The organism is Desulfonatronum parangueonense (assembly GCF_054656975.1).
The window spans coordinates 4,290,927-4,348,597 of sequence record NZ_BAAHXH010000003.1 but is presented as its reverse complement, the minus strand read 5'-3'; the positions used below and the strand labels follow the sequence as shown (position 1 = coordinate 4,348,597).

Here is a 57,671-nt window from a genome sequence, read left to right as displayed (position 1 = left end):
CCCAGGTCCGGAATTCAATTGCCCCCGGGATGCGACCGCAGGAGGCGGTTAGCGAACATAGTTCGGCAAATTCAAAAAAAGGTCGGTGGTGAATGTCACCATTTTGTCCATTATCCAGGGGAAGGAAAACAAAAGCGCCAGGAAGATCGAAATGATCTTGGGAACAAAGGTCAGGGTCATTTCCTGGATCTGCGTCGCGGCCTGGATGATGCTCACCACCACACCGACAACCAGTCCAATGCCCAGCATGGGCAGGGCGATCAGCAGGGTCAGTTCGATGGCTTGCCGCGCAAAACCGATCACGAATTCAGGTGTCATGTCTTCTCCGGGAATCTCAATGGCAAGTGGTTAATTCTGAACTTCTTATCGTAATCAAACTGGTCTGGCTTGAGGCTGAAATCGTGAACCGCGTCAGGCAAAGCCGTTCACCAGGGAAAAAATCAGCAGGTTCCAGCCGTCCACCATGACGAACAGCAGGAGTTTGAATGGAAGCGAGATCATTACCGGAGGCAGCATCATCATGCCCATGGAAAGCAGGATGCTGGCCACGACCATGTCCAGGATCAAAAAAGGAATGTAAATCAGAAAGCCCATCTGGAAGGCGGTTTTCAGCTCGCTGATCACGAAGGCGGGAACCAGGATGATGGTCGGCACGTCGTCTCGGTTCGACGGGCGCTCCATGTTGGTGATGGAGTAGAACAGCGAGAGATCCTTTTCCCGAGTGTGCTTGAACAGAAATGCCCGCATGGGTTGCTCGGCCTCAAACAACGCATCCTGAAAACTGATCTCCTCGGCCAGATAGGGCTGCAACGCATTGGCGTTGATCTCCTTGCCCACGGGCATCATGATCACGAATGTCAAAAAAATGGCCAAGCTGGCCAAAACCTGATTGGGCGGCATTTGTTGTGTGCCCATGGCCTGGCGGATGAAGGAAAATACGATGACGATGCGGGTAAAGCAGGTTGCCGTGAGCAGGATGGATGGCGCTACGGACAGGATGGTCATCAGGAACAGGATTTCCAGGGCGATGGAAACGTTTTCCGGCTCACTGGCGCCGCCGCTTAATGTCATGTTCAGCGTGGGCGGCGAAGGCTGAGCGCTGACCGGGTCGGGCAGAAGGAACAGGAGTATCAGGGCGGCCAAGAACAGGCTAGCCGCCGCTTGGCCTCCCGGATTGTTCAAGATGCGTGGAAAATGATGTCTTTTCAAGGTCATGGTGTGTCTCCGTCAGCAACGTAATGGAGTTGTCCGTCACTCCCAGCACCATGTCCTTATTCAAATAGCGGACCACCACCACCGCCTTTCTCGGGCCCAGGGCAAGTTGTCCCACAAGTCGCAGATCGGATGAAAGCTGGCGGGTCAAGCCGGCCTTGTGTCCGTACCGCTTCAACAGGTAGAGGATCAGAAACATCACCCCCAGGACAAGAAACAATCCGCCGACCATCTTCAGGGCTGCAAACCCGAAATCCCAGGTCGGCGCGGTGTCGACTGCATTAGGCAAGTTGTTTAACCCTCTCGATGGGACTGATGATGTCGGTCAGGCGAACACCGAATTTCTCATTGATCACGACGGCTTCCCCTCGCGCGACCAGCTTGCCGTTCACGAAAATCTCCAGGGGTTCACCAGCCAGCTTGTTCAACTCCACCACGGACCCCTGCCCCAGCTGCAGCAATTCGTTGATCAACAGCTTGGTCCGCCCCAGTTCAGCGGACACGTCCAGGGGAATGTCCAGGATGAAATCCAGGTCTCGCTTGGTTTTCTCCTTGGGAGCCTTGGCCTGGGACGTCAAATCTTTGAAATTGGGCTCCTTGGTTTTGGCGGCAAAGGACTTCTGCTGTTTCTCCTTCTTGAGCTGATTCTCCTCTTCAACGGCCAGGGCCTTGGCCCATTCATCCGCCAGGTCTTCCTGATCCTGGCTTTGGCCGCCGCTTTCCTTGCTCGCCGCCCGGCTGGCGGCCTCGAAAGGATCTTCAGGTTCGTCGCCTTGATCCATTTCTTCCAGAGCCTTGGCCCATTCCTCTGCCAATTTGTCTTGGTCTGTGCTCATTCAGGAATCCGTCCCGTGTCGACACGTCGATTTTCGTGCCTGTAAAAATATTAAGGTTTGAGAGTGCCGAGCTTTCCCGGCATGGGAGTCGTCGAGAATCAGGAAGCGTAACTATTGAGTTTTCCGGTTTGTCATGAAAAGTGCTGAGTAGTTACCAGGAAGCTCGTTAATAATGAACCTCAGCTTCCTTCACGACCTGAAACGCCCTGTTGGCTTTGACAATGCCGGGGCTGCAGTGAAATTTGTCAACACCATGAATTTTAACTTCCAATGGCTGTTCGGTATCCGTATCCAGCAGCAGGATATCGCCAACATCCAGATTGAGAAGCTGGCGGCCCGTGATGGACGTGCGGCCCAGGGGCACCACCAGTTCCACGGGAATTTCCATCAGGCGCTCCTTGAATCTGGAAAGCCAGGCATGGTCCACCTCCAGACGTTCGGACTGAAAGGATGCATAAAGCTTTCCCCGGATGGGTTCAATGGTCGAATAAGGCAGACAGAAGACCAGGGAGCCGATGGCATTCTCCAGTTCCACTTCCATGGAAACCACGATCACGACATCGCTGGGCGGCACGATGCCTGCGAACTGCGGATTGATTTCCGTACGCAGAAGTTCAATGCTCACATCATGTACCGGAGTCCAGGACTGCTCCATGGAGGACAGGAAGATCTTGACCACCCGCTCGATCACGGATTGTTCGATGGGTGTGAAGTCACGTCCTTCGATCTTGGGCTGCGTGCCTTGCCCCCCGAAAAAATTTTCCACCAGGGCGAATACGAGGCGGGTGTCAACGACCAGAATCGCGTTTCCCCGCAACGGGTCGATCTTGAAAATGTTGATGCTTGTCGGCACGGGCAGCGAGCGCATGAAATCACCGAACTTGGACATGTCGATGGAAACCGGGTTGACGTCAACCTTCTTGCGCATTGAGTTGGCCAGGGAATTGGAGGCCAGGCGGGCAAAACGATCGTTGATGATTTCCAGAACCGGCATTCGCCCGCGAATGATCCGATCCTGGTTGGCCAGATCAAAGGAAATGATGCCCGAGTCATCTCCGGCAACGGCGGTTTCGGTCTCGACCTCGCCCCCGGTGAGCCCACGCAACAGGGAATCGACTTCATCCTGGGAGAGAATTTTATTCATGGGTTTTCCATATTTGCCATGCTGCGAGTTTCACTCAACCATGACATATATTAAAAATTTGGAGTAACTATTCAGCAGGGGGTTGTGTGCTCTTCCGTGGAAATTGATATCGGGGTCGTTATCGAAATCGAAAAACGTTGAAGAGCCCCAACTTGACTTCGTTTCTGATATCGACTCCGGAATTCCAATTTCGATTTCGATTTCGATTCGACTCCAAAGGCGGCAACAGTATTTGATGCTGATATAGTTACATTTTGGAGTAACCATTCAGCACAGGTTCTTTCTCCGGTAATCGGAATCGGGGTCAGGGTCGGAATCGGTTTCGAAAACAATGGAATTCCCTTCCACATGGCTTCGCTTCGATACCGATCCCGATCCCGACCCCAATTCCGAGCCAAACCCGACATAAGTGTCCTACTGAATCACGAACTCGGTCAGATAAACATTGGTCACCCGACCGCTGCCCAGAATCTGATTCAGTCGGTCCATGATCTCGTTCTTCAAGATGATCTTGCCTTCCATGCTGGCAAGATCACTGAAAGTCTTTCCGGACAGCAACAAAATGATCGCATCGCGAACCCGTGAATCCGCCCGCTGCAGATCACTCACCACGGAATTGTTCAGCACCTCCACGGACAGAGACATGCGCAGAAAACGCCTGCCGAGAGGATCGGCCAGATTGACGATAAACGGCTGCAAGGAAACAATTTCCGGGACAAACTCAGTGCGTGGCGTCGATCTGGCATCCCGGGCCTGGGCTTGTTCCGATTCCTCCCGGGGTTCGGCACCTGGCCCCATGAAGAACCAGTAGGCGGCTGCGCCCCCTCCTGCCAGCAGAAGCAAGATAAACATGAGAATGACCCATTTCAGCTTGCCCCCCTTCTTTTCCTCCCCAGCGGACTCAACTTCCTTTTTGGCCATCGCAACCCCTCACTTTTTTCATGATCTGCTCTAAAAGGTCGGGCGCGGCATGAAAGCTCCCGTACTCCTGGATCCCGCCTGTGTCGGGATGACTTGAAATAGCGTAACTACTCAGCACATTATGATGAATGACCATTCTCCAGCACTGGATTCCGGCTTTCGCCGGAATGACGAATCGGAGCAAGCCGTACCCACGCTGAACATACCGGCGAAGGCCGACGCTATCGCTATCCAGATCTTTTTGCCGGCTCTGCTGAGTAGTTACAATCATTTAACGGCAACTGCTCAGTAAGGTTGCCATGAAACGGAACATGGTCTTTCGGTCTCGACATCGAGATCACCACAGTTCAAGACAATCTCTTCAGGACAGTCGCGATGTCGTACCTGGGCATGCATCTCTATGACGTCTTGAACAGAATTTCCACCCGCCTGTTCAAGGCGCGCCCCTCCGGCGTGCGGTTGTCGGCGACAGGCATCCGGTCGGCGTAGGCGGAGACGGACAGCTTGGCATCCGGAACTCCGGAAGTCAGCAAAACCTCCAGGACAGCCATGGCCCGCAAGGCCGACAGGGTGTCGTTGTCCATTGTTCTTCCGATCAGATTGTCCGTATGGCCGGAAACATTAATGACGTTGGGCACGTACAGCAGCAACGGAGCCAGTATTTCCAGCAAGGTTCGAGCGGGTTGAGTCAATTCATGTCCGCCCAGCGGAAAAAGCAACTCGTCCGTGAGCAGGATGGCCAATCCTTCAGGCCGTTGCAAAAGCCGCAGATTTTCCTCAAGGGTGGCCTTGCTGATCTCCCGCGGCAGGACATCATCCGGAAAAAGCAGGTCCCGGATCCGCTGTTCGTTGTCCCGAAACTCCCATGGCCGCTGCATCAGCTCGACCACGATTTCCATCTTTGTGGGAATCCGCCCCGCTGTTTTCTGCGAGACAACTCCAAGGTTGGCCCCGAAAAGGCTCATGGCTTCGGTGACGACCTGGCGATCCATGGACGACATGCTGAGCAACAGGACAAAGAAGGTCAACAAAAGCGTGATGAGATCCGAAAAGGTGATCAGCCAGCCCATGGGATCGACTTTGGCCCCGCCTCCTTTTTTTTTACGTACGGCCATGAATCACCGCCTGGGAACAGAATGACGAATGTGCTTGCGCGAAGTTTTCGAAAACCTCCATCAAGGCGGAAGCGACCTTCAGAGACAAAGCGTTGTTGTAAATATCCAGCACATACTCCGTGGTCACTGGTCAGGCTGGATTCCGGCTTTCGCCGGAATGACGCACCGTACCATGCTCTTCCGAGTTCAGTCATACCGGCGAAGGCCGGCGCTACCGCTATCCAGTCCGAGTAGTTACGCGTTGTTTATCATTCACAACATGGACTTTTGATTGCAATCCAAGCGTCCGGGCCCTCCATGACTGCTCAGGGCCGGATCGGCTCGGGATCGTGCGCATCGGGGAAACGAAAAATAAAGTCCCGATAGATGAACTGTTCCGGAGTTCCAATGACCGCCGGCTGCTCCAGCAACGGAGCCCAGGGCTCACCCCGCCGGTCCAGGACGAATTCAACCCGCCTGTTGCTGCGACGACCTTCCGGAGTCCGCGGGTCCTCCCGAGGATGAAACCGTCCCAAACCCTCCATGCGCAATATTTCTGATGGAACCCCCTGCTCCAACAGGAACTGGTAAACGGTTGACGCGCGAAAAAGAGACACTTGCCAGGAGAGATCAGGTATTGCATCTCCGAGAGCAGGGGTAAAGTGGGCATCAAACTCGTCCCGGAGCGTGGAACCGTGCCCGGCAATCAGGACCGGAACGGTCACGTTACGCAGCGTCGGCGCCACTTGGCGCAGGAAATCACGACCCTGTTCGGTAAGATCCGTCTCGCCCGGCTGGAACAGCACGGCGGTGTTCACGCTGAAGATCTGGACGAAACGATTGCTGACAAACTGCAAATCCTCTTCAATGTCATCCCACAGCAATTCCTTCAGCGCGGCCAAGTCCCGGTCCGGGGGCATCGGGCCCGGCTGATACGTCTCGAGGCTTTCCCTGACGCCGAGGACATCCGGCTTGCCGGGCGCCATTCCAAAGCTCCCCAGCAGGGAACCGATGGCCAGCCGTATCCTGCGCTCGTCCAGCAACGAGGCGTTCGTCACCAGGTAGACAAAAAAAGCCATGATCAGGATCATCAATCCCGTGAACGTCAAAAGCCAACCGGGTGTTCCGGCCTCCTTCTTTTTCTTTTCCCGTTTCCCCGCCATGCCGAAAATCCCTCAGGCTAACATGTCATTCCATTTTGGTCCGCATTTTCGGCGGCAGAAAACCATTCAACTTTTCCTCGATGATCCTGGGGTTTTCGCCGCGGGAAATGGACAAGATACCCTCAAGGGTCAGCTCCCGCAGCAGGACTTCCTCCTTGCTGCGGGTTTTCAATTTTCCGGACAGGGGATTGAAAACGAGATTGGCCAGCACCGCGCCGTAGAATGTCGTGATCAGGGCCACGGCCATGGCCGGTCCGATGGCCGAAGGGTCATCCATGCTTTGCAGCATCTGCACCAGCCCGATGACCGTTCCGATCATGCCCAAGGCAGGCGCATACATTCCCATGGCCGCGAAAATGTCCGCGCCGGTCTCATGACGCTCCTGCAGATACGCCACTTCCGTCTGCATGATCTCCTGAATGACCTGCGGCTCCACGCCGTCCACGGTGAGTTGCATGGCCTTGCGCAGGTAATCATCGTCGATATCCTTCAGCAACGGCTCCAAAGACAGGATGCCTTCCTTGCGGGCACGACCTGCATATTCCAGAAACTGGGCAATGGTATCCGAAGGTTTGACAAGCCTGGTGAAGAATGCATTTTTCACCACTCCGAGCACTCCGAGGATATTGCTCAAGGGATAGTGAATCAGCGTTGCGCCCAGGGTGCCCCCAATCACGATCAGGGCGGAAGGAATGGAAACAAATACGAAGAGGCTGCTGCCCATCATGATCGCGGATACGACCAACCCGAAGGAGAGCACGACGCCGATGATAGTCGCCAGATCCATAACCGAACCTCAACCTTTCTCGCTCATATCAATATTCATCTCAATCTGCTTCGCGGGACCTGCTTGTCATTTTTATGACTCACCTGGGCCGTTCACCAAAAATGCGCGTTCCGATGCGCACCATGGTCGCCCCTTCGGCAATGGCCTGCGGAAAATCGTCCGTGGTCCCCATGGACAATTCGGGAAGGGCAAGTCCGATCTGGGATTGCAGCTTGTCCCGCAAGTCGCGCAGTTCGGAGAAAAGCCGCTGTTTTTCCGGCAACTCCAGGGAAAAAGGCGGCAACGCCATCAGCCCCCGCAAAGCCAATCCGTCCATTCGGCGGATCTTCTCCGCCAATTCCGGTAGCTGATCCGGCAAAACACCGCCCTTTTGGATCTCTTGACCAAGGTTCACCTGCACGAGAACTTCCAACACGCTGCCACGTGTTTTTGAGCGTTTTTGCAAGCTGGATGCCAGCAATTCATCGTCCAAGGCATGGAACATGGTAAAGCTTCCCGGGACGAATTTCGCCTTGTTGCGCTGCAGCCTGCCCAAGTAGTGCCAATGCAATTCGGGCAGCGCCAGCTCTCCCTGCTTTCGCAGCGCCTCCTGAATATAATTCTCGCCGAAATCCAGATGCCCATGCCCGGCCAGAATTTTCAAGGCCGCCGTGGGTTGATACTTGGATACCGCAATAATGCGAACATCTCCAGGTTCTCGACCATGTCGCGCTGCAATTTCAGCAACAGTATTCCGCGTTTCCTCATATCGCCAGATCAACTCCCGGCTGTCAATCCGCGCCGAGCCTTCGGCATCACGATCTTCAAGATTGTCGTGCTTCATGCTTCTCTCCGTGTAACTCTTCAGCACAAGAAGTGTATGTCACCCTTCAGCACTGGATTCCGGCAACAACCGGAATGACGTATCGCACTGTGTCGTCTCCAATCAGTCGTACCGGCGAAAGCCGGTCTCCAGTCCCAATCTTCTCAGTAGGCTGGGCAGTAACCGCCCTTTTCAGATTCAAACATCCGCCAAAAAAGGTCTGCCCGTTCACCTATCACCTTGCACACAATCCCCCGTTGCGTCCAGAGCGTCTCTCCCTCTTCAATCAGGATCTGAAAAATAAATTGATACGTTGTTGAAGCTCAGCATCCCGTATCTCACATCCGACCACATCCGGCCAGTTCAGGTCTTGTGCTGAACCATCCTTTGGAGTTACAAAAAGCCCTCGGTTGTTCAACTTCAATGACCATTTCCAGGAGAACCCCCCGTGCGCATTGCCAAGAAAATCCGTTCGATCCCCGCCTCGGCCACCTTGGCCGTAAATGCGAAGGCCCAGGAACTGGCGTCCCAGGGAAAGAAAATCATCAGCCTTGCCGTCGGCGAGCCCGATTTTTCGACACCGGAGCATATTCGCCAGGCTGCCAAGGACGCTTTGGATCAAGGTTTCACCAGGTACACGCCGGTTCCCGGCATACCGGCCCTGCGGCAAACGGTTGCCGACTATTTTTCCGGGCGTGCCGGTCTCGCCAACGAGAAACTGCCCCCTGAAGCGGTCATGATCTGCAACGGTGGCAAGCACGCCCTGTACAACCTGTTCCAGGCGCTGCTCGATCCGGGAGACAGCGTATTGATCCCGGCACCCTATTGGGTCAGCTATCCGCCCATGGTTCTGCTGGCCGAAGGCAAACCTGCTATCATCCCCTCCACGCCGGAACAACGGTTCCTGATCAGCACGGAAGATCTTGAACGCCACTGCCCGCCGGATGCCCGGATTCTGCTGCTCAACTCACCGTCCAATCCAACAGGGTGTCACTATTCCCAGGACGAGCTGGACAGCCTGATCGGCTGGGCCATGGAACGCGACATCTTCGTGATCTCCGACGAAATATACGATCAACTGGTCTATGCTCCGGCCCGTCCCAGCACGGCGATTTCCTGGTGGGTCAAATTCCCGGACAAGGTCGCCGTGGTCAACGGACTTTCCAAAACCATGTCCATGACGGGATGGCGCGTCGGGTACGTCCTGGCCCATCCGGACCTGATCAAGGCCATGGTCCGCATCCAGGGACAAAGCACCTCCAATGTCTGCTCCATTGCCCAGAAAGCGGCCTTGGCCGCATTGACCGGCCCCATGGACAGCATCCACGAAATGCAAGCCGCTTTTATCCGTCGGCGGGATCTGGCCCTGGAGAAAATCACTTCCTGGCCCGGCGTGGTCTGCCCCAGGCCCGATGGAGCCTTCTACCTGTTTCCCCGGTTGGATTCCCTGTTCACGAGCGAGAGAAGCGATTCCGCATCCCTGTGCACCCACATTCTGGAAAAGGCCGGAGTCGCCCTGGTTCCGGGCGTCGCCTTCGGTGACGACCGATGCATACGCTTCTCCTACGCCCTGGATGATCAGACCCTGCTCACGGCCCTGGACCTTGTCCAAAACGCCCTGCTCGACCAGTAACATTGGCCACGAAAATTCCCTTCGGCCCCAGGCCGTTTCAACCGGTCAAATTCTTGTCCTGGAGTTCACTGGTCCTGATCCTGGTCGTGAATTTGCTGTTTTCGGTATTTATTGCCAATTATGCCCGCCAGACCATGCTTGAAAAGAACCAGGAATTCGCTTTGCTCCTGGCGGAAAACCTGAATCATCAGATCTTCCAGCGCTTCACCCTGCCCACGGTGATCGGCTTCGGACGAATCGAACTCAAGAATCCGGCCCAGTACGAGCGGCTTGATCAGATCGTGCTCTCCACCATCCACAGCTTTCACGTTCTGGAAGTGCGCATCTACGATTTTGACCATGAAATCGCCTACTCCACCACTCCCGGGCTGGTCGGCCTTTCCGACGCGGCGGGCAAGGCCGTTCGCCAGGCCCTGGATCCAGGCATCCACAGCTTTGAGCTGCTCAGCCGCATTCCAGCCTGGTGGGCCATGTTCAAGCTTGAACTTCCCGCGGAAAGTTTTGTTTTGCGCACCTCCTACCCCCTGCGCGCCGAGCGGGGCTTCGATCCGGTGACCGGGCCCGGACCGATCATGGGCGCGCTTGAGTTCACCCAGGACATCACCGAAGACTACGAGGCAGTGCTTTACTTTCAGATCCTGATCCTGGCAGCCTCCTTTGCATCCTCCCTGGTCCTGTTTTCCGTGCTCTATCTGATCATCCGCCGGGCAGCGAACACCATTGCCAAGCGGGCGGACGAGAAGGAACGCCTGGAACGGGAACTGCACCAGAACGAAAAACTGGCCAGCATGGGCCGGACCGTGGCCAGCATCGCCCATGAAATCCGCAACCCCTTGGGCATTATTCGAAGCACCGCGGAACTGCTCATGAAGCGCTCCCTGGCCAAGGGGGACCAGGCGGACAAGGCGGAACAACAGCAGACCCGCCTGCTCAAGGCGATCTTTGACGAATCCAAGCGCCTTTCGCAGACCGTGAACGATTTCCTGGATTACGCCCGCCCCAAGGCGCCGAACAAGGAAAAGGTGGACATGTCCCAGATCCTGGATCAGGTCCTGGCCTTCTGGGATAATGAAATGGCCGAAAAAAACGTCTTCATCCAGCGCGACACATCCAGCCAGATCATCATGGGGGACAAGGATCTGCTCTATCGCGCGGTCTACAACGTCCTGGCCAACGCGCTCCAGGCCATTGACGGGCCGGGAACCATCGCCATCACCCTGCAACGCGAGTCCGACGCCGTTGTTCTGACCATTCGGGACACCGGGCCGGGCATCCCTCTCCAGGCCAAGGAGAAACTATTGGATCCGTTCTTCACCACCAAGGAAAAAGGAACCGGCCTTGGCCTGTCCATTGTGAACAGCATTCTGCTCAGCCATCACGCCCGGCTTGAACTTGCCAATCACCCCCGAGGCGGAGCCGAAGTGCGGATGATTTTTCCGGTTTCCGTACATTGAAATTGTCTTTGAAGATATTATTGTTACTTCATGAACACTGACCAGCAACATCAGACGAACATCCAGATGGCCAGCCATGTTCTCGTTATCGACGACGAACAGAACTACCTTCTGCTTCTTGAGACCCTTTTGAGCGACGAAGGATATGCCGTCACCGCTCTCCAGGATCCGGAACTGGCCTTGGCCTACCTGGAAGAATCCGAGGTCGACGTGGTCATCACGGACATGAAGATGCCCAAGATAACCGGCCAGGACGTTTTGACTCACGTTCAAAAGAATTATCCCCATATTCCCGTGCTGATCATGACCGCCTACGGCTCCATCGATGCCGCGGTGGTGGCCATGCGTCACGGCGCCTTCGACTACATCACCAAGCCCTTTGCCAACGATGAATTGATCCTCTCCGTCCGCAAGGCCGTCCAGTTGTCCCAGGCCCAACGCAAGTACAGGCTTCTTTCGGAGAACCTGGAGCAACGCTACGGACTGCATCAGATCATCGGACGCAGCAAGGCCATGCTCCGTGTTCTGGACATGGTGGACCGAGCCGCGCCCAGTAAAAGCACGGCCATGATCACCGGCGAATCCGGCACGGGCAAGGAACTCATCGCCAAGGCCATCCATTTTGCTTCGCCGCGCAAATCAGGCCCCTTCATCACAGTGAACTGCATGGCCCTCAATCCGGGCGTTCTTGAAAGCGAACTTTTCGGCCATGAGAAGGGATCCTTCACCGGCGCGGTCGCCCGCAAGCGCGGTCGATTCGAACTGGCCCACGGCGGCACCTTGTTCTTGGATGAAGTCGGCGAGTTGTCCCAGGACCTGCAGGTCAAACTGCTCAGGGTGCTTCAGGAACGCAATTTCGAACGGGTCGGAGGCTCAGAGCCCATCAGCGTAGATATTCGCATTGTCGTGGCCACGAACAAGGATTTGCCGGCTTCCGTCCAGTCCGGGGAGTTTCGCGAGGACCTTTTCTACCGCCTCAACGTCGTCCAGATTCCCCTGCCTCCGCTCCGGGAGCGCCGGGAGGACATCCCGCTGCTGGCTGCGCATTTCCTGAAGAAATACACCGAGGAGAACGCCAGCGCGGTCAAGGGATTTACCGCGGACGTCATCGACTACCTCACGGCTTACGAATGGCCGGGCAATGTCCGGCAGTTGGAAAACGTGGTGGAACGCTGCGTGGTCATGGCCGGGGACGACATGATCCGGGTGGATGATCTGCCCCCGGAAATCAAGGACGAAGAAGCCCAGTTCAAAAGCGCCGTTGACCTGCTCCCATCCCGCCTGAATCTGGCCGACACCCTTGAAAAAATCGAGGCCGCCCTGATCCGCCGGTCCTTGGTCCAGACCAAGTTCGTGCAGGTCAAAACCGCGGACATGCTCGGCATTTCCAAAAGCCTGTTGCAGTACAAGCTGAAGAAGTACAAGTTGACGGGGAATTGAGACCCGCAAGGCAACGACCTACTTAAACCAAATGGTAACTACTCAACACTTTTTATGACAAACTTGGATTGTTCCGGCTTGTCTCGATTTTTTTGGCATCGCCTGTCTTACTGAGCCAGGATTCGTTCATCGAACCATTGCCAATCGCCTGAAGCGCCAATGGATGTTTATTCGAGCAATGGTTCGATGTTACGAAGCCGGCAAAGGAGTCGCGAGGCAAAAAATCAAGACAAGCCGGGACAAAGCTGAAGAGTTACACCAAATGAACCGGTTCGCCGTATGCAGACAGTGTTTTGTCCGATGTAAGCAGTCGCAGGCCCTCATACTTGGCTTGAGCGATCAATAATCGGTCAAAAGGGTCGTTGTGGTATCCGGGCAATTTTGCCGTTGCCGCGGCGTGTTCAGCAAGGATTGGCAACACTCTCATCCTTGCAGAGCGAGACAGGTTCAACAATTCGTCTGGAGAGACGGAGAGTTTCCCAAGCCTGTATTTGATTGCCGTTTCCCAGACAGAAGCGGCACTGACAATCGTCTCTGACACGGCGATCAGCTTTTGAGTCGGCATGCCAAGTCGGGGATGTCCTGAAAGCCACCACAGCAGGATATGCGTGTCCAGAAGAAAATGTTTCACGGCTTCAAGTCCCGACCGAAGAACAATTCGGCAACTTCCCTCTCCGCTTTGTCGCTGAAGGCCCCGTCGATTTCCTCATGTGAAATGGTCAAGGTTTTATACCCTGTGGTTTGGTGCAGCGGGTCAACCAATGGCGTCAACCGGACAAGAGGTTTACCGGAGCGTGCCAACAAAACATCTTCCCCGGCCAATGCCGCCTGCATCAAGCGAAAAATTTCAGTATCATGCTCTTCGACATTCACCTGCAACATTATCCTCTCCCCTTTTTAATAAAAGGTTATCTTGAAACAAATTGATGTCAACACAAACATCATCAACATTGCCCCTTCCCTTTTCCTGAAAAAAATCCATGAAATCCCATCCCCAGTCGACAAACTCATCCCCCCCCTGCTCACCCCAGCTCAGCATCAACGCCGAGGTTCAAGGTGTAACCTTTTTCAATCCGGCCAACGGCTACGCCGTGATCCGGGTCAAGATCCGTGACGAGCCTGGAATTGTCACGGCCGTAGGCAACATCGTGGCGGTCAGGCCTGGAGAGTTGCTGAACCTGTCCGGGCAATGGAAGGAGCACCCCAAGTACGGGCGGCAGTTCCTGATCACCAAGTGCGAGCCGCTCTTGCCGGCCGGAATCAACGCCATCCGTCGGTATCTGGCCTCCGGTCAACTCAAGGGCGTTGGCCCGGCCCTTGCCGAGCGCATGATCAAGCGGTTCAAGGACAAGACCCTGGAAATCATCGACACGGACCCGGATCAACTGCTCCAGGTCGAGGGCATCGGTGTTTCCAAACTTCAAAAAATTGTTCAGTCCTGGGAGGAACAGCACCATGTTCGCGCTCTGATCCTTTTCCTCCAGGAACATGATGTCTCTCCGGCCTTGGCCGCGCGCATCCATCGCCATTACGGCGCCCAGGCCCTGCAGAAAGTCCGGGAAAATCCCTATGATCTGGCCTACGAGATGCACGGCATCGGCTTCAAAACCGCGGACGCCATCGCCCTCAAGCTCGGCTTTGCGCCATATTGCCGCGAACGACTGGAAGCGGCCCTGGTTTACATGCTCTTCCAGTGCAGCGAATCCGGCCATCTCTTTGTTCCCCTGGAAGAATTACTGGAAAAAACGACAACTCTTCTCGGCGGCGCGCCCCTCGAGGAACTGCAGGGCGCATTGGACGTGCTGGCGGAACGCAAACGGATTATCATGGAGGAGTTGCCGACCCAGGGCGTGGGGACGGCGGTCTACCTCAGCCACTTCCATCGCTGGGAAAACGAGATCGCCCAGCGCCTGCGGGCATTGATCGAGCACCCTGCCGCCCTGAACAAGGGCAAGCTGCGCAACGTGCTGGCCCAGTTGGAAGCCCGGCACAGGATCACCTTGTCCCCGCAGCAACGCCAGGCCGTGGAGGACGCCTGCCTGAACAAGGTGTTCATCCTCACCGGTGGACCAGGCACGGGCAAGACCACCATCACCCGGTTCATCGTGGAAGCCGTCACCGCTTTGGGCATTGCCGTGAAACTGGCCGCTCCCACGGGCCGGGCGGCGAAAAGGCTTTCCGAGGCCACCCGCACCCATGCCTCCACCCTGCACCGCCTGTTGCAGTATGCGCCGGACGGGGGATTCGGCATGAACGAAGCCAAGATGCTCAAGGCCGGAATGCTGGTGGTGGACGAAGTCTCCATGCTGGACTGCCACCTCTGTCTGGCTGTGCTTCGTGCCCTGCCCCTCACCTCGCGCCTGGTCCTCGTGGGCGACGTGAACCAACTGCCTTCCGTGGGCCCGGGCAATATCCTCGGCGATCTGCTCAAAAGCGCTGCCCTGCCCCATGCGGAACTCAGCCACATCTATCGTCAGGCCCAGGAAAGCATGATCGTGGTCAACGCGCACCGCATCAACCAGGGCCAGTTTCCCTATCAGTCGCCCAAAGCCGCTCCGGAGGCGGATTTTTTCTGGATCGAGCAGGACGACCCATCAAGGGTCCAGGCAATGATCCTGCAAATGGTCTGCGAGCGCATCCCGGCCGGATACGGGATGAATCCGCGCCAGGAAGTCCAGGTGCTTACCCCTATGCATAAGGGGGAAGTGGGAACGCAACAGCTCAACAACCTGCTCCAGGAGCGCCTTAACCCGAAAGGTCGGGAGTTTCTCGTAGGATATCGCAAGATGCGCGTGGGCGACCGGGTACTGCAAATGCGCAATAATTACGACAAGGAAGTCTTCAACGGCGACCTGGGATGGATCAGTTCCGTTAATGTCGAAGACGGCCAGGCCATCGTGGAGTTCGACGGGCGGGACGTCACGTATGAACTGGCTGAAATGGACGAGCTCAGCCTGGCCTATGCCGTGAGCGTACACAAATCCCAGGGCAGCGAGTACCCGGCCGTGGTCATGCCCCTGCTCACCCAGCATTTCATGCTTCTGCAACGCAACCTGATCTACACCGGCCTGACCCGCGCCCGGCGGCTGGCCGTTATTCTGGGCAGCAAGAAAGCCCTGGCCATCGGCCTCAAGAACGCGAAGGCGAAGAATCGATATACGGATCTGGCGCGCAGGATTGTGGAAATGATGGAGGGTTGAGGCGAGGGCTAGGGGCTAGAGGCTATGGGCATTAGGTTTATGGGACAACGTGGCTGGCCTATGTTGTTGAAGCCCATCGCCCAGCGCCCCTTGCCCCTCGCTTATCCCCCCTTCCCCCACACCCAGGTCAGCTCGTGTTTGTTGTGCGCCAGGTGCAACAGGCGGGAGCCGGGGATGGAACGGAATTGGTCGATGGTCTCAAAGTCCGTCTCTCCCTGGAACTTGATGGTGCAGACGAAATTCCTGGCCGCTCCGGATTCCAGCCACTGGCTGACCAGACCGAACAGCCGGCTCGGATAGCAGATCACATCCGAAAACAGCCAGTCCACCAGCCCGATTTTTTCGGGGCGCTGGGCAAATGCACTTTCGGCCCGGAAGTCGACTCCTTCCAGCTTCGCAAGTCCCGAAGCCAGGGGCGCCTTGTCCACGCTGATCACTCGGGCGCCGAGATTTTGCAGCACCCAGGTCCAGCCCCCGGGACTGGAGCCCAGGTCCAGACAGAGCTGTCCCGGTTCCGGGTGTCGCCCCAGGAGGGTGAAGACCTCCCAGAGCTTCAGATAGGCCCTGCTGGGAGGACCGGTCTTGTCTTCTTCGAACTGGATGTTGCCATGGGCAAAGGGGCTGGAACACTGCGCCGAAGCCAGCAGGGTCCGCTGGTCCAGAAGCGTCCAGGAACCCAGGGGCGCCCTCGGCGCCGGCGTCCCGAATCGAAACGGCTTGGAGGATGGTCCAGGCAGACGCTCCTGGATCAACTTGGCTCGTCCCCTGTTGCGAAGATGCTCATCGTACAATGCCCAGCGTGCACCCATCCCCTTGAGCGCATTCGCGGCCTGAGCTATGGATTCAAAGGCGATCACCCGCGGCGAGTGCCAGACATTCTGTGCCCAGGCGGCATCCACTGCCGGCCCGGGACAAAGCACAAGCCGGCCAAGCCGGAGCACACAGTCCCCCACCTCCCGTGTCAACTCCGGCAGAAAGCCTTCCGGAGCAAGATAGCCGGTGAGTTCCTCTGGCAAAGGGGTTATTGCAGGGTCAATAATTTTCAAGCGTATCTCATTGTTCAAACAGAAATTGGCTATGGTTACAAAATTCAGTTGGATTGACTGTCTTGAGCTGATTTCGTTTTCATGAACAACTCGAGGATCTGTTGTGGTAACCCTTGCTTTTTGATGATTGCACGCCCACCAGGGAGTATCCGGTCGGTGTCTCCGTTTGAACTGTTGCTGTCCTTTTCGTCCTCGTACCTGATACTGGCAAAGAGTTCCTCCAGGCTGTCTTTTCCGTTGAGAAGCACTTCCATGTATGCGGGATTGTCCAGGTTTTTGACAAGCGGAGTATCGGCGATCATCGCCTGTAGTGTTCTTCGCATGGAATTGTTGCCGGTTTTGCGGCGATGGCCTCTTCTCAGGCCGCGGAATAAGCGTTCGAGAATGTTATTGGTCCGCTGAGGGTAGATTGTGACAAAGCCTTGCGGACTGGCTACCATAATGGGGTCGGCAAAGAGCTTTTTACCGTATTTATCAATTTGTTGCTCCATTTTGAGGCAAAGCTGGTCATCAGCCAAACGGCTTTCCTTTTGGAGCCTATGTCGGAACTTTTCAACACCCTGGCGGATGGTTGACATGGCTTCAGACGAACCGTCATCGTTGAGGCCGTTATTTTCGTCCGGCGTGGCAATGCGCATGGCGTTGCGCAGATCGTCAAACACTTCGACGCGCCATCGCAGTTCTGTCGTTGCCTGGACCAATTCGGGATCATTGGCGATGTTGGATATCTTTTTTGCCAAGACGCGCAGAGGTTTGTGGTTATCTTCAAGGCCGCAGGGGTGTTCAAGGAGCCTGGGCAAATACCGGTCTAATTCAAGCATTCGCTCAGTAAACTCCAGCAACGGACGATCAAAGGGAAAGCCATATCCGTTGCCGTTGTTTTTGCCCTGCAAGGCCCATAGCGCCAGAGAATACGCGGACAAAGACGGCAGCATTTCGACATTATGGGGCGGAGTTTTTGTATTCACTGCATCAACCAGCAAGGGTAAATCAGGGCTTTGCCCCAGCGATTGCCGTATTTGCCGAATGAGTGCTCGCAGGTTGGTAGTCGCTGCAAATGATTTCAGGCGGTTTCTCAATCGCGAGTATGCCGGTTCCAGGAAGTCTTTGCCGGCATCACGCAGAAAGTGGAAATGGCAGATGAAGTCGGCAATGCCGGGGAAGGTTTCGTTGACCGCCTTGCAAATGCCGGTGCCCATGTCATGGACGCAGGCAACCGGCGTACCATACGTGTCTTGAATGTTCTTCAGGAACGGTTTGATGTGGACGGCGTTTTCGCTGGGTGCTTTGATGTTGCCCAGAACAAATTGACTCAGACTGTCCAGGCCGCTGAACAAGGTTGGCGCATCTCCTTCATGGGCGGCGTCCAGGTGGAGGACATATCCGCCGGCCATCCGCATTTTCTGGCGGATGCAGGGCGCGGCTTGGGCATGAGCAAGGGCCAGATACTTGATGAACTTGCGGCCCAGGTAGTCGATCTCTGAGAGGCTGATGTGCGTGTTGCGCATTTTCAGTTCAGTTTGCACTTCGTCGAGTGTGCGGAAGTTTCTGAACAGAGCCTGGCCGACAAAGACCAAGACGTCATAGGCCACGTTGCATCGAGTCGGCACCATTCGGAGCAGCGTTTCGGAGCCCATGGCTCGTGAGCATTGAGGGCAGTTAAGTACGGTTTCATGTGCGATGAATGGTCCGGCCATGCTGTAAACAACTTTTCTGCGCGTTTTCTGGACAAGTCGCGGATGGGTGCATGTGCAGTTTTCCTGCTCCGGAACAAAAGACACCACTGGCGGTTTTGGGAATAATGCCGCCGGGGATATTTCCCGTTGCAGAAGCGCCTGACATCGTTTCAACGCCTCGATTGCTTGCGGGCCGTAGTTTCTGGAGTTTTTTTTAACCCGTGCTGCGCAAACAGCTTTTCGATCTGGGCTGCTTTGATGCTCACATGCCTTGTGCGCTTTATATGCATTGCCAGTTCCTCGAAGCTGAGATTGGGGGACCGGATGAATTCCGCCAAGACGAAAACCGCGATCTCGGCAGGAAGCAATTCCGATGGCATGGCCCGATTTGCCGCGGATTGGCGTTGCTTGTCGGCAGTGGTCATATCCTGGGAAAAATAGACGAAAGAACGTCCAATTTTGTCCCGCTGCAACCGCCCCTGCCTGCACAACTGGACAAGCACCGAATGACATCGACAACGCAGTATTTCTCCCAAGGCCTCGGCAGTAATTCCCTTGGGGCTGCGATTGACCAGCCTGACAAGGGTTTTGTTGAGATTGCCTACCCTGGAAAAGCCGATGTCGTCCGAAAACCATAACCCGTCGTGGCCGAACTTGGGAATGCTTTTCAGAGTGTACCATTTGCCATTGTGGGAAAAGCTTCTGTGGTATCCAACCACGCTCAAAAAACGCCGTGTAGAGGGAACTGAGTAGTTGAGTCGAGTTGCAAGGGGTTCGATTTGCCAGCATGGTTGTTCCGAGAAGGGAGGGGCAAGCTTTTGATCTGGCGATAGACAAGAAGACATGTTGGCCTCCTGGTAAAGTATTGCATATCGTAGCGAGAGGGATAGCATCATGCAATACTTTGTCAAATTTCAAGCCAACAAGCTGGATCACGATCGAATTGCCCCCACCTCAAAAACCAATTAAATCATCATTGATTTTAAATAATTGTTTGCAAATTATTAAAAAGGTCGCCGCTCGCGCTTTGGTGAATCACTAAACAATAAGATGAGAAAGTATAGCACAGCTTGCCGCCTAACATACTGAAATTTAACGATCCAACCGTATATTGTAATCATAGGAAATTGGCAATGCTTTCCTGACAAAAGGAAAAGGAGAATACCTACGGATGATGAAAGAAGCCCATGACATGCCCGCCATACACCCGCCGTGCATCCTGACCATCGCCGGATCTGATTCCAGCGGCGGGGCCGGTATTCAGGCCGACTTGAAAACCTTCACGGTTTTGCGCTGCTACGGAGCGTCGGTCCTAACCGCCATCACGGCCCAGAACACCCAAGGCGTGCAGGACATCGCTCCGTTGTCTGAGGGATTTGTCGCCCGACAGTTGCAATCCGTTTTGGAGGATCTGCCCGTGGCCGCGGCCAAGACCGGAATGCTGTTTTCCGCGCCCCTGATCCGCATCCTGGCCGAGCAACTCGCGGCAAAGACGTTTCCCCTGGTCGTGGACCCGGTTTGCGTCAGCAAGAGCGGGCACAGCCTGCTCCTGCCCGAGGCCGTGGAGACCCTGAAGACCATCCTGCTGCCCCTGGCCGACCTGGTAACGCCCAACCGTCCCGAAGCGGAATTGCTCACCGGACTGAACATTGCCGGAGAAGAGGATGTTCCCCGGGCTTTGGAACTGCTGTTGAACCTGGGCTGCAAGGCCGTCCTGCTCAAGGGGGGGCATTTTGAAGGAGAAAAGCTTGTTGATTGGCTGGCCGTCAGGGGCAGGCCGATCCGCAAATTCGAACACGCCAGACTGAGGTCCAAACATACTCACGGCACCGGCTGCACCCTGTCCGCCGCCATTGCCGCGGGCCTGGGCCAAGGGCTGGAGATGGCGCAAGCCGTCGAACAGGCCGTGGATTACCTGCACGCGGCCATCCGCACCGCCTACCCCATGGGCCGCGGCGTGGGTCCGGTCAATCACCTGCACCCATGGCTCCCTTCCGCCGCGCAATGACGAGGACCCGGAGCCAGGGTCAGCAGACGGAGGGGAAGCGCGCCAACGGCGACTTCCCCTGCCCTTACAGCAGGCTCATTCGAGACTGTGCGCCGCGTAAACTTCTTCCAGTATCTCCCGTCCGCCTCTGTCCAGCACGGCCTGGGCCACCTGGCGGCCCAGTTCCTCTGCGTCTCTGGGCTTGGCCGTTGCCTCTTCGATAATCAGGTTCTTGCCGTCCACGTCCGCGACCAGACCGCGCAGGGTGATCATGTTGGAATCGCTGTAGCGGGCGAAGCCGGCAATGGGCACCTGGCATCCGCCTTCCAGAGTAGCCAAAAAGGCCCGCTCTGCCAGCACGCAGTTATGCGTTTCACGGTGATTCAAGAATTCCAGTAGCTCGGCCACTTCTCTGCGGTCCCGCGCGTACTCCAGCCCCAACGCACCCTGGCCCACCGCGGGCAGGAAGTCCGGCGGTCCGAGTTCACTGATTTGCGGCACGCTGAGACCAAGGCGGTTCATGCCGGCCCGGGCCACGACAATGGCATCGTAATCCCCGTTGAGCAGCTTGCCCACACGGGTGTCCAGATTGCCGCGCAGGTTGAGAATCTGCAGATCCGGCCGCAACGCCAGCAACTGACAACGCCGCCGCAGGCTGCTCGTCCCGATGCGCGCCCCTTCCGGAAGATCTTTCAAGTCGGTGTACTTCACCGAGAGCAGCGCATCAGTCATGTTTTCCCGCTCCGGAATCACGCCCAGGATCAACCCTTCCGGCAGTTCCGCGGGCACGTCCTTCATGCTGTGCACGGCCAGATCGGCGCGACCGTCCAGAATGGCCTCCTCGATCTCCTTCACGAAAAGCCCCTTGCCGCCGACCTTGGCCAGAGGCACGTCCTGGATCTTGTCACCCATGGTCTTGACGATAAGCAGTTCCACGTTCAAACCGCGGTAGCGCTCCAGAAGCCGGGCCTTGATGTGTTCCGCCTGCCACAGGGCCAGTTTGCTGCCCCGTGTTGCAATGGTGATGGCATTTATCATGGCAAGGACACCGCTCAATGACACCCGGCGCAACTCGACGCCGAACAACCGGAACACGATGAGCCGGAACCGGCTCCCGCAGAGGACGCAGCTCCCACCGGATCCGCCCCTCCACCCCGCTTATGGCGGCAGCGGGACATCAGTTTTCCTGTCTTGCTCGATCCACAATGCGGACAAGCCACCTTGGGATCACCAAAAACCAGCTCCTCAAACTCCTTGTCGCATTCATCGCAGAGATATTCATATATCGGCATATTCACTCCTTTATATTCAATAAATTATCATCACGAAACAAATCTAATCGCAATCGAAATCGAAATCGAAAAAAATCACTCGCAACCAACATCACGCTCCAGCCTAAACCTGAATTCACTCTTGTCGTCAGCAAAAAAAACGTAATTGCTCAAAAAGGTCGGGCACAGCCTGATAGCTGCCTCGCACCTGGATTCCCGCCTTCGCGGGAATGACTTCAATAAGGATGCTATTCCAAGCCCTTCATGCCCGCGAAGGCGGGCATCCAGGCCATGCTCGCCACAAGTTTTTGAGCAGTTACAAAAAAACGATGTAACAATTCAGCATAAGCTGCCGTTGTCCAGTTCGGCTCGCTGTCGGTATCGCGATGGAATCGAGACCGGAAGCGAACCCGTACGGAGGGAGCCTCAACGCTCTCGAAACCGATTCCGATACCGACCCCGACCCCGATTGCCGGAGGAGATCACAATAACGTGTGCTGAGTAGTTACGAAACGATTTCGATTTCGATTTCGATTGCGATAAAAAGATATTTACTCCTTCAACCCTCCGAACAGGATCTCGTCCGTCAGCAGGCACAGCAGGTGACCGATGGTGATGTGCACTTCCTGGATCAGCGGTGTTTGACGCGAGGGCACGGCCAGAAGGTGGTCGCACAACTCGCGCATCTCGCCACCGCCTTCGCCGGTCAGGCCGATGGTGATCATTGCGGCCTCCTTTCCGGCCCGCAGGGCGGCCAGCACGTTCGGGCTGTTACCGGAGGTCGACAGGCCCAGAAGCACGTCGCCGGGGCTTCCCAAAGCCTGAACCTGCTTGGCGAAGACCAGCTCGAAGCCAAAATCATTGCCCACCGCGGTCAGGATCGACGTGTCCGTGGACAGGGCAATTGCCGGAAGGGGTCGCCGGTCGAGCAAAAACCGGTTCACGAATTCCGCGGCCAGATGTTGGGCATCCGCCGCGCTTCCGCCATTGCCGCACAGCAGAATCTTCTTGCCGTCGGCCAGTGCCGAGGCCAAAACACGAGCCGCCAGAACGACATCGGTCCCATACTCGGCAAAGTACCTCTCGCGCAACGCACTCCCCTCGGCAACATAACCGTTCATCCGTTGCAATGCTTCACCAGAACCGACAAGTTCGCCGGTCAATCGAATCGAGTTCTTCACGCAGGCTCACCTTGTTTGGCTGATAAAATGTAACTACTCAGCATACCTTCTTCCTCCGATATTCGGTATCGGGGTCGGTATCGGAATCGGTTTCGAAAACAATGGATTGCCCATCCACATGGCTTCGCTTCGATTCCGACCCCGATACCGATTCCAAACACGGCAACAGCTTGGTTTGCTGAAGAGTTACGGTAACTACTCAATAACTCCGGGCAGTGAACCATAGAAAAAACACCTGGACCCCGGCCTGCGCCGGGGTGACGACCGAGAGAACTCGCTTTCGAGGTACTCCACTCCGTCATACCGGCGCAGGCCGGTATCCAGGCAGCACGGATCCGCGGTGGTTGGTTGCCCTGCCTTATTGAGCAGTTACGAGTTACGATAAAATAAGTTGAACCGCCCCGCATTCACTTTGCTGAACAGCATACGCCAAGTGACGACTCGCATGAAGAAAGTGAATACAGATCGGTTCTTACGTTCCGGTCTTGCCCGCTTGCCTGCAAAGCAGCTGACCTTCTTCCTCGGCCAGGACGGCTTCCCGCTCCCATCCTCCGAGCATCAGGCTCTGGGATGCCAGTTGGTACAGCAATTCCGGGCGGTCGCCGTACATGGCCTTGACCAGGGGGCCGTATTCCTCCGCGAACACCATGCGCACCAGGTTGTTGCGGTCGTACAGGAGCCGGGCCAACAACGCGTTGTCCCGGTGATCCGGCAGGTAGCGGACGAACAGCTTCCGGCTGGAAGCAATGATGAAGCGGATCCGGGCAACTTCCCGGCGCATGCTCTCCCTGGTCTGATCAATGACCTTGGACAGCTCCTCCAGCATGTGCCGTTCCTCAAAACTGAGCCCGATCTCCTTGAGCTGCATAAATCTGCCCCCATAGCTCTCGCGCTGATAGGCATCTTCTTTGAGTTTCATGGCTTCGTGAAAAATATAGCCCAGGCACCAGCCCAGCAGCTGTCCGTAAACGTCGCCGTCCTGATCCGTGCGAAACAGGTGGTGAGCGGTGTCCTTGAGCCTCCAGAGCAGGCCCTTGTTCATTTCGACGCCGAGAATATCACGCAGCACCTCGAATTCCAGGTGCTCCTCGGCATCAAAGAGCCGGAACTGGTTTTCCAGCACCTGCTGGCTCAAACAAAAATCTCTGAGAATATCGCGGACGAATTCGGGGCGTTTTGAACGGATCCAGGCTCGAAACATGGTGATGTGTATTAATATGGTTCTAAGTTAAATATTGGGTAACCACTCAGCTTGAGCAGGAAAAGGTGGTTGTTCAAAAACTTGCGACAAGCATGGCCTGGATTCCCGCCTTTGTGGGAATGACTTTTTCCAATGCCGTCTCTACAAGTCACTCATACCGGCCAAGGCCGGTATCCAGACAGTTTTTCTCGAACGAACTGAATGGTTCCAATATCGGCAATATTCTTTAAAAAATGAGGAAATTGATCAACGCAACCGCATCCTTGGGAAAGAAATCAAATAATGACCATCGGCCCAGCAACATTGACCAAGGCCTTTGGACTGGGTTAATCGTAAGCATTCTGAACAACGCTATAGTATAACCCCAAGCCGGTTAAAAATCAAAACACCATGCAGCACAAAACCAAATTCGCCCATCTCGGAATGCACCTTGTGCTCAGCGCACTCGCTTTGTTTCTTTCGGTTGCCCCGGCCCAGGCGCAGCAGCAGACTGAGGAAGAGATCACCTTCACTCTGGAGGAGGCTGTGCAGCGCGGACTGCAGGCCAACCCGCAGATGGCCGGCATCCGGGCTGCCCTGCTGGGCGCGGAATTCGGCGAAAGAGCCGCCCAGGCCGCGTTCTATCCGGCACTGACCGCGAACTTCGGGTATTCCTACGTTGACGAAGCCGTGGCCCAGGGCGACCGAAGCACTTGGACCGCGAATCTCAATCTCAGCCAGCCGCTGTTCACGGGCTGGCGCCTCCTGAGCACCCGCCAGCGAGCCGAACTGGCCCGGGAGCAGGTTCAACTGGAGTTGATCAACAGGGAGCTGGCCCTGACCCTGACCATTCAGGAACAGTTCCTGGAATTGCTGCGGGCCCGGGAAAACGTGCGCAGCGCCCAGGATTCGTTTGTTCGACTTGAGTCCCAGTTGCGTAACGCCCAGGCGTTTTTCGATGTCGGTCTGCGTCCCAAATTCGACGTGCTTCAGGCCGAAGTGGACCTGGCCCAGGCCGAACAGCTGCTGCTCATCTCCGAGAATGCCGTGGCCACCCAGCACGCCCGCCTGAACACCCTGCTCAACCTTGGCCTGGAAACCCCGGTGACATATGTCGGCGAATTGACCTACTCGCCCTTTTCACCCAGCTTGCAGGACTCTCTGGACATGGCCTTCAATCAGCGCCCGGATATCGCCGTGGCCCTGAAGGCCGAGGAAATCGCCGACCGGGACGTGGACATCACGGCCAGCGACCTGTACCCGCAAGTCAGCGCCGACTTTGACTACTACCGGCGCAGCTCAGAGGAAGAAGTCCGTGGAATCACAACCCGTCCGGATTCCTGGTGGACCACCGGAGTCAATGTCCGGTGGCGGGCCTTTGACTTCAATCGAACCCGCCATGCCGCGGACCAGGCACGGCAGAACGTGCTCCGCCTGCGTGAGGAGACAACCAACCTGCGCCTGGAAGTCTCCTTTGCCGTCCAGTCCCTGCACCTCAAGCTCAACGAAGCCGCGGCGCGCATCTCCGTGGCCAACAAGGCCCTGGAGGAAGCCCGGGAAGGCTTCCGCATCGCCCAGGCCCGCTTCCAGGCCCAGGTCGGCACCAACACCGAAGTCCTGGACGCCCAGGCCCGCCTGACCCGCGGCGAAGCCGACCTCACCGACGCCCTCGCCGACTACCAGCTCGCCATCGCCCGCCTCTTCGCCTCCACCGGCGAAATGAATCCGGGGCTGACAGTGCCGTAGGGGAGGCAAGGGTCAGTGTCTTCGACCGATAACCACCGCCTTGAAAGCGCCCGAATTGTTCTTCAAGAATGTTTCTGGGGCGACTACAAGCTTTCAGCCGAAGAATTGCTGCACCGACTGGAGGCCGGCGATCGCGGGTTTGAGCGCTTCATTTTCTCGAAAATCATTGAAAAAAACAGCAGCCATCCCTCCCGCCACCTTCGCACCCTGTTTGCCCCTCACACCGTGAACGAGCTGTTGCAGCTTCATCTGGCTCAATTTGGCGACAAGCAAGGAATCCGTCGTTGCCGCGAACCTCACCGGCAACCATGACCTCGTTCCGAAGATGCAGTGGAACCGAAAGTTATTCGGCTATATACAGCTGCAAGACCGGGTTCTTGATATTCTTTCCGGCAACATCACCAGCTTCTATCCGACAGGTGGGCCTGCCTCCATCGATTCCATGTAGAGCAACACGTTTCCAACGAACTGGATCTGTTCGCTAGCGACAACAATCAGCGACGATGTGCGTGCCAATTTGTTTCAAATGCCCACCGCCCATAGCCTATTCCCCATGCCTCTCATCTCCATCATCACTCCAAACAAGAACGGTGAACACTTTCTGGAGCGGACCATTCGCAGCGTGTTGGCCCAGCGAGTCGACGGAGTGAATCTGGAATACATTGTCCTGGATGGTGCCAGCACGGATGGCTCCCTGGCAATTATGGACCGATACCGGAGCGAAATTGATGTTTTTATCTCTGAACCGGACCGGGGGCCTGCTGCGGCCATCAATAGGGGTTTAAGCATGGCTCGAGGGGAGATCATCGCCTGGCTTAACGCCGACGATCTTTATCATCAGGGCGCCTTGCGCCGCGTGCTGAACGCGATGAACCAGGCGCCCCATGCTGCGCTCTGTTATGGAGGATGTCGGATCATCGACGAAGAGGAACGGGAAATCCGCCGTTCCATCACCCGGTTCAAGGAATTCTTCTTTCCTCTTTCCAGCCGTTTCACCATCCAGTGCATCAACTACATCTCCCAGCCGGCCATGTTCTTTCGCCGCTCGGCACTGGAACAGGCTGGTCTTTTGCGCGAGGATCTCAAGGCAGCTTTCGACTATGATTTCACCTTGCGCCTCTGGCCCCACGGCGGCGCGGTACGCGTACCCGGCCCGCCTCTTGCCGATTTCCGCTGGCATCAAGGTTCCATCAGCGGATCGCACTTCCGTGCCCAGTTCCAAGAAGAGCTCCAGGCGGCATCCAGGGATGCCGGCCCTTTCGCACCTCAAACCCTGATCCACCACGGAGTGCGCTGGGGCATCGTGTCCATCTATGGGCTTATGGCCCTGAGAAGAAAGCGAAGCAGGGCCTGATCCAACCATGCGCATCGGCGTGAACACCCTCTTTCTGATTCCTGGAGAAGTGGGCGGATCGGAAACATATTTGGTCCAGACTCTCCTGACCATGGCCCGCAACCATGCTGATACTCCGCTGACCCTTTTCACCAACCGGGAAAACGATTCCTTTTTCCGGCGTATACTTGGCGAATTCCCTCAGGTCGCCTATCACCTCCTGCCCTTCTTTGCCCGCAATCGCCCCCACCGCATTTTGCGTGAACAACTGCACCTCCCCTGGGCCGTGCGCCGTTCTGGAGTAGACGTACTCTGGTCTCCGGGGTACACAGCTCCGATTCGCTGTGATGTGCCTCAGGCTGTTTCGATCCTGGACATGCAGTACAAAAGTCACCCAGAGGACATGAGCCCGCCGGCGAGGCTCGCCACTGACGTGCTGGTCCGGACAGCCGTCCGGCGGTGCCAAAAAATTCTGACCATCTCTGCCTTCTCCAAATCGGAGATTCTCAAATACACTGCCGCCGATCCGGAACACATACATGTCACCAGTCTGGCCGTGGATCCGGCATTCATGCCGCGATTGTCGATGGACGAAACACGCATCCAACTATCACGCATTGTGCCGTCTGACCTACCCTATCTGCTCTGTGTGGCCAACACCTACCCCCACAAGAACGTTGCCGCCCTGGTTCGGGCTTGCGGCCGCATCCGGACTCGCATCCCACACCGCCTTATCCTGGTAGGCAAGCCGCGCCGGGGTGAGCCGGACGTGGAGCATGCCCTGGCAGGCATACCTGAAGATCGAGTCCTCAGGTTGCGTGGAATCGACCGTCAAACCCTGATCGCCCTCTACCAATGCGCCGACCTGTTCATCTTTCCGTCCCTCTACGAGGGCTTCGGCCTGCCCGTTCTGGAGGCCATGACGGCCGGCACTCCAGTCCTGACAACCCGCATGGGTTCCATTCCTGAAATCGGGGATGACTGCGTGGAGTTTTTTGATCACGAATCAGATCAAGACCTGGAAGAGAAAATTATGAACATGCTGGGCTTACCCCCTGATAAGCGACGGGAGATTATTGAAAGAGCCGTAAAAAGATCCACGGCCTTTTCCTGGTCCCTCACGGCCAATGCGACAATAAAGTGTCTGGAGAAAGCTTATGATTGTGCCGAACCCCGAACATAAAATGACTATGCTGACAGAATCTCGAACAACAAAAATGCTGCGGGAGAAATATTCATGATTTTGGCGTGTGGATTGATACTTTGGCTCCTTGCCGCCATCGCGATCTGGAGACTTTATGCCCTCACATCAACCATTGCCCCCTGCTCACGACTCCAAATCACACTGCTGCTTCTGCTTTTCACTGTCGGCGGCATCCTGTTTTTTCGCCCTCACCTGGAAATGTTCGGAGCTGAAGACGCCGGCGCCTACCTGAATTCCGCCGTGACCTACGCAAGGGAAGGCACCTTGTTTCCGGTTGATCCACTGCTGTCCCAGATACCAGAACCGGTCCGGCCCATTTTTTTCTACAACGAAGGTCTTTACGGCCAGACGAAGGATGGAGTGCTCTGGATTAAAGACTTGGAGGAGGCTAGGCTTCGGCCACATTTTCAACCGGCCTATCCACTGCTCATGAGCTTTATCGCAACCATCATGCCGGCCAAATTGATTCTGTACGTAGCGCCGCTATTCACTCTGTTTGCTGCGTTTGCCATGTGGACTATGGGAACATTGCTCTTTCGGAGCAATTGGGCAGGGCTGGCCTCGGCGACCTTTTTTCTGGCCAATCCGGTTACTGTGTGGCACGGGCGCTGCGCCAGGGCTGAGACGCCGGCCGTCTTTTTTCTCTTTGCGGGTTTGTTCTTTCTGCTCTACGCCTGGAAAAACCGAAACGCATTCCAGCTACAAACCATTCTCCTCGGTTCAATCTGCGTCTTCATCTCATCATTCTTCCATATCCTCACCTGGTTTGCCATCATCCCGCTTTCCGTGTGGATTTTTTTCATGCTGCTCAACGGAAGAAAAGAATTCCGGGCATTTTTTCTATGTTTTTTCGTTTCGATTACATTGTTCCTACTACAGACGATTTTTGTGACTGACGCGTATTCCCTCGCGCATACTTTAGGAAGGTTGACTGACACCTTGAACGTGAAGCACTTGATCGCCGGTTTGGTGTTTTTGGGCTTTTTGGCCTTCTTTTTTGCATATTATCAAAAATATCAACATCTCCTTTCTGGACGTATATCGCCGCGAAGGCTAGGCACTCTTATCGTCGCAGTGAGTCTTAGCGCTCTACTGTTCGTTGTTTTTCTCGGAGATACATATCCGATCCGAGGATTGCTCCAACCCTATCTTCGTTGGACGGACTTCGAAGGGTTACGTTATCTCCTTTCCAGGCCGCTCCTGTTGTTATCTCTTCTGGGCGGTATTCTTCTGGTCATGCGTGAAGGACAAGGCGGTCAAGCAGAGCGGATACTTCTCTGGATAGTCCTGCTGCCCGGTATTCTTCTCATGGGTTGGGTTGATAATCATATGCTGGACAACCGGCGTTTTCTGCTTTTTCTCGTTCCCTGGATGGCCCTGAGCTTCATGGCCCTCATCATGTTTCTGCGGGAACGAATCCCCGGCAAAACATATGCCGCATGTGCGGCCATGCTGCTCATCCTCTTTTTAACAATTCAAAACCGCACGCATCTCTATACGCTCCAGGAATATGAAAATTTACTCGATTTTTTTGCTCCTTATGCCCAGACAGTCAAGGAAAACAATGGAATACTGCTTTTTGAATATACCAGGTTCGGAGCTATCTTCGACCATTTTTTCGGCATACCGACCCTATCCCTGAACAATGAAATACACCTGGATTATACAGCCGCGGAAAAAGCATGGCAGAACATCATGCTCGCTCAGCCGGACCGACCCGCTTTTTTCGCCACTCCTTTCCAGCCGCCGCAAAGCAACCTTTTTGACTTCACTCCCGTACATCAAGATCGTTATTCAGGGCTGGTCCTGAAGCAGGAACGGCGCCGACTTCCCACGATTATCAACACCCATTACTTTTACCTGACTCTCTACCGGATGTCGATTGCGCAAGAAGCAACAGCCACCTTTCCTTTTCATGCGCAAATCAATGCGGGAAATATGGGACTGACGCGTTTTGCGAACATGCGCAGGGAACAATTGCCCATTCAGGCCATTCCCATGGCTGCGGGAAAAGAGTACGCGTTGCCCATCCAGTTGCCGGACACTGCCGCCCCTTCGGAACTGCTTCTCATATTTCACAAATCGTTTTTTTCTTCCGACATGCCGCCAGACATGAAAATCAAGAACGAAGCGGATTTTTCCATTGATTGGCTGTCTCTTGCGCCTGGATGGTGGCTGGCCAGAATTCTTTTCGCTGATCCGCAACCAGGTGAGATGATCACTCTGCTGCCCCAAACGGATCTCCTGCTCAGCACAGTCAAAGGAGTATTCGGTGAGCACGTTCATGATTTCGATCTGAGAGAATTTCCAGGACGTACACAGGTCGTCATCCCATTTATTCAGGCAAGATGGGCACGCAACAACGCCGACATGATCCTCCCGCTTCCGGAACGCCAATCAGACGTGTTCATCTTGATGATCGAGCATGGAAGCGAGGAGGGGCGCGAACTTCATCTGCATGGCGACAGTGATTTATTGCAAACGCTGCATCTCTTACCGGCAACGTGGGCCTGGCACATGCTCAGATTGCCGGCCGAGTATGCATCCAGTAATCGCCTCCGCCTGACCTTTCGCGTGCCAACGCCCTGGGATCCGGGGCTGTCAAATTTCCCCGACGACCTCGCCGTGCTGGTAGGGCATGTCAGTGTTGTGCCGAGATAGCCGATGTTGAACATTTTTTCTGATAAGCGACATGCCCGTTGAACCGCTGAAACCGTCATCATCCTGAACTGGAACGGCTGTCAAGATACCGCTGCCTGTATCCGCGAACTGAGCAGGTACAAAAATTTTCGCTTACTGATTGTGGACAATGGATCACAAATCCAAAGCTTGATTTTCAAGTCCGGCGCCTGGCCTAGATGCTGGGTACGGAGGACAAAGCCATTGTTCGTTACAAGGGTGCTGCCAGAGTGGTATCGTAGCCTGATCAGGTTCCTGCACTCCCACTCTCTTATAACGTTCCTACCCATCCTGTTGACTACCACGGCGCATTTAGCCTTTGACCGCCTTCATGCAAACGGACCGCTACTTCGCGACATATTAACGGAATCCGTGATGCTCATCATTGCCACAGTTCCTGAACAAATCTTAAGCTAAATATATCAGAATATTGCCGAATGGTTGCTGGGGATAGTTATTTTGATTAAAGGATAGTTGACATGAACCCTGCCCATTGCCATGGCGGCCTCCACTCGTATAGTCGGCCCTGCCCAGATACATTCCATTCCGTACTGGTGATCATTCCAGCATGGAATGAGCAGGATTCCGTAGCTGATGTTGTCCGCGAGGTAATTCATCACACCTGCAGCGACATCCTTGTCGTCGATGACGGAAGCACGGACCAGACTGCTGCCAGAGCCCGCATGGCCGGCGCCCGGGTGATCACCCTCCCACTGAATCTCGGTGCCTGGGGCGCGATGCAGACCGGGATGCGCTATGCGAAGCAACATGGGTACCGCATGGTAATCACCATGGATGCCGATGGCCAGCATCAAGCGCAGACGCTTTCCTCGCTCCTTTTTCCTCTCCAGCAATACCATGCGGATGTGGTTATCGGCTCCTGCACCCCGCGGGGTAGCCGCGCAAGAAAAACAGCTTGGCTCTTTTTTCGCTGGATTTCGGGGTTGAACATTCAAGATCTGACCTCGGGCCTGCGAGCCTATTCGACACCTGCCATAACTCTGCTGGCGTCCAGCCGCGCATCCCTTCTGGATTACCAGGACGTGGGCGTCCTTCTGCTGCTGCGCAAAGCCGGATTGCGGATCACGGAAGTGCAGGTCGCCATGTGTTCCCGCAAACATGGGTCGTCCAAGGTGTACAGTTCCTGGTTCAAGGTATGTGAATACATGCTGCTCACAATGATTCTCTGTCTTTCGAATTGGTCTTCGCGAACCTCAACTCCAGCACGAGAAGCCAGTTGACCCCCTTCGTTCCCCTCCAATGGACAACGGCACTGCTCGGGCTGGGCATTGCATGCGCCATCCTGCTGCTGATCCGCAAGGACAGTCTGCATGTCCGACACTCGATCTGGTGGCTGACAGTGGCCGCCGGGTCCGTACTGCTCGGCTTTTTCCCGCGCCTGATGGATGCTTTTGGAGTTTTCTTGGGCGTGTATTATCCGCCCATACTTTTCCTGACCCTGGCCTTGGGCATGGTTTTGATCAAGATCCTGACCATGGACATTGAACGCTCCCGCCAGGAACGAGCCCTGCGACGCTTGACCCAGCGCATGGCCATTCTGGAAGAAGAGATCAAAAATAAACCGCATTAGTCCTCATTTGTCCCTGCCAATAACGCCCTTGGCCTGTCTCGCCTTTTCTTTTTCCACACTCCTAATAGCAATTCCTTGATGCAGGGCATAGACCGTGCTGCTTTCCCGGATTACGCAGGCTTACGTGCTTGGCTGGGGCTGGATTCTTCTCGAAAAATTCAACCTGAACTAGAATGGTTGACTTCTCAGCATTGGTACCATATACGGAACCAATTGCCGCATACATCAAAATGAACTCAGCTCTTACGGCATCACGCATTGGTTTGGTTGTCCTGCTATTCGATTGCGCTGCCCAAACAAGGACAACAGTTTATAGCACATTGATCGAGGAAATACATGTTTCATTCACTGTTTCAACTCTGCCCATGCCGCCCCGGCCCACTTCTCAACGCATTTGCGGCCAGCGCCGTGTTCTTGATTATTCTTTCGACATCGCATGCTCTTGCCGATATCCCGCACCAATCCGCCGAACAAGGCAATTCCCAGCCTCTTGTCATGGAAATGGAGGACTGCGTTCAGGTGGGGTTGGAACATAATCCTCGTATCCGGGCCGCTAAATTTGCCGTGCAGCGCGCGGGATCTGATGTTCAGGCCTCCATTGCTGATTTTTTGCCCCGTCTTGATGGCGGATTTCAGGCCCGCCGTCTCCGACAGGTACGTTCCGGTCAGACTGTCGAACAGGATGGCACACCGGAAAACGGTTCCGCCGAGGAGCAGCAGAACAACCAGGAAGAAGGTCCCGCCGTCGGAGAAGGCACCAAACTGTTGCGCCGCTCTCTGGCAAACCACACTTCCGCTCATTCGTATTCCCCCTCCAATCCCACAGCACGGTCCGCTCAACACCGTCAAGATGTTCCCGCTTATAATCCCTTAGAAGAACTGCAACAGCAGCTGGACCAGATCAATCAGGGGTTGTCCCAGCAAAACCAGGCATTGGCCAATCTCGATCAGAATCTTGACGACCTCAATGTCAAACTCGACGATTTGCAGGAAACCCTGAATAAAAGGCCCATTGACGCTGATTCATCCAGCTTTGATGAAACCACTTGGTATTTGAGAGTCAGTCAGCCGGTTTTCACGGGATTTACCATCACGAACACGTACCTAAGGACACGTTTGTCCAGGGAAATCGTTGAAGCCGAACTGGAAGCCGTCAAGCTGGAAGTGGCCCGGGACATTCGCCAGGCATTTCTGAACGTGCTTTGGGCCATGGAGGACCTGCGCAGCCTTGAGGCCTCGATCACCCGCCTCGAAAACCAGCTGGATTCAGCTCAGGCATTTTATCGCCTAGGGATGAAACCATATCTTGGAGTGCTCCAGGCTGAGGTGGATCTGAGCGAAGCGCGTCAGGAGCGGATCCAGGTCGACAATGTTGTCCGCGTCCAGACGGCACGACTGTTGACCTTGATGGGGCTGTCCATGGACACGCCCATTGAAATCGTGGGCAGGCTCGAATCCTTCCAGGCCGACTTTGAATTGAGCTTGCGTGATTGTTTTGCCGAAGCCCGCGCCAACCGCCCAGATCTGTTCATTGCTCATAAGGCCGTGGAGGTAGCCGAAAAAGACGTTCACCTGGCCTGGGGCCGCTTCTCGCCCACCGCTTCCGTGGACTTCTCCTATAATATCCAGGACCGCAAATACAGAGATCAGGAGGTCGCGCCGCGCTTCGACCTTAATGACCGTCAGTACTGGACCCTGGGCTTGAACGTGAACATGAATTTGTTCGAAGGAGGCCGCTCTCGAGCCATGGTCATGCGCGCCAGACATGAACTCTTCCGAATTCGTGAAGAAATGCTGTTCCAGGAAATGAATGCGGCCTATGATGTGGAAGCCGCATACCATCTCCTGCACGAGGCCCGACAACGTATCGATTCCACTATCAAGATCCGTGAAGCGGCCCAGGAGGCGTACGACATGGCCCTGGTCCGGTACCGTACGGAAATCGGCACCCATGGCGAACTTCTGGACGCCCAGGAACGACTGACCCGCTCCGAAACCAGTTCCAACCAGGCACGAGCTCAGTACAACCGTGCCCGCGCCCAACTCTACTTCGCCATGGGCTGGTTGGGGACGAGTTTGTAGGGTTTGTGCGGTTTGTTGAGTTTATGGTGATTTACGAATTGGATTTAACACACATAACCAAATACAACCCAATACGTAACTATTCAGCACATACCCTGTCTCTCGCCAGAGCTGGATTCCGGCTTTCGCCGGAATGACGTATCGTACCACGTACTTTCCAAGTTAAATCATACCGGCGAAGGCCGGTTTCCAGCTCAATTTTTCTCGAATGAGCTGAATAGTTACCCCAATACAACCCTAAAAAACTACTTGACACTGGTTCCAGGTGCGGCACCATCCTTTTTAACAGCATACAAAAAAACAATTCATAAATCCAAAAACTTAGCACAATGTCGCACAACTCAACAACCCCCTAAACTTAATGATCTCAACAAACCCCAAAATGGCCATCAAATACTCCATCACCTTACTCTGGGACGATCAGCAGTCCGGCTACACGGCAACATGCACCGAATTTCCCGAGTTGAAAGCCTTTTCCTCCTCCCCTGCCGAAGCTGTCAATGAGATCGAAAATCGGATCATAGCGCAGCTTGAAGAGATGCGGCACCGCGGAACTCCTCCTCCTGTCCCGCGGTGCTGCGTTCCCTTCAGTGGTCAGTTTCGGCTCCGTCTGCCCAAGAGCCTGCATGCCGCCCTGACCCATGAAGCCGAAGAAGAAGGCCTGTCGCTCAACGGGTACATCCAGTACCTCCTGGCCTCCCGGCATGCACCCAATGTCGTCCAGGATCCCATGGCCTCGCAGCAAATGCACGAAATCCAGGAAACAGTCCGCCTGATTCAGGATCGTGTCACCAGCCTGACATTCATTCAGGATGAACAGCCGGATTTCACCTGGAGCAACGAATCCGCGGCCACCATCTCACTGCAATAATCCTCAAACCCGATATGATCCGCCTGATCTGGTCCGTACTTTGCCGTGAAATCCTCACGGATCGGGAGACGAATTCCGTGAGCTACATCCACAGCATCGAGGAGGGAGCGGCCACTGTCCTTCCGACGCGTATCGCGCCCATCAGCCTGGGTACGCTGTGGGAGATGGACACGCCCGGACCGGAACCCTTCGCCGCCCGGGTCATCCTCAAGAACCCCGCCGGCCAGGAGGTCGGCCTGTTGCAGACCGGCCAGCTCTCCTTCACCAACCCGCGCCATCGTCTTCATTTTCGGCTTCAGGGACTGCCCATGACAGCCTTTGGAAGACATGAGATACGACTGGAGTTCAGCCAAGGCTCTCTCCAGGACAACAAGTGGCAATGCGCGGCAATCATGCCTTTCGTCTTGCGCCGTCTGGTCATGCCTGAAAAAACCTCTAAATAATTTGATAACTTAAAATGAGTCTCCCAGCTACGACCTCCTCGCAAAATCTTCGCCCTTTGAGCGCTTCGAGCCGCCCGGCAGGGCCGGATCCGGTTACTGACAGGTTTCGGACCTTGACCCGCCACATCTTCGGCCGGACCATGCTTTTCAGCCTGTTGACCGGAATGCTTCGTCTTGCCGTGCCCATCAACATGCTGGCGATGTACAGCATCGTCATCCCCAGCCAGGATCCACACAATGCATATGTGATCACCGGCGCGGCACTGGGAGCGCTTCTCGTCATGGGCTTGCTGGAGTTGGTCCGCTCCCGGCTGATGATCCGCTATGGACTGGCCGTGCAGCGCGATCTTTCCGACAAGGTCCTCACCGGCATGCTTCGGGACGCGGCGGAAATGCATTCCCAAGGCTTTTCCGAGGCCATGGGCAATCTGCAAAAGGTCCGCAACTTTGTCAGCTCTCCGGCGGTCTTCGCATTTTTCGACTGTCTGCTCGCTCCATTACTCCTGCTCATCGTCTTCCTGATCCATCCAATCATGGGACTCACGGCGCTGTTGGCGGTGGGTTGCGTCGTTGTCCTGGCCTGGAGAATGGAAAAAGGGTCCAAGGTTCCCCTGAAACAGGCCAATGCCCTGGCGAGCAAAAACAATTCCTTTCTGCAGGAATGTCTGCGCGGCAAGTCCGCCGTCCAAGCCATGGGCATGACCAAGGCTGTTTCCGCCCTATGGCGCAACGATCAGAACAAGGTCTTGGCACTGCAGTCCGGTGCCAGCGATCAGGCCGGACGGTTGTCGGCCATGTCCAAGCTGGTGACCATGGGCAACTCCGTGTTCCTGTTTGCCATCGGCGCCTATCTGGTGATCAGTTCTCCAATGGGTGCGGGCAACGTGCTGATGGCCGTGATCATCGCCGGCCAGGCCATCATGCCTCTGCACCAGGCCATGTCCAACTGGACCAATCTTCAGGAAGCCCGCCAGGCTTACGACAATCTGAAAGAACTTCTGGCCGCATCTGCCCAGCAGGCGGAACGCATGGAACTCCCCCCTCCAAAGGGTGCGTTGTCCACTGAGCAGCTTGTCTTCGCCCTTCCTGGCCAGGCCATCCTGCGGGGCATTTCCATTTCGCTGAATCCCGGAGAATTCCTGGGAGTCATTGGCCCCATGGCCGCGGGCAAAACCACCCTTGCCCGTCTGCTGACAGGCGTCATCAAGCCCACGTCCGGCTCCATTCGACTGGACGGCGCGGACATGTACAATTGGGATCAAACCCGGTTGGGTGCTTTTCTCGGCTATCTGCCTCAGGAAGTGGAGCTTTTTCCCGGGACCATCAGTGAAAACATCGCTCGCATGGCCGAACCGGACGAAGCATATCTGGCTCGCGCCGCGAACATGTCCGGTATTGAATCCGTCCTGGCAACCCAGCCTCATGGACTGGATACAATGATCGCCGAAGGCGGAGCCAACCTGCCCGGCGGACTGCGACAGCGCATTGGTCTGGCCCGCGCGCTCTACGGCGATCCAAGCCTGATCATCCTGGATGAACCCGACGCCAACCTGGATGAAGCCGGCCGTACAGCCTTGCTGAACGCCCTGGCCGAACTCAAGCGCCGTCAGGTCACCGTGGTCATGGTCACTCACCGTGTCTCCCTGATTACCCGTTCGGACAAGCTCCTGGTCCTCCAGCAGGGCGTCCCGATCCACTACGGCGTCACTTCCGAGGTTCTTGCCAAGCTTCAAAAGTCATAGCCTGACCTCCATTCGACACTGCCAACTTTTTTTCCGATATCAAGTCCCTTTAACCGAGTCTCAACCTTATGCTTCGTTTCGTTCCCAAATCGCTCATCCCTCTCTACGGCACGGCTTTTTTCTTCAGCCTGTTCATCAACGTGCTCAGCCTGGCCGTGCCGTTGCACATGCTGCTGATCTTCGATCGCGTGCTCACGGGCCGGAGTGAGGCCACCCTGATCTTCATCACTCTGGCAGCCCTGGGAGCCCTTCTGACTATGGGGTTGCTGGAAGGTCTGCGCTCACGGCTTCTCGTCCGACTGGGCAATCGCGTGGATCAGCGCATGGGCGATCCAGTGGTCATGGCCATGTTCACTCCGGCAGGACAGCCGGGCAGCCCCGGCTATGAACGCGGAGCGACGGATCTCAACGCAGTCAAGACATTTCTCGGCGGGACCGGTATTTTCGCCTTTTTCGACATACCCTGGCTACCGATCTATCTTGCCGTGACCTACATGCTCCACCCGATAATCGGCATGGTTTCCACAGCCGGCGCCCTGCTCTTGTTCATTTTGCTTTTCGTCAACGAAACACTGACCCGCAAGGCTGCGCGCGAAGCCGCGGAATCCTCGTCCCAGGCCGCCAGCCTGCTCCGCGCCTCCCAGCGCAATGTTCATGCCGTCTATGCCATGGGCATGCTCCCGGCCCTGGTTGCCCGCTGGAAGCAGGCCACGGACCGGGATCTGGCCCTGGAAACACGCGTGCACAACCGTACCGGTCTCAGCGCGGCCATGACCAAGTCACTGCGCATGGGGCTGCAGGCGATCATTCTCAGCGTTGGCGCGGTCCTGGTGATTGCCAACGAAATCACGGCTGGAGTGATGATCGTCGGCTCAATCATGATGGGCAAGGCGCTTCAACCGCTGGACCTGATTCTGGGCGGATGGAAGCAGTTCCAGGAAGCCCGGCTGGCTTCGCGGCGACTTGTATCCGCCTTGAATCAGCCCAGCCCCACCGACACAGCCTCGCACCCACAGCCGGTTCTTGACGGACCGGCAAATCAAGTGGGTTTGCGCGTCCGCGATCTGCATCTTGAACTTTTCGAGCGCCCGATTCTGTCGGCCATTGACCTGGAACTGCCCCCCGGAGCAATCATGGCCCTGATCGGGCCGAGCGGCGCAGGCAAGACAAGCCTGGCCTCCGCCATCGTCGGCCTGCACCATCCCGCCACAGGTCAGATGTTCCTTGACAACCACGACCTGACCCGTCTTGATCCGGAACTTCGCGCCGGCTTGATCGGATATCTGCCCCAGGATGTGGAGTTGCTGCCGGGCACGGTGGGCCAGAACATCGGACGCATGGACGGTGAAGATGCCGAAGCCGTGGTTGCCGCGGCCCGCTCTGCCGGAGCACACGACCTGATCCTCCGCCTTCCCAAAGGCTACGACACCCCGGTGGCGCCTCGGGCGGCCAACCTGTCCGCCGGCCAGCGTCAACGCATCGCTCTTGCACGGGCACTCTACCGTGAACCTCGCCTGTTGGTCCTGGATGAACCGGATGCCAACCTGGACGACGAAGGCCGGCAATCCCTGGCCAAGGCTATCGCTGCGGCCAAATCCAGAGGCGCCATGATCCTGCTCATATCCCATCGACCATGGATTCTGAAAATGGCCGACGTCATCATCCAGCTCGAGCAGGGAAGAAACAAACCCCGACAAACCCCGACAACCCAATAATCACTCCATCCATTATGCCAAAACTCACACTTCCCACACCAGCCGAATCCAAAAATGAACCAACGAGGCCTTCGGACAACACCCGCCCGATCATCATAGCCGGACTGCTGATTATCCTGGCCTTCTTCGGAGGTCTTGGCGCTTGGGCGTCCATGACCACCATCAGTGCCGCGGTCATCGCCCAGGGGGAAATCAAGGTGGACACCAACCGCAAAACGGTTCAGCATCTTGAAGGCGGCATCGTCCGTGAAATTCTGGTCCGTGACGGCGACCGCGTCAGCCGGGGCCAGCCGCTGATCCGTCTGGAGGCCGAACAGGTCAGTGCGGCTTACGACCTCCAGCAGGGGCAACGTGATCAGCTCATGGCCATCAAGGCCCGCCTGGAAGCCGAGCGTGACCGAGCCGTCCGTATTTCCTGGCCCGCGGACCTCCTGGATCGTCGCGACGAATTCAACGTTGCCGCGATCATGGAAGGTGAAGAGAAGATCTTTCAGGCCCGTCGTTCAGCCCTGCAAAGCCAGACAAGCCTGCTCCAGACCCAGATCGAGCAGCTTCAGGTCCTGATCCGCAGCCTGGAGGAACAGGCCGAGGCCGTGGCGCGGATCATTGCCTCCCTGACCGAGGAGATCGAGTCCAAGACCATTCTCATGGAAGGCCGCTTCCTGGAGCGATCGCACATCATGGAACTGACCCGGTCCCTGGACGGCCACCGCGCCCGTCAGGAACAGCTCATCGGCGAGCGGGCCCAGACCCGTGAAAGAATTGCCGAACTACGCCTGCGCATTCAGGATTTGAATGCGCAATATCTTCGTGAGGCTGTAACCAGTCTGGGCGAGACCCAGAACGCCCTGTTCGAACTGGAAGACCGCCGCCGGCCCACGGTGGATCAGGCGCGAAGGCTTGAAATCAGCTCACCGGACGATGGCGTTGTGGTGGGGCTGAATGTCCATACCGCCGGCGGCGTTATTGCCCCGCGTGAGCCGCTGATGGATATTGTACCCGGAGACATGCCGCTGATCGTGGAGGCCCAGGTTGATGTCAACCGGATCACCGAAGTTCACATTGGACAGCAAGCCGAACTGGTCCTGACGGCATTCAAACAGCGCACCACGCCTCGGGCCCAAGGCACTGTGATCTTTGTCTCTGCTGATCGCCTGACCACCCAGACTCCCTACGGCAGCTTCCCCCACTATTTGACCCGGATCTCCATTGACCGCGAATCCTTGTACAGAGCCATTGGCGACCCCGGCATGCTTACGCCGGGCATGCCCGTGGAAGTCTATATCAAGACCTATCCCCGAACAATTCTCCAGTACCTTATGGAACCTGTCGCCGCCGGCCTGCGCAAGGCGTTGCGGGAGCAATGACATTCATGACATTGCGTTGGTGACCTGCACAGTGACTGGTTACATCGGGAGGCAACGATAACAGCTATCCTCGAACGTACATATAGTCAGATCGTACTCAGTCCAAATTTTGGAAGGATGCCCCCGTGACCCGCAATACTTCTTCCAGTGAAGTCACTCCTTGGATGACTTTTTCCAATCCGTCTTGCCTCAGCATCCGCATGCCGTTTCGGCATCCGGCTTCACGGATGGATGATGAACTCTTGTTCTGCAGGATCAGCTCACGAATCTGATCGTTGATCATGAGCAGCTCAAATATGGCGATACGTCCCTGATACCCTGTCATCTTACATTGCGTGCAGCCCATTGGCTGGTAGACTTCCCGCCCTCCCATTCCCGTGAGTTGGAGTTTGAATTTTTGAACTAAAAAGGCGTCGAGCACTTGGGACCTTTTACAGTTGGAGCACAGCACGCGAACCAGTCTTTGAGCCATCACCCCAAGAACGGAAGAGGAGAGGAGATAGTCTTCGACTCCGATCTCCATCAAGCGCGTGAGAGCACCCGCTGCGTCGTTGGTGTGCAGCGAAGAAAACACCAAATGGCCGGTTAATGCAGATTGAATGGCGATGTCCGCTGTTTCCTTATCACGAATTTCGCCGACAAGAATCACATCCGGATCCTGACGAACTATTGACCGCAACCCGGATGCAAATGTCAGCCCCGCCTTGGGATTGACCTGGATCTGGTTGATCCCGTCCAGTTCGTACTCCACCGGATCTTCAACCGTTATGATCTTCTTTTCCAGAGAGTTGATGGAACTGAGCGCAGCGTATAGGGTTGTCGTCTTGCCGCTTCCTGTCGGCCCTGTCACCAGGATGATCCCATGGGGGTAGCGAATGAGATTCTCGAATAGACTGAGCTCTGTCTGAGGGAATCCAAGTTTTCTAAGGGAAAAGGAGATGTTATCCCGTTCAAGGATACGCATCACCACCCCCTCTCCGAACATGGTGGGTAGGCTCGAGACACGCAGGTCGATGTTCTTTCCCGCCAATCTCGTCCTGATGCGCCCATCCTGAGGAACCCTTCTCTCGGCGATATCCAATTTCGCCATAATTTTAATTCTCGTAATCACTGCCTGATGCAAATGCATGGGCAATTCGAGAAACTCCTGCAAAATTCCGTCTACCCTGAATCGCACCCTGACCCGATCCTCAAACGGCTCAAAGTGGATGTCGCTGACCTTCTGTTCAACAGCGCTGGTCAAAATCTGGTTTACCTTTCTTATTACCGGCGCTTCGGAAGCCAGGTCACGCATTTGCTCAAGATCTTCAACCGCACCATACGAAGACGATTCGTCCTCGGCAATTCCTGTTTCGCCTTTGTTCAACAAAGCGTCATGAAAATACTGATGAATCCACCCCTTGATGTGTTCTTTTCTGGCCAACAGCAGCGTGTATCGCCGTTGAGGAAACTTTTTTTTCAATGCGTCCAGAACGAGATGGTCGAATGGATCGTTGACAATGGCGAGCAACTCTTCCGCATTCATGCTGAGCGGCAGAAAGGAGTGCTCTTCCATGAACAAAGGAGCAAAAGACGCAAAGGGCGCGGGATCAAAATCATCAGGAAAGTTGTCCAGAAGAGAATACCCAAATGCTGAAGCTGATACCTGGAGAAAGTCATCTTCGGAAACAAGGCCAGAACGGATCAGAAGTCGGTAAATGGGCTCTGAACCATCACGCGCCGTCAATACTCGCTCAATATCCTTGGGAGAGACAAGTTGACGCTGGACAAGCAATTCAACGATGTTGGGCATGGCTGATAGGACGAAATTCTGCTCTGCAGAGCGATAAATGTGAGAGGTGGTATGTAATCAATGCATGGCAGCCTTGACTTCCTCGAGACGAGCCAAAAAGTCACGAGTGATGAACTGGCTGTCTGGTTCGCTGAGAATGACATGGGGTGTAATGAAAATCATTAATTCACTGTTTTCAAATCGGTTGGCGCTGTAACCGAAAAGGTATTTGAGAATGGGAATGCGGTTCAAACCAGGAACTCCTGAAAATGCATCATTCCGGGCTTGACGAATCAGCCCGCCGATGACGATGGTCTGCTGGTCATTGACGGATACCGTGGTCTGTGCATTTCGGGTGGAGATACTCGGCGCCTCCACCCCACGAACCGGCTCATTGAGGAGTTCACTGACCTCCTGCGTAATATTCATCCGCACCATGCCGTGCTTGTTGATTTGAGGGGTGACCTTCATGATGATTCCGGTATTTCGATATTGAATTGTTGTCTCCCTTGACGGCCTCCCTGGAATAACCTCGTCGTATCGTTCTATCGTCGACGTCGGGATGGGCACCTCCTTGCCGATATTTATTGTCGCCTCTTTGTTGTCAGACGCCAGCAGGGTAGGCGTTGAAAGTATCTGCGCATTGCCGGACCTGGATAGAGCCTGCAGAGATGCTTTTAACACATTGGAACTTTGAACCATGTATGTCAGTCCGGAACCAATCAATTGCGGGGTCGCCATCGCGCCCACGGCCCCTAATTGAGAATCTAGAGCAACACTCCCAAAAGTGAAGTCACGCTGCATGTCGAAAAGATACCGCCACTCCACGCCCAACCGAACATCCTCGCTCAGATTGACTTCCGCAATAACTACCTCGATGAGCACCTGCTTCGGGTACTGATCCAATTGTTCAATGACCGAGAGAATTCGAGCATATTCAGCGCTGGTACTGCGGGTCAGGATGGCATTGTTGGTCTCATCGACCACAAATATTACCTCATCAAAAAGCCGGCCTGCCGTGGAAGTGGCTCCTGCTTTTGTATCCGAGCCACCTCCTGCCTCCTGCCCAAAGAGACCGGCTGTTGAGGGGGACGCATTTCCCCCTGTGCGGTTGCCATTCGAATCGCTGGCACGATTCCCCCCCCCCCTTCCGGAAAAAAGGTTGCTCAAAGACGCGGCGATGTCTTCGGCTCTACCGTACTGAACATAGTAGACAAATACAGTATCTCCATGCTGCTCTTGGAGTCTCTCAGGAATTTCCAAATCCATATGGGCAGTCCATGCCTCCATTAATTCGAGCACCTGGTTGTTTCTGGCCAGCACGACCAACGTATTTGTTCTTTCCAGGGGCAAGAAAGATACCCGGGCGAAAGGTCCTCCATGTTCCCTGTTCAATCCGAGGGCTTTGGCCGCATCCTCAAGCAAAGGAATGGCATCCACGGCATTCATGTGCCGCAACGTGTAAACCCCAATTTTGATGTCGGCGAACTCACTCACGTCAAAAGCTTCGACCAAGCGGGTCACCTTGCGCAGGACGTGCGGGAAATCAGAAACAAGAAGGATTCCTCGCTGTTCTTCGACATATACCTGGGCCCCCTTTGAAAGGTATGGCTCCAGAATATTGGACATTTCATGCGCTGAAATGAAATATAATCGAAAACCCTGAATGATTTGCCCCCTCCGAAGGGTCGCGTCATTATCGAAAAGCACAAGGCGGTCGTCTCCGAAATGTCGTGGCATCTCAGACTGCGGCAATATCTCCCAAATACCACCATCTTGCATGATCCCCGCACCGTGAATGCGCAACACGCCTTCCAGCAAGTCTAGAAGCTGGTCCCGGTTGAATACATCTTCCACGGACAAAGAAACACGACCCCCGACGCCGGGATGAAGTACGTAGCCATCTTCAAGCAAGTGCATGAACAGACGGATTACTTCAACCAAGTCGGCGTCATAAAAATTGAAGGAGACCTCCACGAGATCACCGGTCAATTCCACAGCGGAGCGGGGTTGTTCAACTTCCCTGGAAGGATCGCTATCCAGAACTTGCTGTAATCTTCGGCTGAATAATCTGTTGCTTGCATCCAGATCGCGTAAAAGCTCGTCAAGCTGAGCCCGTCTGTCTTCTACAGGAAACAATGCCATTTCGTGGTCCATGCGATCATCGGTTTTCACTTTGCCCTGCAAAGTGACGGGAGCCGGAGCCTGGTCACGAATTGACGGCTCCACAATAGCGCATGAAGAGCACAGTAGGCTGAAGAGCAAAACAAGAAGGATGGTTCTCATGGTGTCTGTTGTGGAATGGGGCGATAGATTGGACCGAAAGGAGTCATGATTTTACGCATTTTACCCTCTTCAACGAGTTGCTCCATCTCTTCATGGTTCTGAATGGGAATCAAGGGCGGCGGTGCGTCTTGCGGTTCTGCTGATGAATCCCCCTCACTTGTCGACCTGTCCCCCTGGAAGGTGGATGGTGAAACAATGCCCGCCTGATCCTTGTGCCGAGCCGAGGGAGACGAGATTATTGTCGGACCCTGCTGGCCCGGAGGAAGTTCTCCATCCCTACGGGCTGCGACTCGGTGATGATCATACAAGCTGATTTCGAATGATCTGCCCGAGGTATCCACCAGAATCGCATTCTCCTTTTCAATGCTCACGACTTCAAAAGAAGGACCGTCTCCGGCTTCACCATCCCAAACTCGCTCCCCTTCACGCAGGAGACGGTGCTTGTTGTTCCCGGAGAGATCGCCAAAATAGAAAATGCCGACCCTGTTTTGCGAGGAGACCTGGGTTCCGTAGAGTCTGATGTTGGATGTCCTTAGTGGAGGGGTTGACGGTGGCGGAGGGGGCGCTCCGACAGTCAAAGGCGGCGTCCAAGGCCGTCGTTCGGGAGAAAACAGATTATCCGCTACAATGGGCACATATCTCTCCATGTCGACCATTCCGTTCCGTGAAAGAAGTTGCTCGACCTTCTGATCCATGATCGGCGGCAATTCTGATCCTCCATGGAAATGACCGGGGACGGGACGGCGATTCTCTGCTTGAAAAACAAAAAAGGCGATCGCCAGAAACAGCACCGCAGCGAACAACATGCTCACGACTGTCAATCCACGTGGGGAGATATCAACCCGTTCCTTCATAGCGCGGTCACTGCGGCAAGCTGTGCATTGAAGGTGTAAAATCGACGTTCGGTCGGACCTGATTGCCGTATCTCAACTTCATTGAAGAAAATAAAGCGAGGATTGGTTTCAACTGCAAGCATAAAATCCTTGATTGCGGATATCTCCGCTCGGGCATTTATCATGAGTCGCAACAGGAGCACTCCGTCACGCTCAGTCCGGGGCAGCATACGCATACTGACGATATTGATCCCGCTGCCACTGGATAATTCATTGACGATATTTTGGAACATTGCTTCGGAGAGAGGCGGGGAAGCCGCCCTAACTAGGTGTTCCCGCGCCAGACGTTCCTGAAACGCTTGAAGGAGTGCGGTCTGCTCGGCATACTCGTCGCTTCCGGCGATCAAGCGCTGCAAATTGCGATACTCCAGGGCTCTGATCTCCAGGCGTTGGTCGAGTTCCCGCCCATAATCGACGATTATGGACCAAACATAATTCGTCATTACAAGGAACCCGAGCACGAACGTCATGCCCAGAAGCGCTCTCATGCGTTGCGTCGGCTCGGCAAGCAGCCCTTTGATTCGATGACCGGCATTGGGTAACGTCATGTTGAAAAGGCAGTCAAAATCACGAGCTAGGGGTCCAGTGAAGCGGAGACGTGAAACGTGTCCTTGTCTCCGGTTCTTGTTACCGGGGATTCCAAGCGTACTTCCCGGAAGCGCGGCGAGTTCTCCAGGGCTTCAATCACGGCGGCGGCGGAATCAGCCACGCCCTGGATGCGTAAAATATTTCCTGAATAATTCAATGAAGTCAGCCAGACAGCTGCATGCAGGCGTGAGGTTGTTTCCAGCAACACGTCCGACAGCTTTGTCTGATTTTCAACAAGATGACGGAGGTCGTGCAAAAACAAAACAGCACTCTCGTTCTGGTCCCGAAGGGCCAGTTGCTGTTCGCCTTCGTGACGGATAGCGGCAATATTTCGTTCAAGAGCCGCAACTCTGGCGAACTTTCCATACAAATGCGCTGCGGGAATGCTGAACAGGCTGATCAAAAAAACGGTCAGGGCGGCAACCTGGATCCAGGCCAGTCTGGAGCTGTTCCGCAGGATCCTGTCCCCGCTGGAGCTATGAATCGCTCCGGGTAGGGTACGCAGATCCCTTGGAAAACGCATTTCGGATAAAAGAGCCGGAAAGACGGACGCATCGGAAAAAGCAAGTGCTTTTGCTGCCTCGCTCCGGTCAAAACCACCAGCGCAAAGGTATGCGGAAGTCACTCCTGGGGCAAGGTTGTCTCGCAGAGCCTTGACCTCTTCCAACGCACCATCAGCACGTCCGGTACGAGTGGAAGGCAATTCGTCCCAATGATAAAAACCGGTATTGCCATTATACACGCAAACGGTTTCCGTACGTGCATGATTTCCAGCAATGTAGAGTCCGTCCCGACCATGTAGCACGGCAAAACCAAAAACCGCCGGAAATATCGCTGAGACGGGAAGATCACCCACAACACGCAGAGAGTCGTTCAATTCCTCGCGCGGTGAAGCCAAAGCTGTCACCGCTACATGCTTTTCTCGTCGGGCCGTCACTATCCAGGCAACTTCCGTGGTGGCGACATCCACCGGCAAATGGCGCATCAAGGCGTACTTTACGGCTTGTCCAAGATCATCCTCTGCGGCAAGAGGCAATTGAAGGTTGACCATGGAAAAACAATGCAAAGGCAACCCTACCCCCCAAAGATCATCCGGTCTGGAGCCCAATCTTTTTCGTAGGAGCAAAACATCGTCAGATGTGGCCAGAGGCGTCTCTACCTCCGCATACTCTGCCCCCTTCCCCCACAGACCATAATAGCGACATCCGAGGAGCTTGCCAGGAAAGAAAAAGAGAAGAACGTTTGCTTGCGACAAGAGCGCTGCAACATGGTTGAACATGGTCTGCATTCATTAACAGTCTGTAGAAAAACTCACAATCCCCTCGTTGCGATAAACCCAGAACCGTACATACAGAAACTGCTAAAATCATTCTCGAATTGGACAAAGAAGACCTGGGCAATCGTACATATGTTGCGTCCTTTGAAATAGATACGAATAACAACCGGACAGCTTTATCATTTCCTGCGCAGGGATGTGTGAACCGACAACCTGACAAACAAATGGACTGTTCAACATTCAAACAAGCAAGACAGGCGTTCAACCGCTCCCGCTGACAATCCTTTCCACCCACCGGCCCGACCTTTCGTTTTCGTCGAGGAGTGCCGCTCGAATGGTCGCCCTGGAACTCTCCACTACTCCGAAATATTCCACGAACTGACTCATGAACGTCTGAGGCACGACATCGGCCAGATCGGCCATGCTCATGATGGGGCTCGATTCGCGAAATGCGACAAGAGCATGGACGATTTCTTCCGGAAAACCCTCTATCAGGGAAAAGGCCCTCGGTGAGACGCTATTCACATCAAGGATCGTATGGTGTCCTGTGACGCTGAGGAAATCAATCAAACCGGGATGATCATTCGTCCCATGATACAGTTCCGGCTCGACCCCCCGGACGAGTAGCAATTCTTCAAGGCTCTGCAGATCGTTGTTTTTCGGGTAATACGGGCGATCCAATCCGAGATAGAAATCAGATTCCGCCCCTTCTGGACGATGCAGGTCATCCGGATCGCGCCAATCCAAAAGGGAATTGACGACCATTGTCATTCTCTGCCCCGGCTCCACGCCGCAGGCTTCCAGAATACGCTCCAGAAGCGACTGAGGGATGGTGTTCACATTCAATCGTCCCGCCTCGGAAATGATAGTCACCAAAGCGGGATGTCCGTCGACATGCACACGATAAGGCTCATGCCGCGGATGAAGCAACTCCAGGGGACGTCCGGTGATCCACTCCATGAAGTCCCTGTCCTGCAGCAGGCTTTTGTTTGCCAAGTACTTCAAGTATTCGTGACGTCCCAGCTCCAGGGCTGAAAGCAGCAGAAGCCGGTCTTGGGAAAGGTCTCGGCTGACCTGCACGGAAAGACCTTTTAACCGAGCCTCAGTGGAATAGTTCAAAGCGAACATGGAAAGCAGAGCCGTGACCCATAAGACGGCCAACAGCACAAACCCGCTCCCGGGTTGCGCTCTCTTTACCATTCGAATCCCATCTTCCTGCCTGCATCCGATTTTGAGAATCACACTTGCCCCACGGAAACGTTCTTACAAGGTCTTCGCAGCCTCTATAATGCGCCCTGATGAGGTATGAACGCCCTTTCGATTTTCCGCCCTTCCAGTTCATATCTTACCAGAACCAGGCCGGGCAGTTCACGATCCAACCATTCCTCAAGGTACTCATTCTGCTCCGAAAAGTTATCCACAAGCGCCTCTTGCCCCCCCCCTTGAAAGGGCAGCGGCAACTCCCGAACATAAAGCAACTCAACATCGCTGAGCTTCTCCAAAAATACAACCGCGTTTTCGATGATTGCGGCAGATGGCCGCCAGTCGCGCCTGGAAACATCTCCGCTTGTCTGGAAAGCGTGCGCCTCCTCCAAGAGGGCCGGCTCCGGAACATTGGCTTTATACAACGCAACATCCCATCCTTCCTCGGGGTTGGGAAGCACGAACAGACACGCGAAAAAAAGGGCCTTTCCCTCTCTGGCCTGTGCGCCGAAACCGCCACGAGTCACGTAGAAAAGTGTTGACGGTCCTCCTGCGAAAAAAACGGTGTTCCCGCGCTCCCAGCGGGTATTGTATGGCGAAATTTCACGAAAATCCTGATCCAGAAGACGAAAAAACGCTTCTTCGCGTTGAACTGACGAGGTTTTCAGATCCTGTGCGTCCCAGACCCGTGATCCCATGGCAAAGGCCCAGTACAGCATCATCACGATCATGCCGGTAATGGTCATGGCCGTAATCAGCTCAAGCAGGGTAAAGCCCTTGGATTTTACGGAAGGCATGAACTTACTGCATTCTGGATTTGAAATCCGCGGACAGGAAGTCCAGGGGAAAAGAAACATAGCGCAGCAGTCTTGTGGGAGGGCTGAAACCGGAATCCAGAAACACTTCCATCGCGTACAGTTCCTGCTTCATGCGTAATGCGAAACCGTCGTCCATGGCCTCATCAGGCACATCCACCGGGCGCATGCGGATCCTCCAGCGCACGCCCTCGTGCTCTCCTTCCCAGGGGAAGTCATAATCCCGGATATCTAGTCGCTGCATGGCATCGAAAAAAACTGCCGCGGCGAACTGGTCCGAGGCAATGCCCCTGGCTTGGGCTTCCAAACGCATGCTTGCGGAAAAAAGCTGAAAAAAAACAGTGATGCTGAGAGCCGCGATGACCAGAGCCACCAGCGTTTCTATAAGAGTAAACCCGGATCCGGGACCGGAAACGGCTTCAGAGGAAGCCGGAAAAAAGGCTTCAAGCAAAATAAATCGAGACATCACCATGTAATGGAGGTTTCGCCTAGAACTGGGTCAACCAAGATCTTGATTTCTCGATCTTCGATGCGCAGAACAACCTGGGATCTCTCAGCGGAGCCGTCGGCAAAAAAATGAAAGACGGGCACAACCCCCCGGGACTCTCCCTCAGCGAGCACGAGCCGCACCGCATCCGGCAGGTTCAATGTTCTCTCGCGCAGCGATGAACGCAGCTCATGTCCTCTGACATCATACTCGCCAAGATTGTCCTGACCTTGGACCAGGGCGTGACTTCTTGAGGCGCGCATCCACTGATGCACGTCCCTTGCGGCGGATCGAAGCTGAACCATATCACGTTGTCGGAAGTTATATCCCAGAAAAAGGCTCATGGACATGGTCATGATCAAGACCACCACCAGTAATTCCATGAGTGTGAATCCCGGAGAAGGCCTCCGTTTCGGCGGGAGGAGGGAGGAGGACGTCATGATCAAAACGGGCGCAACGGCATGCCCCACGGATACTCGGGATCTGTCAGTTTTCCCAACTGCGGATGTCCGAGTCCTCTCCCACCCCACCAGGGCGGCCGTCTGCGCCCAAGGAAAGGAGATCGTAAGGACCATGATCGCCAGGGCTTTTGTAGATGTATGCGTTGCCCCAAGGATCTAGCGGCACATCCCGCGGCAGATAGGGGCCGTGCCAGCGCTCAACCCCGCTTGGCTGCTGTCGCAGGGCGCCAAGCCCCTGTTCCGTGGTGGGGTACCGCCCCACATCAAGACGATAGGCGTCCAAAGCCGTTCCCAGCAACTCGATTTGCGCCCTGGCTGTGTTCTGCCGGGACTTGCCCACGTGCTGGAAGAGCCGAGGGCCCACAAGCGACGCCAACAGGCCTAAGATGATCATTACGATCAACAGTTCGATCAGGGTAAAACCTTTTACTCTAACGGAATATCGTTCACTCGTCATGCCAACTGCTCCATTTCCAGTAAGATTGTACTATTGTGGGAGATCTGTTTGTGTTTTTGCCTCATTTCCCCATGCGCCATCTTATTGCATGAGCGCCCCCATCTTGTTGTACGCCCAGTCAAAGTGCAATGAGCGAATACCTTTTTATAACTTCGCACATTATGCTTACATGAGGTATACTATAGGCGACGCAGACATTGGGCATTTTCAACATCCAGCTACATTGCCAGTTCGTTTACGCTGAAAATAGCCAGCAACATGGAAACAACCATCATGCCGATGACCAAGCCCATTGTCAAAATCACCGCGGGTTCGAACAAAGATGTGAAGGACTTAATGGCGGCCCGGATTTCCTTGTCATAGATATCAGCCAGTTTGCGCAGCATGGACTCGATATTTCCCGTTTCCTCGCCGACCCCTAAAAGATGCACTGCCAGGGGAGGAAAAACCCCATGGCGCTGCAGGGCGGAAGAAAGCATCCTGCCCTGCTTGAGGTCCGTGTACACCTCGGTCAGGGATGACCGCAGCACTTGATTCATCACGACTCTCTGGACAATGTTCATGGCTGAAAGAATCGATACGCCGCTCCCCAGAAGCGTCCCCAGAGTCCTGGCGAACCGGGCGATCTCAATTTTTTTCTGGAGCGGTCCCAGGATGGGGAGTTGCAGTTTCAAGGCATCCCAGCGCCGGCTGCCGGATTCGGAGCGGATCAACGCGCGAGCGCCGAAAACAGAAACGATAATACCAAACAGCAAAGCCAGCCAATAATTTTGAAAAAACGTCCCGAAGGCCAACAGCACCTGGGTGGCCATGGGCATGGCCACGCCCAGATCTTCGAATATCTGGGCGAAGCGAGGCACGACCACGGTCAGCATGACCACGATGGAACCTAGGGCCGTCAGCGCAAGGATGACCGGATACACCATCGCGGAAAAAAGGTAGTCCTTGAGCTCCTGAATCCCGTTCAAATACTCGGCCACGCGCTCCAGAACAAGCTCCAGCACCCCTCCGGCCTCTCCCGCCCGGACCATGTTGATGAACACCGTCGGGAAGGCATTGCCCTCAGCCTGCAGTGCCTGCCAAAGTGTGCTTCCTTCCCGGATGCGATCCGCGATATTGCTGATGATGGCTTGAAATCTTTTTTTCTCAGTTAGTTCAACTAGAATAGTGAGACATTTGTCGAGAGGGATTCCGGCTCGAAGCAGTGTGGACAAATTTTCCGCAAACATGATCAAATCACGTGTCCTTGGTCTTCCGCTCCCAGACCCTCCAAAAATCGAACCAAGCGAGTATGAATGCCTCAAGGACACGCGGTTCGGTTTCCTTGCGGTAGGTGCCTCTGCACGGACCGGTGCTATGGACAGCGGAACATGCCCCTGCCTTTGAAGAGCAAGAGCGACGTCATGCTCCCCGTCGGCAGACATGACGCCCTTCAAGATCCTTCCGCTGGAGTCAACTGCTCTATATATATAGTCATCACCCACAAAAACACCTGCCCCAGGATCAAAAAAAACAGGCAGAATTCAACATGCCCGTTACAAAGTAATTGATCACTTCAACTACTCAACAAATTCAGAAAAGAAAACCACCCACCTCCCATTCCAATCCTACAACACCACGAAGAAAAAAGCTAAATACCCTACGAGTGCCTCAACGTAGCCGCGCTCGCCAAAACCAAGGGCAACACGAGGACCAGTGCTTGCGGCCTCTCACTCAAGCAGGCCAAGTATACATGGCCCAAACGATCAGAAGCTGTAAATGACATAGGAACGGGCTTGCCGCCTCCAGTCAATCTCGTAGCTCAAAAAACCACCACTCCAGCACTGATTAAGCCCCCCCACGATGATCGCGACTGTTTCGTGAAAATATGGTGTCCGGAAGGAACGTTTGACACTGCGAGGAAGACTGTTGCCGAGTTGCTGCCCCAACGGGCAAATCTGCCACAAAGCAACCTCCAACGGGTGCGTTTCCAATCGGGAAGCCACGCTAAATATGCCCGTCTCTCGTAGAGATAGCAGGACCTCTTTCATGGAGAATACTCTGGAATATTGGATGAAGCCAAGAACTCGTGAGGAAAATTTTGCGCATTCCAGGAATTTTTTGCCGGATCAACTTTTCTTATCCTGCACATATCTGCTCATTGAAGCATTCTTGTCGTCGATATTAATCTCATCTTCGTAATCTTTCGCATCGCCAAGTCAGCGGATTGAACTGACATTTCAAACTGATTGCACAAGACGAAATTTGAATTTTGCGAGTTCTTAATTTGTCGATCGTTTGCCGTTAAATTTTGGAATCCGATTTGCTTTAGTGTTTCGATTTGAAAAAAGCGCATCATCTCATACCAGTTGCGATTGAACAATAATTTTTATTATCCTTACACTAAAGTTATAACAATCGGTAGGTTTTTCATGTCCATTTCAGTTATTTTGAAATCACGATGCACGGTGCCATCGTCGGTATACTCTTGGAAAATACAATTTTATTTCTTTTTGAAAACTGTATTTTCTGGACTCATTGTCATCTTCCCATGGAATTCAGCTCTTGGAATGCAAAACGTAAAAATTGAAGTCGAATGGGAATACGTGGCACAGGATAACAATGAAATTTCAGGATTTCGACTTTATAATAATAATCAGATTGTCTGTGAAACATTCAATTCGCTAGACAGAATAATGCAGTGTTCGATAGACGCCAATGAAAGAGACACTTCATTCACCATGACTGCCATTTTCACTAATGGCTCTGAAAGCTTGCATTCGGAAGCGTATTTCATGTCGCTACCGGAATTGCCTCAAGACCCAGTAGATGTTAACCCTCCCAAACCTTCAGAGCCAGATAATAACATCACCCCCCCCAAATTGCCTCAACATCCCATAGAGGATAAACCGACCATCCCTTCCGAGCCTGATGATAACACAAGTGTAAAGGTGCCTGCATATTTTCACTGGCATTATCCCAGCAATACTTCTGTTACTTATGGCGAATTCCCGAACGGTCATTTCCATGTAGATGGACTGTCTCTCATGACCACAATTGGCGGTCTCAACGGGATCGCCTTAGGGAATGAGGTGACACGATCGGCAAGAGTTGAATCCACTTTGCAGTTCGCCTTTGAGCCGGATGTCACCAAAATAAATATCCAAGTTGCTGATTTTGACGGAAATACTACAATCACATGCTACGATCTTAATGGCAACATCTTGGATCAATTCAGTGTCCAAAACAAGGACATCCAGAATATTGACCTTTCACATTTAAGCAATGTACGAACACTCATTGTTCGAAGTGCCGCGGGTTTTGTAGGCTCGTTAGAATACCACATTGATTATGGCTCATCTGGTCTCACCAACAGTCAATGGTATACTGCATTCTATGTTGCGTACTGGGGTCGCGCGGGTGATCCTGCGGGTCTGGGTTATTGGAGGGATGAGGTAAGACAGGGAAAGTTGACCGTCCCCTGCGTTGCTGAAAATTTTGCTTTGTCCACTGAAGCCAAGGCTTTGTATCCATACCTCAATGAACCTGCTTCGGCTACCTACTACGATCGTGTATTTTTTCTACAAAGCGTTTATTCAAATCTGTTGAACCGGGAAATATCCACCGATGATCCTGGATTGACATATTGGGTGGATGAGCTAAGCCATGGCAGAACGACCCCTGGCGCGGTTATCGGCAACATGATCTATGCCGCCATACAATTAAATTCAAATGATTGGCTGACGATATGGCACAAGATACAGGTTGCGGAGTATCTAACTCAAATGATTCATGCACAGAACAGACCCTGGCAGGAAAGTGACCGTATTCTGGCACGGCAGGTTTTGGAAATGGTGACTGACGACCCCGCGTCAACGGAGGCGGGTTTCGAAAGAGTTAATAAAGCTTTTAACATATTGCCCCGCAATCTCAGCGATTGCGGGGCTGTTTGCAAATCTTCGACAGCCTCAGGATGTCCGGCTACCCCAACAACTGATCCACCCTCGCCTTTCCAAGCTCAACTGTGGCCGGATCATCCGTCACGTCCTGCAACGCCTGCCGGGCCAGATCAAGGTCGCTATCCATCCATACCCGCCCTTTGGCTTGAAACATTTCAGTAAAGTACTCGGCCACCTGTACCTTGTTCCAGATGGTCAGCCAGTCGGTTGCCCCGATTTGGATGGCCGCGTAGATCATGTCCCCGATCACCCGTCCGGGAGACAGACGCCCTTCGCGCAACTCGCCGACCCAATACAACACGCCTTCGTCATCCTCGGGAACCGACCGGTTGAGCAGGTTCTCGTAAACCGCCTGAACAAAAACCGTCCGCTCCCCATTCGTGGCCGTCTCCGGGGAGTTGAAGTACGGAAACATGGCCTTGGCTTCGGCGGACAGGGCAAAGTTTTCGGCCACGCCCACAACGTCCAAAGCCCCACGGTCCACCTCGCCCATCCAATAACTCAGGCCGGAAGGGTCGGCGGCACGGCCCCAGTAGGCGACGTAGAACGTGGTGATCCACTGATCCGTTGTCAGGCCTCCGTCAACATGGGAGTTGATCCAGTCCACGAACCGGGACACCCTGGCGTATACGCCGTAGCTGTCAGGATCCGCGCAGCCTTCACCCCAGCTGACCACGCCCACGAGCATGTGTCCGCCTCCTTCCAGCGACCGCACCAGCGGCCCCCCGCTGTCCCCCTGGCAGGAGTCCTGCCCGCCCAGCCCGGTTCCGGCGCACAGCATGTTGTCGGTGATCACGCTGTCTGCGTAAATCATGCTCTGGGCGCAAATGTCATTGTCCACAATGGGCAGATTCAGTTTCAAAAGATCGGACGAGGATGACCGGAACGATCTCGGTTTGGGCAGGGTCCAGCCCCAGCCCAGGACCGTGGACATCAGTCCGGGAGCTGCGTCCTGGTCAGAAGCAGCCAATTTAGCCACGGGTTGTCGGGACGAAGGACGGTTCAGCTTCAGCAAGGCGATGTCGTTGTCCGTCGTGAACCGGTCATATTCGGGATGGATGATCAAACGCTCCACCGGGATGCGCTCGAAATCGGGGGATGGCGACTTCAGGGACAACGTTCCCAGAACGGCATCGACTTCATCATATACTTCACCGGTCTCGTCATCCACGAAACAATGTGCCGCCGAAAGCGCCCAGGTGGGACTGATCAGCGTGGCTCCGCAATCGTGGGCGTCATACAGGTCGCCAATCCAGGGAATTGCCAGGGATATCATCCAGGGATAGGCTTCGGGATCCCGGACCACGTCCCCGCCGACAATGCGTACGCTGCCCCGATAGTCGGCGAGGGATTGAACTGGTGTACATACGCCCAACAACAAAACCAGCAGGAAAACAATGCCGCCCCAGACCTTGTTCGACATAATATCTTTCTCCTCTTCCACAGTTGCAGTGTTGCCGGCCATACCCGCTGAACCGGAGAAACAGGGGTTCATGTGTCGCACCTGCTTTGTCGCAATTACATATCCTGCTCCGCCCGATGTACCTTGTCCCGGATAGCCCGCCAATCCTCGCCTTGCGCCGTCATGGCGGCATAAATTATGTTTCCGATCACGGCTCCGGGAGTCGTCCGACCGGATTGCAGTTCACTTGTCCAGTAAGCGATCCCGGGATCATCCTCGGTCGTATCTCTGCCGAAGAGATTGCGGTACACGCTGCGCAGGAATTCATGGACTTGACTTGTGGATGCCGACTCCGGCGCATTGAAATAGGCATAGATTGCCCTGCTCTCATCCGACAAGGCGAAGTTCTCGGCCACGCCGGGAACTTCCAGAGCTCCACGGTAGACCTCCGCCGTCCAGTAGGCATGACCAGCGGCGTCCGGTAATCGATTCCAGTACGCCAAGTAGAAGGACGTGACCCACTGTTCGATGGTGAAGCCGACGGGGTCATTGCCCGCCCGGCGGTAGACGACGCCGGCGAAGCCCTCATCGAGATACCAGAGCGCCTCGCCCTGAGGCGTCATGCGGTCCGCTGCCAGAGCCTGCACGGACAGGGATGAGCCGGTCATCTTTTCCTGATTGGGATAACTGAACACGATTCCCTGATCGTCGCCGGTGAAGGCGGGCACACCGACCATGCCCGGAATTTGATGGACCGGAACCATGTTTCCGTTCAGCAGATTCAGGGTGATCACTGTGGATGTGTTGGACACGGGGTCATAGACGTCCATGGTCATCACGTCGTTGGTTGTGTTGGCAAGAGATGGATTGCCGATATGCAACCCGCTGGCGCTGCTGACCAGCGGATAGTTCATTCCCGTGGTCAGGTCCAAGGCGTAGACGGCCCAGGCCCCGATCCGGTCGCCGCCCACGACGTCGAAAACACTGAACGCATCATAGACCAGATGATTTCCATCAGCCGAGAAGGTCATGGTTTCCGCGAAACGGATCATATCCTTCGGAGGAGCATCGAAAAGCTGAACCCGCAACTGGTACTCGACGACTTCGCCGGTCCGGGCGTCCACAACCACGATCGTATTGGAAGGCTGTTCTTCATCCTGAAGCACGAACGCGTATTTGTTCCCGTCCGGACTCATGGAAGTGGAATAGACAAAGCCGGGCATGCCCAGTTTTTCGACGTCCTCCGACCCGTCGGTGACCTGAACGGCCATGTCGTCGTCGATGGTTACATAGG

The 57,671-nt window shown here is 54.9% G+C and carries 50 protein-coding genes and 1 pseudogene (1 of these 51 only partly in view); 18 read left to right on the top strand and 33 right to left on the bottom strand.

Annotated features, from left to right (window positions below; genetic code table 11):
- Positions 1–48 precede the first annotated feature (48 nt).
- From fliQ to ACYQ15_RS19360, 10 genes are all read right to left on the bottom strand, one after another.
- Positions 49–318 carry a flagellar biosynthesis protein FliQ gene (fliQ, locus tag ACYQ15_RS19405; RefSeq protein ID WP_459939138.1) on the bottom strand — a complete coding sequence of 90 codons (270 nt, stop codon included), beginning with the start codon at positions 316–318 and terminating at the stop codon, positions 49–51.
- A 93-nt stretch (positions 319–411) separates the two neighbouring features.
- Positions 412–1,215 carry a flagellar type III secretion system pore protein FliP gene (gene fliP, locus ACYQ15_RS19400; RefSeq protein WP_459939137.1) on the bottom strand — a complete coding sequence of 268 codons (804 nt, stop codon included), beginning with the start codon at positions 1,213–1,215 and terminating at the stop codon, positions 412–414.
- The gene (gene fliO / locus ACYQ15_RS19395; protein WP_459939136.1) at positions 1,151–1,501 is read right to left on the bottom strand and encodes a flagellar biosynthetic protein FliO; all 351 of its coding nucleotides are present in this window, start codon (positions 1,499–1,501) and stop codon (positions 1,151–1,153) included. Before fliO ends, fliP begins: the two co-directional genes overlap by 65 nt.
- Positions 1,494–2,048, bottom strand: a complete 555-nt coding sequence (gene fliN, locus ACYQ15_RS19390) for a flagellar motor switch protein FliN (RefSeq protein WP_459939135.1) — start codon at positions 2,046–2,048, stop codon at positions 1,494–1,496. Before fliN ends, fliO begins: the two co-directional genes overlap by 8 nt.
- A gap of 166 nt (positions 2,049–2,214) precedes the next feature.
- On the bottom strand, positions 2,215–3,192 hold the full coding sequence (gene fliM / locus ACYQ15_RS19385) for a flagellar motor switch protein FliM (RefSeq protein WP_459939134.1): 978 nt from the start codon (positions 3,190–3,192) through the stop codon (positions 2,215–2,217).
- Between the two features lie 414 nt (positions 3,193–3,606).
- Positions 3,607–4,113 (bottom strand): flagellar basal body-associated FliL family protein, encoded by a 507-nt coding sequence (locus tag ACYQ15_RS19380; RefSeq protein ID WP_459939133.1) that lies wholly within the window; start codon positions 4,111–4,113, stop codon positions 3,607–3,609.
- Between the two features lie 398 nt (positions 4,114–4,511).
- Entirely contained in the window at positions 4,512–5,228 is a 717-nt protein-coding gene (locus ACYQ15_RS19375) for an OmpA/MotB family protein (RefSeq protein WP_459939132.1), read from the bottom strand.
- Between the two features lie 305 nt (positions 5,229–5,533).
- A complete protein-coding gene (locus tag ACYQ15_RS19370) occupies positions 5,534–6,370 on the bottom strand; it encodes an OmpA/MotB family protein (RefSeq protein WP_459939131.1) in 837 nt (278 codons plus the stop codon).
- A gap of 25 nt (positions 6,371–6,395) precedes the next feature.
- On the bottom strand, positions 6,396–7,157 hold the full coding sequence (locus ACYQ15_RS19365; RefSeq protein WP_459939130.1) for a motility protein A: 762 nt from the start codon (positions 7,155–7,157) through the stop codon (positions 6,396–6,398).
- A gap of 79 nt (positions 7,158–7,236) precedes the next feature.
- Positions 7,237–7,980: a YggS family pyridoxal phosphate-dependent enzyme gene (locus ACYQ15_RS19360; protein ID WP_459939129.1), complete on the bottom strand. Its 744-nt coding sequence runs from the start codon at positions 7,978–7,980 to the stop codon at positions 7,237–7,239.
- A 427-nt stretch (positions 7,981–8,407) separates the two neighbouring features.
- Here ACYQ15_RS19360 and ACYQ15_RS19355 point away from each other — a divergent pair, with 427 nt between their 5' ends.
- The 3 genes from ACYQ15_RS19355 (at position 8,408) to ACYQ15_RS19345 (ending at position 12,486) form a co-directional block, all read left to right on the top strand.
- Positions 8,408–9,592, top strand: coding sequence for a pyridoxal phosphate-dependent aminotransferase (locus tag ACYQ15_RS19355; protein WP_459939128.1), 1,185 nt, complete (start codon positions 8,408–8,410; stop codon positions 9,590–9,592).
- Between the two features lie 2 nt (positions 9,593–9,594).
- A complete protein-coding gene (locus ACYQ15_RS19350; protein WP_459939127.1) occupies positions 9,595–11,046 on the top strand; it encodes a sensor histidine kinase in 1,452 nt (483 codons plus the stop codon).
- A 66-nt stretch (positions 11,047–11,112) separates the two neighbouring features.
- The gene (locus ACYQ15_RS19345; RefSeq protein WP_459939623.1) at positions 11,113–12,486 is read left to right on the top strand and encodes a sigma-54-dependent transcriptional regulator; all 1,374 of its coding nucleotides are present in this window, start codon (positions 11,113–11,115) and stop codon (positions 12,484–12,486) included.
- Positions 12,487–12,739: 253 nt separating this feature from the next.
- On the opposite strand, the gene ACYQ15_RS19340 is transcribed toward ACYQ15_RS19345, so the two are convergent.
- Together ACYQ15_RS19340 and ACYQ15_RS19335 are read right to left on the bottom strand one after the other, a co-directional pair.
- Positions 12,740–13,117, bottom strand: a complete 378-nt coding sequence (locus tag ACYQ15_RS19340) for a type II toxin-antitoxin system VapC family toxin (RefSeq protein ID WP_459939126.1) — start codon at positions 13,115–13,117, stop codon at positions 12,740–12,742.
- Positions 13,114–13,368, bottom strand: a complete 255-nt coding sequence (locus ACYQ15_RS19335) for a type II toxin-antitoxin system Phd/YefM family antitoxin (RefSeq protein WP_459939125.1) — start codon at positions 13,366–13,368, stop codon at positions 13,114–13,116. The genes ACYQ15_RS19340 and ACYQ15_RS19335 overlap by 4 nt, the downstream gene beginning before the upstream one ends.
- A 98-nt stretch (positions 13,369–13,466) precedes the next feature.
- Between ACYQ15_RS19335 and recD2 the strand changes: the two genes are divergently transcribed.
- Positions 13,467–15,686, top strand: a complete 2,220-nt coding sequence (gene recD2, locus ACYQ15_RS19330) for an SF1B family DNA helicase RecD2 (RefSeq protein ID WP_459939124.1) — start codon at positions 13,467–13,469, stop codon at positions 15,684–15,686.
- A gap of 101 nt (positions 15,687–15,787) precedes the next feature.
- Here recD2 and ACYQ15_RS19325 read toward each other — a convergent pair whose 3' ends face one another.
- The 3 genes from ACYQ15_RS19325 to ACYQ15_RS19315 all read right to left on the bottom strand — a co-directional run bounded on the left by ACYQ15_RS19325 (position 15,788) and on the right by ACYQ15_RS19315 (position 19,127).
- Positions 15,788–16,732 carry an SAM-dependent methyltransferase gene (locus tag ACYQ15_RS19325; protein ID WP_459939123.1) on the bottom strand — a complete coding sequence of 315 codons (945 nt, stop codon included), beginning with the start codon at positions 16,730–16,732 and terminating at the stop codon, positions 15,788–15,790.
- A 44-nt stretch (positions 16,733–16,776) separates the two neighbouring features.
- Positions 16,777–18,513 carry a hypothetical protein gene (locus tag ACYQ15_RS19320; protein ID WP_459936306.1) on the bottom strand — a complete coding sequence of 579 codons (1,737 nt, stop codon included), beginning with the start codon at positions 18,511–18,513 and terminating at the stop codon, positions 16,777–16,779.
- Between the two features lie 65 nt (positions 18,514–18,578).
- Positions 18,579–19,127, bottom strand: a complete 549-nt coding sequence (locus ACYQ15_RS19315) for a hypothetical protein (RefSeq protein ID WP_459935726.1) — start codon at positions 19,125–19,127, stop codon at positions 18,579–18,581.
- A gap of 452 nt (positions 19,128–19,579) precedes the next feature.
- Between ACYQ15_RS19315 and thiD the strand changes: the two genes are divergently transcribed.
- Positions 19,580–20,416, top strand: a complete 837-nt coding sequence (thiD, locus tag ACYQ15_RS19310) for a bifunctional hydroxymethylpyrimidine kinase/phosphomethylpyrimidine kinase (protein ID WP_459939122.1) — start codon at positions 19,580–19,582, stop codon at positions 20,414–20,416.
- A 75-nt stretch (positions 20,417–20,491) separates the two neighbouring features.
- Here the strand turns inward: thiD and hemC are convergent, their stop codons facing one another.
- The 4 genes from hemC to ACYQ15_RS19290 all read right to left on the bottom strand — a co-directional run bounded on the left by hemC (position 20,492) and on the right by ACYQ15_RS19290 (position 23,982).
- Complete coding sequence (gene hemC / locus ACYQ15_RS19305; protein ID WP_459939121.1) at positions 20,492–21,433, bottom strand: hydroxymethylbilane synthase; 942 nt, start codon at positions 21,431–21,433, stop codon at positions 20,492–20,494.
- Between the two features lie 14 nt (positions 21,434–21,447).
- Positions 21,448–21,687 (bottom strand): FmdB family zinc ribbon protein, encoded by a 240-nt coding sequence (locus tag ACYQ15_RS19300; protein ID WP_459939120.1) that lies wholly within the window; start codon positions 21,685–21,687, stop codon positions 21,448–21,450.
- A gap of 530 nt (positions 21,688–22,217) precedes the next feature.
- Complete coding sequence (locus ACYQ15_RS19295) at positions 22,218–22,787, bottom strand: D-sedoheptulose 7-phosphate isomerase (RefSeq protein ID WP_459939622.1); 570 nt, start codon at positions 22,785–22,787, stop codon at positions 22,218–22,220.
- Between the two features lie 532 nt (positions 22,788–23,319).
- On the bottom strand, positions 23,320–23,982 hold the full coding sequence (locus ACYQ15_RS19290) for a hypothetical protein (protein ID WP_459939119.1): 663 nt from the start codon (positions 23,980–23,982) through the stop codon (positions 23,320–23,322).
- 456 nt (positions 23,983–24,438) lie between these two features.
- Between ACYQ15_RS19290 and ACYQ15_RS19285 the strand changes: the two genes are divergently transcribed.
- On the top strand, positions 24,439–25,773 hold the full coding sequence (locus ACYQ15_RS19285) for a TolC family protein (RefSeq protein ID WP_459939118.1): 1,335 nt from the start codon (positions 24,439–24,441) through the stop codon (positions 25,771–25,773).
- 93 nt (positions 25,774–25,866) lie between these two features.
- Here ACYQ15_RS19285 and ACYQ15_RS19280 read toward each other — a convergent pair whose 3' ends face one another.
- Positions 25,867–26,046 (bottom strand): hypothetical protein, encoded by a 180-nt coding sequence (locus ACYQ15_RS19280; protein WP_459939117.1) that lies wholly within the window; start codon positions 26,044–26,046, stop codon positions 25,867–25,869.
- 280 nt (positions 26,047–26,326) lie between these two features.
- Between ACYQ15_RS19280 and ACYQ15_RS19275 the strand changes: the two genes are divergently transcribed.
- The 11 genes from ACYQ15_RS19275 to ACYQ15_RS19225 all read left to right on the top strand — a co-directional run bounded on the left by ACYQ15_RS19275 (position 26,327) and on the right by ACYQ15_RS19225 (position 40,800).
- Positions 26,327–27,127, top strand: coding sequence for a glycosyltransferase family 2 protein (locus ACYQ15_RS19275; RefSeq protein ID WP_459939116.1), 801 nt, complete (start codon positions 26,327–26,329; stop codon positions 27,125–27,127).
- A gap of 7 nt (positions 27,128–27,134) precedes the next feature.
- Positions 27,135–28,289, top strand: coding sequence for a glycosyltransferase family 4 protein (locus ACYQ15_RS19270; protein WP_459939115.1), 1,155 nt, complete (start codon positions 27,135–27,137; stop codon positions 28,287–28,289).
- 285 nt (positions 28,290–28,574) lie between these two features.
- Positions 28,575–30,971 carry a hypothetical protein gene (locus tag ACYQ15_RS19265; protein WP_459939114.1) on the top strand — a complete coding sequence of 799 codons (2,397 nt, stop codon included), beginning with the start codon at positions 28,575–28,577 and terminating at the stop codon, positions 30,969–30,971.
- A 497-nt stretch (positions 30,972–31,468) separates the two neighbouring features.
- A complete protein-coding gene (locus tag ACYQ15_RS19260) occupies positions 31,469–32,230 on the top strand; it encodes a glycosyltransferase family 2 protein (protein WP_459939113.1) in 762 nt (253 codons plus the stop codon).
- Positions 32,227–32,580: a DUF2304 domain-containing protein gene (locus ACYQ15_RS19255; protein WP_459939112.1), complete on the top strand. Its 354-nt coding sequence runs from the start codon at positions 32,227–32,229 to the stop codon at positions 32,578–32,580. Before ACYQ15_RS19260 ends, ACYQ15_RS19255 begins: the two co-directional genes overlap by 4 nt.
- Positions 32,581–32,916: 336 nt before the next feature.
- Positions 32,917–34,662, top strand: a complete 1,746-nt coding sequence (locus ACYQ15_RS19250) for a TolC family protein (RefSeq protein WP_459939111.1) — start codon at positions 32,917–32,919, stop codon at positions 34,660–34,662.
- Positions 34,663–35,044: 382 nt separating this feature from the next.
- Positions 35,045–35,533, top strand: a complete 489-nt coding sequence (locus ACYQ15_RS19245; protein ID WP_459939110.1) for a toxin-antitoxin system HicB family antitoxin — start codon at positions 35,045–35,047, stop codon at positions 35,531–35,533.
- A gap of 14 nt (positions 35,534–35,547) precedes the next feature.
- Positions 35,548–35,976 carry a hypothetical protein gene (locus ACYQ15_RS19240; protein WP_459939109.1) on the top strand — a complete coding sequence of 143 codons (429 nt, stop codon included), beginning with the start codon at positions 35,548–35,550 and terminating at the stop codon, positions 35,974–35,976.
- A gap of 113 nt (positions 35,977–36,089) precedes the next feature.
- Entirely contained in the window at positions 36,090–37,718 is a 1,629-nt protein-coding gene (locus tag ACYQ15_RS19235; protein WP_459939108.1) for a type I secretion system permease/ATPase, read from the top strand.
- A 68-nt stretch (positions 37,719–37,786) separates the two neighbouring features.
- Positions 37,787–39,433 (top strand): type I secretion system permease/ATPase, encoded by a 1,647-nt coding sequence (locus ACYQ15_RS19230; protein ID WP_459939107.1) that lies wholly within the window; start codon positions 37,787–37,789, stop codon positions 39,431–39,433.
- A 14-nt stretch (positions 39,434–39,447) separates the two neighbouring features.
- Entirely contained in the window at positions 39,448–40,800 is a 1,353-nt protein-coding gene (locus ACYQ15_RS19225; protein WP_459939106.1) for an HlyD family type I secretion periplasmic adaptor subunit, read from the top strand.
- Between the two features lie 97 nt (positions 40,801–40,897).
- On the opposite strand, the gene gspE is transcribed toward ACYQ15_RS19225, so the two are convergent.
- The 11 genes from gspE to ACYQ15_RS19170 form a co-directional block, all read right to left on the bottom strand.
- Entirely contained in the window at positions 40,898–42,592 is a 1,695-nt protein-coding gene (gene gspE / locus ACYQ15_RS19220) for a type II secretion system ATPase GspE (RefSeq protein ID WP_459939105.1), read from the bottom strand.
- A gap of 57 nt (positions 42,593–42,649) precedes the next feature.
- The gene (gspD, locus tag ACYQ15_RS19215; RefSeq protein ID WP_459939104.1) at positions 42,650–44,857 is read right to left on the bottom strand and encodes a type II secretion system secretin GspD; all 2,208 of its coding nucleotides are present in this window, start codon (positions 44,855–44,857) and stop codon (positions 42,650–42,652) included.
- A complete protein-coding gene (locus tag ACYQ15_RS19210; RefSeq protein WP_459939103.1) occupies positions 44,854–45,669 on the bottom strand; it encodes a hypothetical protein in 816 nt (271 codons plus the stop codon). Before ACYQ15_RS19210 ends, gspD begins: the two co-directional genes overlap by 4 nt.
- Before the next feature lie 38 nt (positions 45,670–45,707).
- Positions 45,708–46,238: a GspMb/PilO family protein gene (locus ACYQ15_RS19205; protein WP_459939102.1), complete on the bottom strand. Its 531-nt coding sequence runs from the start codon at positions 46,236–46,238 to the stop codon at positions 45,708–45,710.
- A gap of 86 nt (positions 46,239–46,324) precedes the next feature.
- Entirely contained in the window at positions 46,325–47,389 is a 1,065-nt protein-coding gene (locus ACYQ15_RS19200; RefSeq protein ID WP_459939101.1) for a PilN domain-containing protein, read from the bottom strand.
- A 486-nt stretch (positions 47,390–47,875) separates the two neighbouring features.
- Positions 47,876–48,781: a type II secretion system minor pseudopilin gene (locus tag ACYQ15_RS19195; protein WP_459939100.1), complete on the bottom strand. Its 906-nt coding sequence runs from the start codon at positions 48,779–48,781 to the stop codon at positions 47,876–47,878.
- A gap of 116 nt (positions 48,782–48,897) precedes the next feature.
- Positions 48,898–49,614: a PulJ/GspJ family protein gene (locus ACYQ15_RS19190; RefSeq protein ID WP_459939099.1), complete on the bottom strand. Its 717-nt coding sequence runs from the start codon at positions 49,612–49,614 to the stop codon at positions 48,898–48,900.
- Positions 49,615–49,618: 4 nt separating this feature from the next.
- On the bottom strand, positions 49,619–50,098 hold the full coding sequence (locus tag ACYQ15_RS19185; protein ID WP_459939098.1) for a PilW family protein: 480 nt from the start codon (positions 50,096–50,098) through the stop codon (positions 49,619–49,621).
- The gene (locus ACYQ15_RS19180) at positions 50,098–50,502 is read right to left on the bottom strand and encodes a pilus assembly FimT family protein (RefSeq protein WP_487247221.1); all 405 of its coding nucleotides are present in this window, start codon (positions 50,500–50,502) and stop codon (positions 50,098–50,100) included. Before ACYQ15_RS19180 ends, ACYQ15_RS19185 begins: the two co-directional genes overlap by 1 nt.
- Before the next feature lie 103 nt (positions 50,503–50,605).
- Positions 50,606–51,037 (bottom strand): type II secretion system major pseudopilin GspG, encoded by a 432-nt coding sequence (gene gspG, locus ACYQ15_RS19175; protein WP_459939096.1) that lies wholly within the window; start codon positions 51,035–51,037, stop codon positions 50,606–50,608.
- Between the two features lie 218 nt (positions 51,038–51,255).
- Positions 51,256–52,266 (bottom strand): type II secretion system F family protein, encoded by a 1,011-nt coding sequence (locus ACYQ15_RS19170; protein WP_459939095.1) that lies wholly within the window; start codon positions 52,264–52,266, stop codon positions 51,256–51,258.
- A 1,182-nt stretch (positions 52,267–53,448) separates the two neighbouring features.
- On the opposite strand from ACYQ15_RS19170, the pseudogene ACYQ15_RS19165 reads away from it, so the two are divergent.
- A pseudogene (locus ACYQ15_RS19165) lies at positions 53,449–54,531 on the top strand (DUF4214 domain-containing protein); the annotation flags it as partial.
- Between the two features lie 466 nt (positions 54,532–54,997).
- On the opposite strand, the gene ACYQ15_RS19160 reads toward ACYQ15_RS19165, so the two are convergent.
- Entirely contained in the window at positions 54,998–56,398 is a 1,401-nt protein-coding gene (locus tag ACYQ15_RS19160; protein WP_459939094.1) for a trypsin-like serine protease, read from the bottom strand.
- Positions 56,399–56,493: 95 nt separating this feature from the next.
- A protein-coding gene (locus ACYQ15_RS19155; RefSeq protein WP_459939093.1) for a M4 family metallopeptidase crosses the window boundary here: on the bottom strand, positions 56,494–57,671 show its end. Its footprint extends 2,107 nt past the window's final position; 1,178 of the gene's 3,285 nt are visible here — the last part of the coding sequence; the start codon falls outside the window, past its right edge; it ends in the stop codon at positions 56,494–56,496.

What these genes read in the sequence shown, in the direction of transcription:
- fliQ (WP_459939138.1), bottom strand. Translation starts at nt 318, where the DNA reads ATGACACCTGAATTCGTGATCGGTTTTGCGCGGCAAGCCATCGAACTG.
- fliP (WP_459939137.1), bottom strand. Translation starts at nt 1,215, where the DNA reads ATGACCTTGAAAAGACATCATTTTCCACGCATCTTGAACAATCCGGGA.
- fliN (WP_459939135.1), bottom strand. Translation starts at nt 2,048, where the DNA reads ATGAGCACAGACCAAGACAAATTGGCAGAGGAATGGGCCAAGGCTCTG.
- fliM (WP_459939134.1), bottom strand. Translation starts at nt 3,192, where the DNA reads ATGAATAAAATTCTCTCCCAGGATGAAGTCGATTCCCTGTTGCGTGGG.
- ACYQ15_RS19380 (WP_459939133.1), bottom strand. Translation starts at nt 4,113, where the DNA reads ATGGCCAAAAAGGAAGTTGAGTCCGCTGGGGAGGAAAAGAAGGGGGGC.
- ACYQ15_RS19375 (WP_459939132.1), bottom strand. Translation starts at nt 5,228, where the DNA reads ATGGCCGTACGTAAAAAAAAAGGAGGCGGGGCCAAAGTCGATCCCATG.
- ACYQ15_RS19370 (WP_459939131.1), bottom strand. Translation starts at nt 6,370, where the DNA reads ATGGCGGGGAAACGGGAAAAGAAAAAGAAGGAGGCCGGAACACCCGGT.
- ACYQ15_RS19365 (WP_459939130.1), bottom strand. Translation starts at nt 7,157, where the DNA reads ATGGATCTGGCGACTATCATCGGCGTCGTGCTCTCCTTCGGGTTGGTC.
- ACYQ15_RS19360 (WP_459939129.1), bottom strand. Translation starts at nt 7,980, where the DNA reads ATGAAGCACGACAATCTTGAAGATCGTGATGCCGAAGGCTCGGCGCGG.
- ACYQ15_RS19345 (WP_459939623.1), top strand. Translation starts at nt 11,113, where the DNA reads ATGGCCAGCCATGTTCTCGTTATCGACGACGAACAGAACTACCTTCTG.
- ACYQ15_RS19335 (WP_459939125.1), bottom strand. Translation starts at nt 13,368, where the DNA reads ATGTTGCAGGTGAATGTCGAAGAGCATGATACTGAAATTTTTCGCTTG.
- recD2 (WP_459939124.1), top strand. Translation starts at nt 13,467, where the DNA reads ATGAAATCCCATCCCCAGTCGACAAACTCATCCCCCCCCTGCTCACCC.
- thiD (WP_459939122.1), top strand. Translation starts at nt 19,580, where the DNA reads ATGATGAAAGAAGCCCATGACATGCCCGCCATACACCCGCCGTGCATC.
- hemC (WP_459939121.1), bottom strand. Translation starts at nt 21,433, where the DNA reads ATGATAAATGCCATCACCATTGCAACACGGGGCAGCAAACTGGCCCTG.
- ACYQ15_RS19300 (WP_459939120.1), bottom strand. Translation starts at nt 21,687, where the DNA reads ATGCCGATATATGAATATCTCTGCGATGAATGCGACAAGGAGTTTGAG.
- ACYQ15_RS19295 (WP_459939622.1), bottom strand. Translation starts at nt 22,787, where the DNA reads ATGAACGGTTATGTTGCCGAGGGGAGTGCGTTGCGCGAGAGGTACTTT.
- ACYQ15_RS19285 (WP_459939118.1), top strand. Translation starts at nt 24,439, where the DNA reads ATGCAGCACAAAACCAAATTCGCCCATCTCGGAATGCACCTTGTGCTC.
- ACYQ15_RS19275 (WP_459939116.1), top strand. Translation starts at nt 26,327, where the DNA reads ATGCCTCTCATCTCCATCATCACTCCAAACAAGAACGGTGAACACTTT.
- ACYQ15_RS19270 (WP_459939115.1), top strand. Translation starts at nt 27,135, where the DNA reads ATGCGCATCGGCGTGAACACCCTCTTTCTGATTCCTGGAGAAGTGGGC.
- ACYQ15_RS19260 (WP_459939113.1), top strand. Translation starts at nt 31,469, where the DNA reads ATGAACCCTGCCCATTGCCATGGCGGCCTCCACTCGTATAGTCGGCCC.
- ACYQ15_RS19250 (WP_459939111.1), top strand. Translation starts at nt 32,917, where the DNA reads ATGTTTCATTCACTGTTTCAACTCTGCCCATGCCGCCCCGGCCCACTT.
- ACYQ15_RS19245 (WP_459939110.1), top strand. Translation starts at nt 35,045, where the DNA reads ATGGCCATCAAATACTCCATCACCTTACTCTGGGACGATCAGCAGTCC.
- ACYQ15_RS19240 (WP_459939109.1), top strand. Translation starts at nt 35,548, where the DNA reads ATGATCCGCCTGATCTGGTCCGTACTTTGCCGTGAAATCCTCACGGAT.
- ACYQ15_RS19230 (WP_459939107.1), top strand. Translation starts at nt 37,787, where the DNA reads ATGCTTCGTTTCGTTCCCAAATCGCTCATCCCTCTCTACGGCACGGCT.
- ACYQ15_RS19225 (WP_459939106.1), top strand. Translation starts at nt 39,448, where the DNA reads ATGCCAAAACTCACACTTCCCACACCAGCCGAATCCAAAAATGAACCA.
- gspE (WP_459939105.1), bottom strand. Translation starts at nt 42,592, where the DNA reads ATGCCCAACATCGTTGAATTGCTTGTCCAGCGTCAACTTGTCTCTCCC.
- gspD (WP_459939104.1), bottom strand. Translation starts at nt 44,857, where the DNA reads ATGAGAACCATCCTTCTTGTTTTGCTCTTCAGCCTACTGTGCTCTTCA.
- ACYQ15_RS19205 (WP_459939102.1), bottom strand. Translation starts at nt 46,238, where the DNA reads ATGAGAGCGCTTCTGGGCATGACGTTCGTGCTCGGGTTCCTTGTAATG.
- ACYQ15_RS19200 (WP_459939101.1), bottom strand. Translation starts at nt 47,389, where the DNA reads ATGGTCAACCTTCAATTGCCTCTTGCCGCAGAGGATGATCTTGGACAA.
- ACYQ15_RS19190 (WP_459939099.1), bottom strand. Translation starts at nt 49,614, where the DNA reads ATGCCTTCCGTAAAATCCAAGGGCTTTACCCTGCTTGAGCTGATTACG.
- ACYQ15_RS19185 (WP_459939098.1), bottom strand. Translation starts at nt 50,098, where the DNA reads ATGTCTCGATTTATTTTGCTTGAAGCCTTTTTTCCGGCTTCCTCTGAA.
- ACYQ15_RS19180 (WP_487247221.1), bottom strand. Translation starts at nt 50,502, where the DNA reads ATGGAATTACTGGTGGTGGTCTTGATCATGACCATGTCCATGAGCCTT.
- gspG (WP_459939096.1), bottom strand. Translation starts at nt 51,037, where the DNA reads ATGACGAGTGAACGATATTCCGTTAGAGTAAAAGGTTTTACCCTGATC.
- ACYQ15_RS19170 (WP_459939095.1), bottom strand. Translation starts at nt 52,266, where the DNA reads ATGTTTGCGGAAAATTTGTCCACACTGCTTCGAGCCGGAATCCCTCTC.
- ACYQ15_RS19160 (WP_459939094.1), bottom strand. Translation starts at nt 56,398, where the DNA reads ATGTCGAACAAGGTCTGGGGCGGCATTGTTTTCCTGCTGGTTTTGTTG.